Here is a 57671-nt window from a genome sequence, read left to right on the forward strand (position 1 = left end):
TTGGGGACACAATCAGCCGCGGGGGCACAATTTTATATTCTGCCCGCTATCCGGAGTTCGCAAAACGTGAAGGACAGCTTAAAGGGATCGAGCAGTTGAAGAAATTCGGCATCGATGGCCTGATCGTAATCGGGGGGGATGGATCCTACCGTGGAGGAGCAGCGCTTACTAAATTAGGCTTCCCGACAGTAGGTATTCCAGGAACAATCGATAATGACATTCCAGGAACAGATTATACGCTTGGTTTTGATACTGCGATCAATACAGTATTGGAGTCTGTGGATAAAATCAGAGATACTGCAACAAGCCATATCCGTACATTCGTTGTTGAAGTAATGGGCAGAAATGCCGGCGACATCGCTTTATGGACTGGTATCGGCAGTGGCGCGGAATCAATCGTCATTCCCGAAAAAGAATTTACGATGGAAGAAGTAGTCGCTGAAATCCAGGAAGGCAGAGCACGCGGCAAAAAACATACGATCATCATGTTGGCTGAAGGTGTAATGTCAGGAAATGAATTTGCGGAGAAACTTTCCAAATTCGATGAATTCCACACACGTGTCACTGTTCTGGGCCACGTGCAACGCGGCGGATCTCCATCAGCGAAGGACCGCGTATTGGGAAGCATCTTCGGTTACAATGCCGTTAAAATGTTGGAAGAAGGCAAAGGCGGAATCTGTGTAGGCGTCAAGGGCGATGAAGTTGTTTTCAACGACATCATCGATACACTTGAGAACCAAAAACACTTGCCATTATTGTCGCTTTACCAAATCAACAAAGAAATTTCTTTCTAACGAAAAGTTGACTTACGTTTTACAAAATATAAAATGAGGTGCTTATTTTCTATGAAAAAGACAAAAATTGTATGTACGATCGGGCCTGCCAGTGAATCTGTAGAAACACTCGTTAAATTGATGAATGCAGGCATGAACGTTGCCCGCTTGAACTTCTCGCACGGAGACTTTGAAGAGCATGGCGCTCGTATCGTCAACATCCGCGAAGCATCAAAAATTACAGGCAAAATGTGCGCTATCCTTTTGGATACAAAAGGACCTGAAATCCGTACAAACAACATGAAGGACGGCATCGTGTCGTTGATCACCGGCGAAACAGTAAGAATCTCCATGACAGAAGTTGAGGGTACGAAAGATAAATTCTCTATCACTTACCCAGAATTGATCAACGATGTTGTTGTCGGAAACCACATCCTATTGGATGACGGCTTGATTGACCTTGAAGTGACTGAACTTGACAAAGAGAACAATGAAATTGTTACTTTGATCAAAAACTCAGGCATCCTGAAAAACAAAAAAGGTGTCAATCTACCCGGCATCAAAACAAACTTCCCTGGTCTTACACAAAAAGATGCTGATGATATCATCTTCGGTATCGAAAATGATGTTGATTTCATCGCAGCAAGCTTCGTACGTCGCGCAAGTGATGTATTGGCTATCACTGAAATTTTGGAAAAACATAATGCAACCCACATCCAAATCATCCCTAAAATCGAAAACCAAGAAGGTCTTGATAACATCGACGAAATCTTGAAAGTTTCTCAAGGTTTGATGGTTGCCCGTGGTGACTTAGGAGTAGAAATCCCTACTGAAGAAGTTCCTATCGCACAAAAAATGTTGATCAAAAAATGTAACGCTTTAGGCAAACCAGTCATTACAGCAACTCAAATGCTGGATTCTATGCAACGCAACCCACGTCCTACACGTGCTGAAGCAGGAGACGTTGCCAACGCTATCTTCGACGGAACTGATGCAGTTATGCTATCCGGAGAAACTGCTGCTGGTGATTACCCGGTTGAAGCTGTTACGACAATGGCTACAATCGCTATCCGTACTGAAGAAGCGATCGTTGGACAAGATGCATTTGCTTTGAAAGCATACAGCAACACGGATATGGCTGAAGCAATCGGTCAATCGGTTGGACATACTGCCCGCAATCTTAACATCCAAACAATCGTTGCCGCTACTGAGTCTGGACATACAGCGCGCATGATCTCTAAATACCGTCCGAAATCACACATCGTAGCAATCACTTTCTCGGAGCGTCAAAGACGTGGATTGGCCCTTTCATGGGGTGTGTATCCGTTCGTTACCGAAAAACCAGATTCAACTGATGAAATGATGGAATTGGCTGCAAAAGTTGCCAAAGAAGAAAACTTCGCTAAAGAAGGCGACTTGATCATCATCACTGCCGGCGTACCAGTAGGCGAACGCGGCACTACCAACTTGATGAAGATCCAATTGATCGGAACGAAATTGACTTCCGGCCAAGGTATCGGCGACAAATCTGTCATCGGTAAAGCTGTCGTGGCTCTTTCAGCTGAGGAAGCAATCGCTAAAGTGACAGAGGACTGCATCTTAGTGTTGAAGAACTCTGATAAAGACTATACGCCTGCATTTGAAAAAGCTGCAGCGGTAATCGTTGAAGCTGGCGGCTTGACAAGTCATGCTGCTGTAGTCGGTATCGCAAGCGGCATTCCGGTAATCGTAGGAGCAGAAAACGTGACTACATTAGTGCAAGACAACGAATTGATCACAATCGATTCTCGTCGCGGCATCATCTACCGTGGTGCAACAACTACCATCTAAGCTTAACTAAATTAGAGAGCATCTTTGGGTCTGGGACGAGAGTCTCGGACCCATTTGCTTTGCTTAAGCATAATCTGCTCTCTCTTTCCGCAAGCCGAGGGGATAAAATGTATATATATATCATAAATGTCACAAATATAACAAGCTCACAACAACGACGCTTTGGAAATCATTTTGTGATATGATAAAATGGAAGAAATACAGCGACGGAAAGACCGTCTGGAGGAATAATATGAGTAAAGTACTGGGTACAATCATTACAGGTGTGATCGTGGACGAGAACGAAAAAAGTGTCTTCGTTCAGAAAGACGGCATCACCTACAGATTGGATAAAGAAGAGTCAGAAACGGCATTGCAATTAGGTGACACTGTCAAAGGATTTGTGTACGAAGGGATGAACAAGCAGCTTCGCATGACCTTTAAGGAGCCAGCGAGCCAAGTGGGCCAATATGGTTGGGGAAAAGTTGTAGCTGTCCGGAAAGACCTAGGCGTGTTTGTGGACATCGGCCTTGAAGACAAGGAAATTGTTGTTTCCTTGGATAACTTGCCCGACATCAAATCACTCTGGCCAAAAAAGGGAGATCGTCTTCTGATCGCCCTGGAGCAGGACAGCAAAGATCGTCTGTGGGGCATCATCGCCGACGAACCGGTATTCCGTTCCATTTCCCGTACTCCGGGTGAGGAATTGAAAAACAAGGACATTACCGGAACAGTCTTCCGTTTGAAATTAATAGGGACGTTCATCTTGACGGACGATGATTACATCGGGTTCATCCACCCATCTGAGCGGGAGATTGAACCGCGCTTGGGCGAAGTCGTCAGCGGTCGGGTCGTCGGCATCAGTCAACACGGCATGCTGAATCTGTCCTTGAAGCCGCGTGCGCATGAAGCAATCAGTGAGGATGCGGCCATGATTTTGGTATTGCTGCAGCAGAGCCCTACGCATAGTTTGCCTTATTGGGACAAAAGTGATCCGGAAGCAATCAAAGAATACTTCGGCATCAGCAAAGCGCAATTCAAAAGAGCTTTGGGCCATTTGTTGAAGGCCAGACTGATCATCCAAGAAGATGGACACACAAAATTAATCAAAAAGGATTAGGTCATAAACCTGTCCTCAAAGGAGCCGACAGCAGTGACGGAATTGTCATTAAACACCATCAAAAAACAATTGCAAGAGGCAGGATTCAAGCTCACTCCACAACGGGAAGCGACTGTCGGCGTGCTTCTGGAAAAGGAAAAGGAGCATCTCAGTGCGGAGGAGATTTTCCTGCTGTTGCGGCTTAAACATCCTGATATCGGCCTTGCGACGGTCTATCGCACATTGGAAATCTTGACCGAATTGAACATCACGTACAAAGTAGTGTTTGAAGATGGCTTATCCCGCTACGATTTAAGAAGGACCAGTAATGAGCATTTCCATCATCATCTTTTGTGCATCGAATGCGGGAACATCGAGGAAATACACGAGGATCTGCTGGGTGAGGTCGAAAAAGATGTCGAAGCCCGCTATCAGTTCGTGGTAAAAGACCATCGTTTGACTTTCCATGGCATCTGCCGCGAATGCCAACAAAAAATGAGGAATAAATAGCCTCAAAAGGATGAAATGGGTTACCGACATGGAAGAAGAAATCAATGAATATGGACGTTATTTGAGGATCGAGCGAGGGTTGTCCGACAATACAATCATCAGTTATCAGCGGGATCTCAGAAAGTACAGCCATTTTTTGGAAAAGAATGCCATTCATGCGTTCGGGGATGTGACCAAACCGGATGTGCTTTTGTATCTTCAATTTTTGAATGAAGAAAAATTGGCGACAGCCTCTATCGGCAGGATGATCACGAGTCTCCGGAGATTCCATCAATATTTGAAGCAAGAAGGATTGATCGCCAACGATCCGATGGTCACCATCCAGCTGCCGAAAAAACAACAAAAGTTGCCGAAAGTGCTCTCGATGGGTGAAATCGAACGCTTGATGGCTGCGCCGGATGTCAAAACCGTTCTGGGGCTAAGGGATCGCGCGATATTGGAACTGTTGTATGCCACCGGCCTTCGCGTCAGTGAACTCATCCACATTACGATGAACGAAATCCATCTGGATATCGGGTTCATCCAAACAATCGGGAAGGGCGACAAAGAAAGAATCGTGCCTTTGGGAGAGGAAGCCGCCTTCTGGATTGCAGAATACTTGTCGGACAGTCGGCCTGCTTTAGCGCATGGGAGGAAAGAAACGGCCTTCCTGTTCCTGAATTTCCATGGCAATGGCTTCACCCGCCAAGGGATCTGGAAAAATCTGAAGCAAACCGTGCGGGATGCCGGCATCCAAAAAAATGTATCGCCGCACATGCTGCGCCATTCCTTTGCGACGCATATTCTGGAAAATGGGGCGGATCTGCGGATTGTGCAGGAACTGTTGGGGCATGCCGATATTTCCACAACCCAGATTTATACGCACATCACAACAGAAAGAATGGCAGAAATCTACCAAAAGTATCATCCTCGTGCTTGAAACATAACGAATCAAGTCCGCTGAGGATAAGGGAGGAACAGAATCATGAAATTTAATCGCATCCATTTGATTGTGATGGATTCAGTCGGCATCGGCGAAGCAGCTGATGCAGACAAGTTTGGCGATGTCGGCTCGGATACGCTTGGGCATATCGCTGAAGTTGCCGGGCTGGCAATTCCTAATCTGGAAAAGTTGGGTTTGGGCAACATCCGCGAACTGAGCGGCGTCAAACCGGACAGCGCATCCATCGGCTACTATACAAAACTCGAGGAGCAGTCCGTCGGCAAAGATACGATGACAGGCCATTGGGAAATCATGGGGTTGAACATTCAGTCGCCATTCCGCGTTTTTCCTGAAGGGTTCCCGCTTGAATTGATCGAGAAAATCGAAAATCATACAGGCCGGAAAATTGTCGGGAACAAGCCGGCAAGCGGGACCGAAATCCTGGATGAGTTCGGTGAGCACCAAATGAAGACTGGTGATCTGATCGTCTACACCTCGGCGGATCCGGTGCTGCAGATTGCTGCACACGAAGACATCATTCCGCTTGAAGAATTGTACGCGATCTGCGAATATGTCAGAGCAATCACTTTGGAGGACCCCTATATGATCGGTCGGATCATCGCCAGACCGTATATCGGGACTCCAGGCCATTTTACCCGCACAAGCAATCGGCACGATTACGCCTTGGACCCATTCGGGCAAACAACGTTGGATCATCTGAAGGAAGCCGGCTACGATGTCATCGCAATCGGCAAAATCAATGACATCTACAACGGCCAAGGCATCACGGAATATGTGCGCACGAAAAGCAATATGGACGGCGTCGACCAGCTGTTGACGGTCATGGAAAAAGATTTCCGGGGCCTAAGCTTCTTGAACTTGGTTGATTTCGATGCTCTGTTCGGACATCGCCGGGATGTGAAAGGGTATGCTGAGGCAATCGAAGATTTTGATGCGCGCATTCCTGAAATATTGGCTGCTTTAGCGGATGATGATTTGCTGTTGCTCACCGCAGATCACGGGAATGATCCAACCTTCCCGGGAACAGATCATACGCGCGAATATGTTCCATTATTGGCTTATTCGAAAAAAATGGCAGGCCGCGGTAAGATGGATCAAGGCAAGTTTGCGGATATCGGCGCGACCGTATCCGATAATTTTCGGGTGGCGGCTACTCAAAACGGCCGCAGCTTTTTGGATGAATTGGACTAGTGAGGTGTGGGAAAATGACAAATGACCAAAACAATGTGCGGATAGCCGCCGAATTTTTGGAAGAAAAAGGCTTATTGGAACCTGAGTTCGGCCTGATTTTAGGTTCAGGCTTGGGTGAGTTGGCTGATGAAATAACGGACGCGATTGCGATCCCGTATGAGGAAATCCCTTATTTCCCCGTATCGACGGTTGAAGGACATAAAGGCCAACTTGTATACGGGAACCTGAGCGGAAAAAAAGTCATCGCCATGCAAGGACGCTTTCATTTCTATGAGGGTTACGGACTCGAAGCGGTTACTTTTCCGATCAGGGTAATGAAGCATCTGGGCGTTCATTCATTGGCGCTGACAAATGCGGCCGGAGGCATCAGTTATGCCTTCACACCTGGGGATCTGATGCTGATCACGGATCACATCAATCTGACGGGCCAAAACCCATTGATCGGTCCGAATGATCCCGCGCAGGGGCCTCGGTTTACGGATATGAGCCAAGCCTACGATGCCGAATATCAAGAGACAGTCAAACAAGTCGCTTCTGAGATGGGATTGGATCTGAAGGAGGGCGTATATCTTGGCCTGACAGGTCCGACTTACGAAACGCCAGCAGAAATCCGTATGTGCCGGGTGCTGGGTGCTGACGCTGTCGGCATGTCCACAGTACCGGAGGCCATAGTAGCGCGTCATGCAGGTTTGCGCATTTTTGGTGTTTCCTGTATAACTAATTTAGCTTCAGGCATGCAAGCGACCCTAAATCATGAAGAAGTCGTCGAAACGACAACCCGAGTCAAAGAAACATTCAAAGCTTTATTGAAGAATGTATTGGCTGCCCTGTAACGGCTATCGGGGTAAATACAAAGTGAGAAGGAGATCGAAGTGTTCATTTCTTATAATCAATCATGTGAAAAAATAGCTATGGGTCTGCTTTCTTATGTGACAGATCTAAAAAATGTAGCGAGGCTGAAGCCTGAAATGGAAAGCTACATTGAAAATGTCGATAGGAAACTATTCTTGTGGAAAGATGAAGAGACAGATAACATCGTTGCTTTGATAGGTGTGCAAATACATGAAGCAATGGTGTTGGTTCGTCATATCGCTGTCTCGCCTTCTTTCCGGCAGGAAGGCATCGTGCATCGGTTGCTGGATGGCTTGCAGCAACACTATCCAACAAGCGCAATCAATGGGACTCTGGAAACCGCGCCGTTCATCGCCAAATGGAACCAGAAACAGCAGAACCGAAGCGATGAGGAAACGAGTGGATCATTGTGAGCGAACAAAATGAACTCACCCTCATATTGCCGGATTTTGAGGGACCATTGGATCTTCTCCTGCACTTGATCAAAGAGCTGAAAGTCGATATTTTCGATATTCCGATTGCGGAAGTGACTTTCCAATATCTGCGTTACTTGGACACGATGCAGGAGATGAAATTGGATATAGCCGGCGATTACCTGCTGATGGCTGCGACGCTTTTGGAGATAAAAAGCCGCATGTTGCTTCCGAAAAAAGAAGTGACCTTCGAAGAGGAGTTTTATGAAGAGGGCGAAGATCCAAGGGAAAGCTTGATTCAGCAATTGGTGGAATACAAGCAATTCCAGGAAGCCGCCAAGGCATTGAAAACCATGGAACAAGAACGCGGCTTGTATTTCACAAAGCCGGCAACGGATCTGGAGGACCTCCAACAAGCAGTCCCGCTTGCTCCAGGCGAAGTTTCTGCGGCGGATCTGATTGCCGCGCTTCAGAAAATGTATCAGAAACTGCAGAAGAAAAAGCCGCTTCAGGCCAGAATGGAACAGGATCAACATACGGTGGATCAGACGATGAGTTGGATCATGGAGAAGTTGGAGAACCTACCGCATGATTCTGACCAGAAGCTTCCCTTTACGGCTTTCTTTGAAGTGCAGACCAAATCGCAGATCGTGAATACATTTTTGGCGATGCTGGAATTGGTCAAAGAAAGAAAAATCAATTTTTCGCAAGAGAACACGTATGGAGACATTTATATACTACGCAATATAGGAGTTTTAGCAAATGAATAAAAAAGGGGCACTGGAGAGTCTGCTGTTTGTGGCAGGGGATGATGGTTTGAGTATGGATGAAATCACCTCTTTATTGGAGACCACTCCATTGGAAGCGCAAAATCTGTTGGCCGAAATGCGGGCGAGTCATAACGACAACATCCACTCCGGTTTGACGCTTATCGAAACCCGCAAAAGATACCAACTCGCCACAAAAAGAGAGTATGCAGAACTCATAAAAATGTACGCTGTTTCGCCATTCGCGACCCACTTATCGCAAGCTGCCCTGGAGACGCTGGCGATCATCGCATACAAGCAACCCTTGACGCGGATGGAAATCGATCAGATCCGCGGCGTGCAGTCAGCAGGCTTGGTCCAAAGGCTGTTGCTGAGAGGCTTGATAAAGGAACTCGGCCGTTCGGAAACACCCGGAAGACCGATCATTTATGGCACAACCGATTATTTCATGAATTATTTCGGATTGACCACAATTGATGATCTGCCGAATGTGGATGAATTATTCCAGATGCAGGATAATGAATCCTTCGATCTTTTTGATTTTCCTGCGGACGAAGATACAGATAACCAACTTGCTTTTTTTAAGAAAGATTCCATCATATCGGAACAAGAATGACCGACAAAAACAAATAAGAATAATAGGTGAATAAATGGAAAGATTACAGAAAGTCATTGCACATGCAGGAATAGCTTCACGGCGGAAAGCCGAAGAACTGATCACTTCTGGTGCAGTCAGCGTAAACGGAATCAAGGTAACGGAATTAGGCGTAAAAGTTTCAAAAAATGACAGAGTGGAAGTGAATGGTTTACCGATCTATCGTGAACAGCCGGTTTACTACTTGTTCTACAAACCAAAGAATACCCTCTCATCCGTTAAAGATGATAAAGATCGGACTGTCGTCACTGATTTCTTCAATGTAAAAGAGCGGATTTATCCGATCGGCAGATTGGACTATGATACGACCGGTCTGCTTCTTTTGACCAATGATGGTGAATTCGCGAATCTGTTGACCCATCCGAAATACCACATCGATAAAACCTATGTCGCTAAGGTAGGTTGCATCCCTACACGCTCCGATCTGAACAAATTGGAGAACGGAATCGTGATCGACGGCAAAAAAACTGCGAAAGCGCGAGCTAAGTTGATTTCTGCCAATTCCCAAAAAAATACAGCAATCATTGAATTGACCATCCATGAAGGCTGGAACCATCAAGTCAAAAAAATGTTCGAAAAAATTGATTGTCCCGTCGAAAAACTGAAAAGGGAATCGTTTGGCTTCCTTACGCTCGGCGATCTGAAACCGGGGCAACACCGAGAGCTGAAGGCGTTTGAAATTGAGAAGCTGAAGAACATGGCTCTTGCGAACGAAAAGGCTTCAAAAAGGTAGTTTTCTTAAACAATGGGAATGTATAAAATATTTTGAACCCAAATGTGCATCACCTAAGGTGTTTTACAGCCTTCAAAATATTCCATGCATCCAAAAAACGATGTCTAGCTTCACGGGTTAGCCCTTCGGAAATTAGGAAGGAACCCCTTGTCTCTGCGAGTCAAGGATACTGTTCGACTAACCTGCTGACGCAGGAAGTCTCTCAGCATATTGCGCTCTACGATGCTCAGTTGCATGGGACTCTTTGGGATTCATCCCTTAGAGTCCCAGTACAAGGTGACCGTAGGGAACGTTGCATGGCACGATTTCCTAAATTTCTTTCAGGGCTGAACAAACCCGTTCAGCTTTTCTTATCGAATCAGAGAGGGTGATCATGATGACAAATTCCAGCGGGAAAATATTGATTGTGGATGACGAGGAACGGATCCGTAAATTATTGAAACTCTATCTGGAAAAGGATGGCTACGAAACAGCCGAGGCAGAGGATGGAACAACGGCGGTGGAAATGATCTTGAACAACCATTACGATTTGGTATTGTTGGATATCATGCTTCCTGGGATGACCGGTATTGAAGTAGCCCAAGTAGTCCGTAAGGAAAAAGAAATACCGATCATGATGATCACTGCCCGCGGCGAAGAGAACAATCGCGTGGAAGGATTCTTGTCCGGAGCGGACGACTACATCGTGAAGCCGTTCAGTCCAAGAGAAGTCATGTTGCGGGTCGCAGCCATCCTGAAGCGGACGAAGCCTTCAGAATCGGAATCGAGCACAATCGAATATCCGCTGCTGAAAATTTTTCCGGATGCCAGAAAAGTGCTGGTTGACGAGGTGGCCATCAATTTGACGCCCAAAGAATTTGAATTGCTTCTTTATCTTTCAAAGTCCCCAGAGAAAATTTTTACGAGGGAAGTTCTTTTGAAAGAAGTCTGGAAATATGAATTTTTCGGGGATTTGCGCACAGTCGACACGCACGTCAAGCGGTTGCGTGAAAAGCTGTTGAAGCAATCGAAAGCTGTTTCGAAAATGATAGTGACCGTTTGGGGGATGGGTTATAAATTTTCCCCGAATGATGACCAAGCAGCAGACGACAAACAATGAAAAGGACGAGCATATTCCTCAAATCATGGGTCCTGTTGACTTTTTTGACTGTAACCATCATGACTTTGATGTATATCGGCCACGCAATCATCAGTGTGAACTCGATCGAAGATACCTATAATAAACTGCTGCAGGAGAAAATCACTGCGTACAAGGATACGATTATGACCGATCCCGAAGATTATCTCGCCCAAGTAGGGATGGTGCAATCGTTGGATCCAGAATTGTCCTATTACATCAAAATAGGGGGTCAGAGCCGTTTCGTCGTACAAAAACCGGATCTTCAAGGGCAGTCCGAGCTGCTTCTGGAGAACATTCTGGCGAATGATGAAATTCTGGATGCAATCGACAGTAACATGGATGATTTCAGCAGGATCACCGTAGAGGACGAGGAAAATAATCCCTTGCTTTTGATGGTTTTTGTTCATACTTTTGAATTGCAGGGGCAAGCCGGAATGCTCGTTATCAGTTATGAGCTGGATGAATTTCAGGCTTATGAATTGAACGCAAAAAGCATTACTTTGTTGTTGTTGACCGTTTATCTGATGGGGACGATCATCTATTATCAGTACCTCATCAGGAATGTTGCCGAACCGTTGGAGGTTATGACGGATATCGCCTTCAAATACTCCCGGAATGATTTTTCTAAGCGGATCACGTTCGAATCCTATGATGAGATATCCGGATTGGGTACAGCCATGAACAAGCTGGGGAAGACCCTCCAAGCCACGACGCTGATGAACAGGGAGGAACGCGAACTGTTGAATCACCTGTTTGATTCTTTGCCGGCAGGCATCCTTTACTTTGACCAAAATTTTCATTTGAAATTAGTGAATGGACCTGGCCAAGAGTTTTTGGATTTTTGGCGAAGGGTGGATCCGGATGCCGAGGCCAAGACGATACCGCATCAGTTCAAGGAAATGGTCCAGCATGCCTTCAAGACAACCGCCGGATCGGAAGCGGATCTCAGTTGGTCCCAGCGGCATTATAACGTAAAAGTGACGCCGGTCATCCAAACAGATCTGCAAAAAACCGCCGGCGTGCTGATTGTGTTGCAGGATGTGACGAACGAAAGGCAATTGGATATTATCCGCGGTGATTTCATCACGAATGTATCCCATGACTTGCGGACGCCGTTGCAGATGATCCAAGGGTACAGCGAAGCCATTATCGACAACATCGCCGAAAGCAATGACGAGAAAATTGAAATGGCCCAAATCATTTTGGATGAAACGACCGAGATGAACAAAATGGTCAACAACCTGCTGGATCTGTCGCGCATGCAAGCGGGGTATATTGAACTGAACCGGCAAACTGCCGATCTCGCAACTTTCTTCAACCATTTGGCGGGCAGGTTCGAAAACAGTTTCAAAGAAGCGGCCATCGAATTCTCTTATGAACTTGCGGATGGCATCAAAACCTATCCTTTTGACGAAGAGAAAATGAATCAGGTATTTTACAATCTCATCGACAATGCGGTACGTTATTCAGCCGAAATCGGCACGCGCAGGCAAAAGTTCATCCATATCACTGTCCGTTTGGAGGATATGTTGGATAAAGTTGTCTTTGAAATCAGCGATAACGGCATCGGTATCCAAGCGGAAAGTTTGCCTTTCATTTTCGAGCGTTTTTACAAAAATGACAAATCGCGGACATACTCGAAACAAAAGGGAACCGGCATCGGGCTTTCGATCGTAAAGACAATCGTGGAAGCGCATGACGGGGAAATGGAAGTCCATAGTGAACCGGGTGTAGGGACGACTTTCTTGGCCCGTTTTCCATTCCGCACTGGTTGAGGAAAGCGATCCGAAGATAGTCTTAAAAATAATATCTCGAAACTGTGATATCATTCTTGACAATCGTGTGTGCATCGCTTATAGTTTGTATATAACAAAATATAAATAAGATTCGTCTTCAGGGCAGGGTGAAATTCCCGACCGGTGGTAAAAGTCCACGACCTCGCAATGGTTCATTGCGGGCTGAACTGGTGTAATTCCAGTACCGACAGTACAGTCTGGATGGAAGAAGATGGGGTTTCTTTGAATTGCAATTTCAAAGGCTCTATTTTTATGTGTCCATTAGCGGATGATAAGGATAGGGTCTTTTTGGATTTGGAGAAACCCATCTCTGAGACAGTCAACAGGGAGGATTCATTAACATGCAACAAAACAAAACAAAAAGATTGGTCGGTATTTCACTATTTGGGGCATTGGCATTTGTGCTGATGTTCATCGCTTTCCCGGTAATTCCAGCATTTTCGTATCTGAAGATTGATTTCAGCGATTTACCGATTCTGCTTTCATTTTTCCTGTACGGTCCAGCCGGCGGAATCATCTCCGCTGTCATCCGCTCCGTTTTGCACTACCTTCAAACAGGCGGGGATATGGGCTATCCAATCGGGGACTTCGCAAGTCTATTGGCGACGCTCTCTTATACTTTGACTGTCTACTACCTATTGAACAAAGCTAAAACAAAAACAGCCGTCATTCTGGCGCTGTTGACGGGTACTTTGGTTTTGACGGTTGTCTTATCGGTAGCCAATTGGTTCATCATCACGCCGTTATACATGTACCTGTTGAATTTTGAAATGGGTTCTGTCAAAGAGTTGGTATTGGCTGGTATAGTGCCTTTCAATATCATCAAAGGACTTGTCGTCAGTGCAGTCATCCTCTTGGTGATGCCGAAGTTGAAACCTTGGCTGGCGCATAATAAAGTTCCGTTTGCTCAGCAATAATTTGCGGTTTCTGAATTGATCTTTTCAAAAACAAGAGGCTGCACCCGAATCAGTGATGATTCCGGGTGCAGCCTCTTTTGGATTTTACCTAAAGCAAATGGATCCCAGAAAAACTATTCAGATGAAGGAAATGGTTGATCGGAACGCAAGATGGCACCGGTTGGGCATTTGCGGTAGGCATCCAGAAACGCATCAAAGCGTTCGGCAGGTATCGGTGCATTTCCCGCATTCGAATCCATTTTGGTGAAAGCTATCCCTTCGGAAGTATAGTCAAAGAGATCCGGTGAAATTATTTGGCAAAGTCCACAAGCGATGCAGTTATCCTGATTTACTTTGGTATAATACATACAGTAACCTTCTTTACAAAAATTTGGTGGTGATAACATGAAAAGTTTGACATACATAGAGTATCTTTTTTTGGATTGCATTTCAACCGGGCGCCCCATCAAGGAAGCGACTCTTTTCTATAACCTGATCGGCAAACGGACCGTCTCCACCATGCTCCAGTGCCGCCAATATGATTTGGAAGCCTATTTCACTGTCATGCCGGGCATGAAACCTACAGCGTTGAAAAAAGGCCTCGAGCGTTTGGCTTCGGATGGTCTGATCATCGGCAACGATGGCGAGGGCTTTCTTCTCACCGAAGCAGGAAGCGCGAAAAAAGCTGATTTTTTCAGCCGTCACGCGCATTTTTCTTTGGGAAGCCAAATGGAATTTGCCCTCGTACAAGGCGTTTTACGCCGCCGGATGCTGTTTTTGATCCAAATCCTTTCCGAAATGCTGCATAAAAACAAACACTATTATCCCATTGAGCGGGAAGCGAAGGAACAGATTTGGATGAAGCGCTTGTTGGCGCAGCATGCCGGAGATAGAGCCACTTTTGCACGCGCTTATGGAGAAGAATGGCGTACTTACTTGTCACGGCTGCCCGAAAAGGATGCCGGGCTCTTTGCGCTGCAATTTGAAGGCACTGGCCACTTGAGGAAAACGACCGGTCAAATGGCTGGGCTGTTCTCGTTCGAGGAAGCGGAAGTGAAAATACTGCTGCACCAAAATTGGCTGAGGCTGTATGGCGCACTGGAAAAGGAACCGGAAAAATTCCCTGTCCTTGCTTCGGTCATGCTGATGACGATAAAGGAGAACGGATTGGCTTCCGCCAGCGCTGAAACGACCATGCGTTATTTCATGAACGGGCATGGCATGGAGGAAATCATTTCGATGCGGGGATTGAAACAGAGTACGATCCAAGATCACTTTGCCGAAATCGCCTTGATCTATCCGGAATTCCCGACGCAAAGATTTTTGGATAAGGGGAAAATGCAGTATCTGCAACAACTCGTGGAACACAAAGTTCGTGTCGATTACCGGGAAATCCAAAAAGAATTTCCCGAAATCAACTTTTTCGAGTCCCGGTTGATACAAATAAGAAGTGAGGTTGCTGCTAAACATGGATGAAGCACAATTGAAATCGGAACTTCAGAAACATTTCGGCTACACGGCTTTCAAGGAAGGGCAATTGGAGCCCATCCAATCCGTTTTGGCAGGCAAGCACACGTTGGCGACTCTGCCGACGGGAACAGGGAAATCCTTGATATACCAATTGAGCGGTTACCTTTTGGAGGGGATTGTCGTTATCGTTTCGCCTCTATTGTCTTTGATGGAAGATCAAGTGGCTCAACTGAAATTCATGGGTGAAAAAAGAACGGCCTCATTGAACAGCATGCTGCAGTTCGAGGAAAGGCAAAGATTATTGAGCAACCTGGATCGGATCAAGTTTTTGTTCCTTTCCCCCGAGATGCTGCAGAACCAAGTCGTATTGAACAAACTCAAGCAGATCCCGCTCGCTTTGTTTGTGGTCGATGAGGCGCATTGCATTTCCCAGTGGGGTTTGGATTTCCGTTCCGACTATTTATTTTTGGGCGCTGCAAGGCAAGCGTTGGGCAATCCTCTGACGTTGGCGCTCACTGCGACAGCGACGCCGGCCGTGATGGACGATATCATCGGTTCCCTGCATATCGACGGGAATGACCTGAACGTATTTGAGGGTCCGGTCGACCGTGCCAATATATACTACAAAGTCGCTGCTGTGCCTCCAGAAGGGAAAAACGAGTACCTCCTGGAACTTTTGGGGAAATATCCATCTCCGGGCATCATTTACTTCTCCAGCAAGGCACAAGCTGATGCGGTCGCATTCATGATAAGGAAAAAAACAAATTTGCGCGCGGAAGCTTATCATGCCGATCGGACAAATGAAGACAGGATCACCATCCAGCATCAATTCCTTCAGGATGAGTTGGACGTCATTTGCGCCACCAGCGCATTCGGAATGGGAATCAATAAGCCGAACATCCGCTACGTGATCCATTACCATATGCCGAATTCGCTTGAGGAATATGTGCAGGAGATAGGGAGAGCCGGGCGGGACGGGCAACAGAGCACGGCGGTACTGTTGTATTCGGAAACGGACTTCAACTTTAAAGTGAAGATGCTGCAAAGCGATTTTCCGAATGATTATGCGATTGAAAGTGTCCTCAAAAACAAGGCGATCAATCCAGAATATGGGAGTCCGACCGAGCACACCTTGTTGTTGCATATCCTGCGTCAAAATTTCACTAAAGTGGAAGCGAAGCATTTTATCGCCGCCCGCCACGACCTGAAGAAAAACTTGTTGAAGAGCATGAAGGGATTTGCCGAAACCAATGCATGTAAACGTGATTATATCTCCGCCTATTTCGGGAAAAACAGTCTTGGCAAACCTGAATACTGCTGTGACAGTTGCGGGAACGAGGATCCATCGCTAGCGGGGGAAGTCAGGACAAGGAATACGGTTCCAACGACAGAAGTGCCGCAATGGGAAAAAATCCTTTCAGACCTTTTTCTTTTATAAAATTTAACCCAAAAATTGCGAAAATGTGCTACAATTAGCATGAATCACTTATAGGAGGAACCCGAATGGATAAAAAGAATCGCAATCGCAATAATGGAGAGCCATGGTCACGTAAATTCGGCGAAGATGAAAATCTGAAGAGCCGACAGTATTCACGTTCGGCCAGAAATACAAAAAATAAAGAAGTAGCACCTCTATTAAAAGTATTGCTGTTTCTCTTTTTGGCTATTCTGATTATTCCTTTTGCAACCATCTATTTTAATAAACAGAATCAAAATACTCCCGCACCCAAGAGTGCTGAACAAGTGATGATCAACAAACGAGTGGCCAGCTCCAGTGTCGAAAGCAGTGAAGAAGCGTCTTCCGAAGAGACTTCAGAAGAAGTTTCGAGCGAAGTTGTGGAGAGCACAGTGGAGCCCGAATCCTCGATTGCGGAGACACCAAGTTCGAGCGCAGCGCCTGCAGTGGTCGAAACACCGGTTGAAACAATTAAGGAACCGGAAACGGCTACCGGGGTATACAATAATTCATACACCATCCAAGCGGGTGACAATCTCTACCGGATTGCTCTGAACCATGGGATGACATTGGATGAATTGATGCAGGCCAACGGGTTGAGCAGCACAGAAGCACAAATCGGTATGGCATTGAAAGTTAAATAGCGAAAGCCGTCTGACAAGGCGGCTTTTTCAATGAAATCGAACAGAACGAAGTCGGAGGTTTATTGTGAAAAAAATGAATATTGCCATCGATGGTCCAGCATCGGCAGGAAAAAGTACCATCGCGAAAAAAGTTGCGGAAAAGTTGGGATACATCTATCTGGACACAGGCGCGATGTACCGAACGTTGACGTATGCGGCTTTATCCAACGGAAGCGACCTTCATGATGAAGAGGCATTGCATAAGTTGTTGCAAGGAATCAGGATAACCTTTTCGACTGCCGAAAATGAAATGCAACGTGTTTTTCTGAACGAGGAGGACGTGACCGAATCGATCAGATCGGAGGAAGTGACCCAAAACGTCTCCTTGGTTTCGTCGTTTGCGAAAGTGCGTGAAGAGATGGTTTCCCGCCAGAAAAGCATCGCACGGTCCGGCGGCGTTGTTATGGATGGACGGGACATAGGGACGGTCGTGTTGCCTGATGCTGAGGTCAAGATATTCATGACAGCCACAGCCGAAGAAAGAGCGTTGCGTCGCTACAAAGAAAACATGGCGAAGGGTATGACCACTTCCTTGGAAGAGTTGACGGAAGACATGAAGCGCCGCGACCATTTGGACAGCACCCGGACGATTTCACCGTTGAAAAAAGCGGATGATGCCATCGTTTTGGACTCAACGCATCTGGAAATCGACGAAGTGGTGAATAGGATTCTCGGCATTATCGAAGCAAACCTAAAACCCTTACAAACATTGGATTAACAATACTAGACGATTTTAAGCAAAAATGTTAGAATGATTGTATGCAGTATTACGCTTTCAAAAATATAGAGTCAAGGATTAATTTCTTAGCCGTAAGGCGAGGAGTTAAGGGAACTAGCCAATCGGTTGCCGCAGACTTTTAGGAGGAATAGTTACATGTCAGATTACATTGAAAACCCAGAGTTAAATGAAGAAGAGTCCAAGAATGTTGAGCAGACTATGCAAGATGTGTTGGATGAAGCATTATCCATTGAGGTGGGCGATACTGTCAAAGGGGAAGTTTTAAGCATCCAAGATAGGCAAGCCATCGTAGGAATCATTGGGGGCGGGGTTGAAGGAGTCATTCCTTACAACGAATTATCTGCAAAACCATTCGATGAAGTTACAGAAATCCTAAACGTAGGTGACGTTGTGGATCTGGTTGTCATAAAACAAATCAAAGATAAAGAAAATGGAAGCTTTTTACTTTCGAAGCGTCGCGTTGATGCTAAAATCGTTTGGAAAGATATCCAAGATAAATTCGAAAACAACGAAATCATCGAAGCGCCAGTCAAAGACGTCGTTAAAGGCGGATTGGTCGTTGATGTCGGCGTGAGAGGTTTTGTTCCGGCTTCAATGGTAGAAGACCATTTTGTGGAAGATTTCAGTTCTTATAAAGGCAAAGTAATGACCTTCAAGATCGTTGAACTTGAACCTAGCGAAAACCGCCTGATTTTATCTCATAAAGCGGTTGTGGAAACAGAAAAAGAAGCCAATAAAGGCAAATTGATGGACGAATTGGTAGCCGGAGACATTGTCGAAGGAACTGTCGCCCGTCTGACCAACTTCGGTGCATTCGTCGATTTAGGCGGCGTGGATGGTTTGGTCCACATCTCTCAAATTGCCCACGAGCACGTGAAAAATCCTGGTGACGTTTTGGCGATCGGCCAATCCGTCAAAGTCAAAATTTTATCCATCGACAAAGAAAATGGCCGTGTATCCTTAAGCATCAAAGACACATTGGCTGGTCCTTGGAATGCAATCGCTGAAAAAGCACCGATCGGAGCTGTATTGACTGGTGTTGTCAAACGTTTGACAAGCTTCGGTGCATTTGTGGAAGTTTTCCCTGGCGTTGAAGGTTTGGTGCACATTTCCCAAATTTCCCATCAACACATTGCGACTCCGCATGAAGTGCTGCAAGAAGGCCAAGAAATTCAAGTCAAAGTGTTGGATGCAAAAGAAGATGAGCAACGCCTATCTTTAAGCATCAAGGCTTTGGAAGAAAAAGCTGCGAATGAAGCGCCTGCAGCTGAAGAGAGAAGAGAGAAAAAAGAGAAGAAAACCGAAGAATATGTTGCTGACGATTCAGACGGAAACTTCACATTAGCAGATTTATTAGGCGACAAGCTTTCAGGTTTGAAAGACGATTCTGAAGCCTAATCAGCAAGGAAAATGAACATGTGAGGGCATGGAATTCCATCCATGCCCTTTTTTTGTTGTTATTATTGACGGATGTGTGTTATAACTGACATGGACGAAAACATTGAGAAAACCATACACAGTGAGCAAATACCCAAAAAGTTTTGTGTTGTAGAGGAAAAGAAAGGCGGAGGTTAGATGCCAAATCCAGTAGTAGCCATAGTAGGCAGACCAAACGTAGGAAAATCAACAATATTCAATAGACTGGCAGGAGAGAGAATCTCCATAGTCGATGATGTCTCAGGTGTCACACGTGACAGAATTTATGCAAAAGGAGAATGGCTGGGCAAAACATTCAATATCATCGATACCGGCGGGATCGATATCACGGATGAGCCTTTTATGAGCCAAATCAAATTGCAGGCGCAAGTGGCGATCGAGGAAGCCGACGTCATCATCTTTTTGACATGCGTCAGAGAAGGTGTGACGGATGCAGATGAAAACGTCGCAAGAATCCTGTACCAATCCGATAAGCCTGTCATATTGGCGGTAAACAAAGTGGATAATCCGGAAATGCGCGCCGAAATATTCGATTTTTACAGTCTGGGATTAGGCGAACCCTATCCTGTATCAGGCAGCCACGGCTTAGGTCTTGGAGATCTGCTTGATGCGGTTGTAGCGAATTTCCCATCGGAAGAAGAGAATGCGGAAGAAGAAGGCATCATCAACTTCAGCTTTATCGGCCGTCCGAATGTAGGCAAATCTTCCTTGGTGAATGCCATTTTGGGAGAAGAGCGCGTAATTGTATCGAATATTGCAGGCACAACCCGTGACGCTATCGATACGATGTTCGTTGATGATGAAGGTGCAAAATTCCGGATGATCGATACAGCCGGAATCCGGAAAAAAGGCAAAGTCTACGAATCCACGGAAAAATACAGCGTCATGCGTGCCATCCGTGCCATTGAGCGTTCGGATATCGTTATGGTCGTGCTGAATGCGGAAGAGGGCATCCAGGAACAGGACAAAAAAGTTGCCGGTTACGCGCATGAAGCAGGCAAAGGGATCATCATTCTGGTGAACAAATGGGATACCTTGGAAAAAGACAATCATACAATGAAGGAATTCGAGGACAAAATCCGCAAAGAATTCCAGTATCTTTCTTATGCTCCTATCATGTATGTTTCCGCGATAACGAAACAGCGCTTGTCCAATATTCCTGCTAAAATCAAGGAAATCAGCGAAAATCAGAACCGTCGTATCTCTTCATCATTGTTGAATGATGTCCTGATGGATGCTGTCGCGCACAATCCGACTCCATCCGACAAAGGCCGTCGCCTCAAGATCTACTACATGACGCAAGTGGCCGTAAAACCGCCGACATTTGTTGTTTTTGTCAACGACCCGGAATTACTGCATTTCTCTTATGAGCGTTTCCTTGAAAACAGAATTCGCGATTCGTTTGATTTCGAAGGGACACCATTCCATTTGATTGCCCGACAAAAAAAATAAATTACCTTCCCGAAAGCATTAAATCCACTATAATCGTTGCAGTAGCACGGTTTGTGTGATATTCTTTATTAGAAATATCTTTTCAATTTGACTGCGGTATTTCAGAACTATTTTTGGACCACTCAAAAATAGTTATTCCATGTTTTGTTGTGTTATCAAAGAAAGCATGTATTCTTCTTCTTTAAAGGAGGTGAAAGGACAACATGGCAAACAAAGCTGAATTAATCGAAAGAGTTGCTGGAAAAACAAACTTGACTAAAAAGGATGTTACAGCAAGCGTTGATGCATTATTTGAAGTGATTCAAGAAGCATTAAAAGACGGTGAAAAAGTTCAAGTCATCGGTTTTGGTAATTTTGAAGTTCGTGATCGTGCAGCTCGTAAAGGACGCAATCCTCAAACTGGGGAAGAAATCCAAATCGAAGCAAGCAAAATCCCTGCATTCAAACCAGGTAAAGCATTGAAAGATGCAGTTAAATAATCAGTAAAAATGAAGTTGGGGCCTTACGGGGCTTCAGCTTTATTTTTTTTGACATTGAAGAGTGCTTCTTTCAGGTGCGTTTGCTATGGACTTGACGGAGAAAAGCCTGAGGAACAAATAGATACAGATGCTGAACTTTATGATAAAATATAAAGGAAGAGCACCAGCAAGCAGAGTGTATTTGAAGGAGCAGTAGACGAATGAATAATGAAGCACATGCAATGATAGAAGCCATTCAAAAGAATGATTTGGATGCGGCTGTCCAACTGTTCAAACAATCAGTTGAGCAATCCGTCCTGGAGAACAACAGCGCTGATTTAGCCGAATTGGCAGAAACGATGCATGCCTTGGGCTTCTTGAGTGAAGCAAAAGAGGCATATGGAGCATTGAACTACCTGGCCCCGCATATACAGGAGTGGAATATCGCCTTGGCAGAAATCGCCATCGACGAAGACGATTACGATCAAGCTTTGGATATCCTCCTAACAATCGATAAAGAAAGTGACGTGTACCCTCAGGCTTTGTTGACGATGGCTGATGCTTATCAAGTGCAGGGACTGTACGAAGTCAGCGAAAAGAAAATTTTTGAAGCCATGACGCTGTTGCCGGATGAGCCCATATTGGATTATGCCTTGGCGCAGCTTTACCATTCGATCGGGGAGTACAAGAAGGCGATCCCGATCTATGAGGAACTTTCAAACGGAAACGGCGAAATAGCATCCGAAACGCAGCTGAATTTTTTCCTGGGCGACTGCCATAATGCCATCGGTGCGTTCGAGACGGCGTTGCAGTATCTGGAAAAAATCCCGGCCGATGAACATTTCCCGGACAGTTATTTCCAACTCGGCTTCACCTATTTCCAACTTAAGGAATATGCACGGGCCATCACCATTTTTAATAAATTGCTCGAAGCGGACAATGCTTACCTGAGCGCATACCTGTATTTGGCGAATGCGCTTGAGGCTGAATTGGAGTTGGAAGAAGCGCTTGCCGTGATGGAACAGGCCGTCTTGCGGAATCCTTATCAGCATGAATTTTACACGACAGCGGCCAGACTGCAATTGAAGCTGAACAGGGAGCAGGATGCGGAACATAATTTGCGCGAAGCGGCAGCGCTTGAACCGGACCTTTCCAGTATCCATTTGGCCCTGGGGAACCTGTTGCTGAAGCAAGGAAGATTCGAGGAATTGGTAGCTTATGTTGCAGACCGGGCAGAGCAGGAAGATAACGATCCGCAATACAATTGGTTGCTGGCAGCCAGCCATAATGCCTTGGAGGACTTTGACGCGGCAAACAAAGAATACATGGCGGCTTATCCGCATTTTGCCGATAATGAGTCATTTTTACTGGAGTATGCAGCATTCTTGAGAGAAGAAGGCAATTGGGAAAAATTGAGTGAGGTCATCCACCAAGGTTTGGCTCTTTATCCGGCCAACACCGAGTTGCTTCAACTCCATGATGATCTGCACGATTCAGATCAATAAGTCATCATCCCATCGGATAGGAGGTTTTTAAAATGATGAATCCTACTTTGGAGGAGAAAAAAAATTTTATTTCTTGGTTTATTCAGAATTATCAATTGAAGCGCAGAGAGTCTCTTTGGATACTCAATTATCTGCTCAATCATGAGATTTTGTTGAAGAATATCCATCTGATTGAGGAAGTCCATACAACGAACAGAGGAATGGGGTTTGCCGTAGTCGGAAATCCGAAAGATGCCTTCATGTACTATAAAGACGGAAAGATATTCGAAGATCCCGAACAGGCATTTCATGATCTGCGCTTGAATTGGAAAGAGGATTTTTATCTGGAGTTGTTCTTTGATCAATCCTACCAAGTCCTTTCATTTTTTGGTGTTCTGGAAGATAATCCGTACATCCAAGATTCCGAAATTTTCGATAAAGACCTGGAAGAAATCGTAGAAAAATCATTGGAAAAGTTGGCGGTGAAGGATCGCATCCATTATTTGAAAAAACAGATCGATATTGCGCTGATCCAATATGATGAAACCAGCTTCAGGAAGTTCACGAAAGAATTAAAAGCGTTGGAAGAAAAAAATATGATCTGATAAAACGCGGATATGGTGCGGAACATGCGTGCCAGCGGCGTTAAACGGAAGGGAACGTGTAGAATGAAAATAGTAGTTTCGGGATTTAAAGGCAAAATGGGGACCGCCTGCACAAATATGGTCTTGCGTCAGGAAGACTTTATTTTGGCGGCTGTATACGATCCTTTCGCAACAGAGAAACATCTGGATGAATTGCCGCAATATGCCGGCCATCCTGTGAAAGTGTTCAGTGACAAAGCGACGCTCGTCAAGGAAGTTGAAGCTGATGTTTGGATCGATTTCTCAAGACCGGATGCAGCCTATGACAATACACGTTTCGCGCTAGAAAACGGCATGCGCCCCGTAATCGGCACTACCGGCTTTTCCAGCGAACAACTAGAAGAATTGACCAACTACTCAAAAAAATTGGGTTTGGGCGGCTTGATTGCCCCTAACTTTGCGATCGGTGCCGTATTGATGATGGAATTCGCAGCAAAAGCAGCAAAATATTTCCCGGATGTGGAAATCATGGAATTGCATCATGAGAACAAATTGGATGCACCAAGCGGCACAGCCATCAAAACAGCCGAATTGATTTACGAAGTGAGAGGAGACCATCCACAAGGGCATCCGGAAGAGAAAGAATTGATCGAAGGCGCAAGAGGGGCTGATTACCACGGCATGAAAATCCACAGTGTCCGCCTGCCGGGCCTGGTCGCGCACCAGCAAGTGCAATTCGGCAGTGCCGGGGAAGGTTTGATCATCCGCCACGATTCATATGACCGCGACTCTTTCATGAATGGTGTAGCCCTTTCCTGCAGAAAAGTAATGGAAATCGATCGTCTGATCTATGGATTGGAAAACTTCCTATGATCATAAACGCACCGGAATTTCAAAAAGCGATACCGATCATCGAAGCCATCGAACGGGCTGGATATGAAGCCTACTTTGTTGGGGGAAGTGTGCGCGATACGCTGCTGCATCTGGATATTTCGGATGTCGACATCGCATCAAGCGCCATGCCTGAAGAAATTCAGCGGATATTCCCGATCACCTTTGATGTAGGCATCCAACATGGAACGGTGATGGTTTTACACGAGCGTGAGACTTACGAAATAACAACTTTCCGGACAGAATCAAAGTATGAGAAGTTCCGCAGGCCAGAGAAAGTCCAGTATGTGCGCAGTTTGCAGGACGACCTGAAAAGGCGCGACTTTACGATCAATGCGATTGCGATCGACCGCCACGGGAACATCAAAGATTACTTCAACGGGCAGGAGGACTTGGCGAACAAATTGATCCGGGCAGTCGGCAATCCGGAAGAACGCTTCAGAGAAGACGCCTTGCGCATGATGCGCGCAGCCAGGTTTGTGAGTCAGTTGGATTTTGAAATCGAACAAGCAACGAAGGAAGCCATCGTCGAGTACCATCCGCTCCTCTCGAAAATCGCGGTAGAGCGCGTGCGCGAAGAGTGGAACAAGCTTCTGATCGGAAGAAACCGCAAGGGCGGAATCAAGTTTTTTGTCGAAACACGTTTATTCCAGATGTGTCCTGGCTTCCAAAATCGGGAAAAGGCATTGATCGACTTGGCCCTGTTTCCGCTGCAATTCAAAGGGACAACAATCGCTTGGACTGTATTGATCCATTTCCTTGATCTGAAGGACGAAGCAATTGAACCTTTTTTGCGCCAATGGAAGTGTTCCCGCAAGGAAATCCTGGATATACGCATAGGCGTGCAGGCACTCAACAAACGCCTGCACCAATTCTGGGACTATCCACTCCTGTTCGAAACAGGGATCGAAATCGCCATGCAGATAGAAGCCATCATCGAAGGATTCGGTTTGCCGAACCAGAGCGAAAATTTGATCGAATTGAATGAGTCCATGCCGATCCATGCGCTGAAAGACTTGGCCTTGGACGGAAAAGAATTGCTGTCCTTGCTGGGCATCCAGCGTGGCGGTCCTTTCGTGGGCGAGATATTCGAAGAATTGAAAACGTTGGTCCTGGCAAACAAACTGGAGAATAGTCACCCCGCGCTAAGGGATTTCATTATGAAAAGAAGGATGATTTATTTGGATGAGACATTCGCAGCCGTTTATACCGTCGAGCAAAAAGATTTGGCTTCCGAAATCGGTTCGGGCACGTTGCCGGTTCTGGCAACGCCGGCATTGCTGGCCATGATTGAAAATGCCTGCATGGGAATCGTTAAAGAACATCTTTCCGAAGGCGACACGACAGTCGGGATACACTGCGATCTGCATCATAAAAAAGCCTCTCCCATCCACGCAGAAATAACGGTGACAGTCAGAGTGACGGAACACAGAGGAAACAAATATTTCTTCGAGTGCGCAGTCCGTTCGGAAAGCCAAGAAATCGCATCGGCGAAGCATACAAGGGCCGTCGTCAACGCAAATGAATTCATGGCTAGTCTGTAGTAGCTTAACTTACTTTTTTTCCGTCATCTGAAGTGTATTGGTACCCACTTTTTAAAAAATATGATAAAATAGTTACATATTCAAAAAGTAAATATATCAGGAGTGATTTCGATGAAAAAAGTAATGACAGGTTTGAGATTTATTTTTAGAAACGGCGAAACATGGACGATCAAGCGTGAATATATCGGAGATCTATGGATCAAACAAGTCACAACGAGCTATGGCCGAATCGGAAACAGCGATTTCCAAGAAATCCACCCTTGCGAATCTTTGCGTATCGAAATTAACCAAGAAGCGGATCACGTCAACACGAGCGACATCAACTTGGGCGGACTTGAACAAGGCATGTTCGATCGCGTTGCGAGCCATCAAGACATCGAAAAAATGGATATCCTTTACCAAGATGAGGATCACCCAAAATCCGACGTCATTGTGGAAGTGGACCGTATCTACTTCCCGTATAAAGCTACGGATACCGATGGATTCGACAATGAACATCAATCTTCATTCGTTTCATCCGAAAATAAATTATATATCGTAATCGATCCGGATAAAAATGTGAAAGACATTTACTCTGAGATCGTTTAATGGATCCAAAAAATGGGCCCTTGCTGATAAAGCGAGGGTCCATTTTTGTGAGGCCGGGTAGGCAACCTAGCCCTCCAAGCCATCAAAAAAATCCGACAATTATCGATTTTACGGTAACAATATCCACGACTTAGGATATAATGAGTTCAGCTGCATACAATGCACAGTTTGATCGGAGAGGCTCCTGCTTTTATGAGATATTTTCAGGGAAAGTCTTGCAGAAAGAAATACCGGAACAGGAGAAGCTTCTGTTTATTTAGGAGATTGTTTTTATGAAGAAAACCTATGCCATTGTCGATCTTGAGACAACGGGCTCCAGCTTCAAGCGAGGGGATCGGATCATTCAATTCGGGTGCACCTTGCTTCAGGCCGGCAAAATAGTTCAGGAAATCAATATAACCATCAATCCAGGCAGAAAAATCCCGGATATCATCGAGAAGTTGACGGGAATAAGGAATAAGGACGTCAAAGAGGCGCCCTATTTTGAGGACGTCTGCGATTTCATCTATAACACACTCGAAGGCTGCATTTTTGTAGCGCATAACGTGCATTTCGATTACCATTTTTTGGACAACTCTTTCCATGAAGTCGGCATGCCGCCGCTTTCGCTGCGCGCGATGGACACGGTGGAGTTGACGAAAATCCTGTATCCGACCTTATCCAGTTATCGGTTGGGCGATTTATCAAACCACTTCGCTCTGACGCATGACAGTGCCCATGATGCCGCAAGCGATGCGCATGCAACTGCGGAACTTTTCCTCCAATTGAAGGAGAAGGCGAACAACCTGCCGTTGGTCACGCTGGAAAAGTTGAATTTCTTGTCGGCGCATTGTCAGGTGGACAACGATTCCTTTTTCTATGAAAGCTATGAAACCGCCAAAGAGATGCGCTCGCCCCTTCCGCAGAAAATCTATGTCAAAAATGGGTTGGCGCTGAAGGAAAAAGACATACGCTTGGAGCAGACTGCTTACAGGGAGAAAGAAATTTCCGATTTCTCGGAAGTGGCCAAAAGCCTGATGGAAAATCACGGCTTGGAAATCCGTGCGGAGCAGATCGAGATGATGCAATCGCTTTTTGACTTCCGCCAAGCCGAAACTTCCCAAAATCTGGCAATCGAGGCTGCGCCGGGCATCGGGAAGACTTTGGCCTATCTGTTGCCTGCCGCTTATCAGGCAACGCCCGCAAAAAAAGTCCTTATCAGCACCTCCACGCTCCTTTTGCAGGAACAGATCATGGACAACGAGATGACCCGGTTGCGCAAAATACTGCCGTTCGAGCTGCAGGTAAGCGCATTGAAAGGGAAGACGAACATCGTCCATCTGGAGAAGTTGGCCGCATTGACCTTGGAAGCCCTCACCAAAAAAGAATCCTTGATCATGATGAGCATCTACGTCTGGTTGACCGAGACGGAAACCGGTGATATCAGCGAATTGAGCCAGGCGCAGAACTTTGATTTTCTGTGGGAAAAGCTGACCTTTGAAAGCCACGAACCCCCGTTGAAGGGGAAATGGGCAGATGACGATTTCTTTGCCTTCAATAACAAGAAAGCGGAACAATCCAGCCTGATCGTCACGAACCATTCCTTTTTGAGTCATCATATCGATGATCTGGCTATTTTTGACCATTGCGAATCCATAAATCTGATCCTCGATGAGGCGCATCAGTTCCCGCGCGTCTATCAGGATGCGCACAAGAAAAGTGTGGCCCTATCCATCCTGAAACGGCGATTGAAGCGCTTCGGCTACTTCCTGCGGGATTATCGCGAGGCAATGGAGAAGGATCCGAATGGCGATTCCTTGGCCTATGATTTGTTCAATCTCGAATTCGCAATCGATCAGTTACAGCAGGAATATGCCCATTCAGAAGAAGTATTGATGCGTTCCCTAATCCATGAGGTGGGGGAAAAGGGTGAAGTTTATCTCGACGAGAATTTTTTGATTGAAAACGGCCTGAAGAAAATCTTCAAGAAAATGTACCAGTACATACAGGAGACTAGGCTAGCAGCCAAGCGTTGCCTGGATAAAGCCGGCTTGAGGAATGATCCGGTTATGGGTCCGCGCGCAAAGGCGCTGCTGGATGACTTGGATGCTGTCCAAATCAATCTGCACTATTTTTCTGAAGAGCGCATAGGCACGTATCATGTGCTGCACTACACGTGGGATAATGACCTGCTTTCTTTGGCGATCGAAATCAACCAGATCGACCTTTCGGAAGAAATCCATACCAAAATAAAAGAGCGATTCAGCAGAACCGTTTATTTGAGTTCGACGCTCAGAGTGGATGGTTCGCTCGACTATTTCAAAAACAAAATCGGCGAAGCCGAATTGCAGGAAGCGTATTTTGCTTCACCCTACAAGTTGAGCGAACGCTTGCGGATCTTCCTTCCGACAGATATCGCTGCCATCACCTCATTGGATGACAAACAAGCGGCCAGACAGATCGTTTCGACTATGCAGGAAATCGTACTGCCGCAACAAGGCAAAGCTTTGGTTTTGTTCACTTCCAACCGCTTGCTGGAGGAAGTCCATAACCAGCTCAAAAATGCTGTCTCTTCCGGATTTCCGGGAACGGAAATACTCGCTCAAGGTTTCTCCGGCAGCCGGAGAAGGATGCATAATCGGTTCATGTCGGCTGATGCTGCGATTTTGCTGGGCTCTGCTTCATACTGGGAAGGCATCGACTTTTCCGATCAAGCTGTTGAGATCCTGGTGATCACCAGACTGCCGTTCGATCCGCCGCATCGTCCGGAAAATGCCGCCTTCCAAGCGTATCACCAGGACAGAGGCAAGAAGGCATTCTATGAAGAGTTTCTTCCGCGAGCGATGATCCGTCTGAAACAGGGGATAGGCAGGCTCGTCCGCTCCAGAAATACGAAAGGTGTCGTCATTTGCCTGGACGACAGATTGATCAAAAGTAATTATTCGAAACGGATGCAACAGATGCTTCCGGAGGGCGTAGGGATAAAAGTAGCCGGTCAAGCGCAAATAAATGCGGAAATTCAAGAATTTCTGAAAAAATAATGCGGCGGGATATTCCATCAGCATGAAGTTTAAGGTATCATTAACAATTAGGTGAGATTGCGATTAAATTTCAACCAAAGATAAGGAAGTGGAAGATGTGAAGAAGAATGTCATTGTTGGGACGATTGTGCTTCTTTTCCTGATGATCGTCAGCTCCTACACGATATTTTACCGCAGCCAGCAGCCGATACTGCAAGCGGAAAAAGAAGCAACCGCCATTGCGGAAACGAACGCCAATATCCAGAAAGTCCAGGATTTTTATTGGTACAATGGATCGGAGACGTATTTCACACTGGCTGGCATCGATGACAACAACGAAGAATTATATGTCATCATCAAGAAAGACGGCGGTGAAACCACTATCCTGAACACGGCGGAAGTCATCACCGAAAGTGAAGCCAAGTCAATCACTCAGGCGGACAAGAACCCTGAACGGATTCTGGAGGCAAGACTGGGGATAGAGGACGAAGAACCGGTTTGGGAAGTCACCTACAAAAATGCAAATGATACGATTGGTTACTATTTGATATCCGCTATTTCTGGTAAATGGCTCAAAGATATAGAAAACATATAAATTGGAGTGATTGAGATGGTAAAAATTTCTGAAAGAATGAAAAAAATAAGCGAATCCCCGACATTGGCGACGTCAGCTAAAGTCAACGTCATGAAAGCGCAAGGGAAGGATATCCTGAACTTGACCGTAGGGGAACCGGACTTCGATACGCACGTTTCAATTCTGAATGCTGCAGTAGAGGCGATCCAATCAAACAAAGCAAACCATTACACCCCGACTGCCGGTATCCTGCCATTGCGTCAAGCGATTGTGGATTATCATCAGAAGTATGACGGAGTCACTTTCGCCGTTAATCAGGTCATCGTAACTGAAGGTGCCAAAAATGCTTTGTTCGCGCTATTTCAGGTCATTCTTAATCCCGGAGATGAAGTCATCGTCCCTGCGCCTTACTGGGTAAGCTATACGGAACAGATCAAACTGGCTGGCGGCGTCAACGTTCTTGTCGAAACAGCGCCTGAAAAAGACTTTAAATTGACTGTGGAAGACCTGGAAAAATATCGCACCGAAAAAACGGTTGCTTTGCTTTTGAATTCGCCGTCGAACCCTACCGGTATGATCTATACGCCTGAAGAACTGAAAGCGATCGGCGAGTGGGCGGTTGAACACGATGTCTTGATCATCGCCGATGAGATTTACTACCGACTGACTTATAACGGAAATGAAGCCATCTCAATCGCTTCCCTATCAGAAGAAATCAAGAACCAAACGATCATCATCAACGGAATCTCCAAAACCTACGCAATGACAGGCTGGAGAATCGGGTATGCAATCGGAAATGCGGAAATCATCAACAAAATGATCGAACTGTCCAGTCATTCGACAAGCAACCCTGCCGGACCAAGCCAATATGGCGCGCTGGCTGCTTTGACCGGACCGCAAGATTTTGTTGAGGAAATGCGCGCAGCATTCGAGGCGCGACTGAACTTCTTCTATCCGCTGGTTGCGAGCATTCCTGGTTTCAAGGTAACGAAACCGCAAGGAGCCTTTTACCTGTTCCCGAATGTGAAGGAAGCCGCCGAGATGTGCGGTTTTGAAGAAGTGAAAGACTTTACGCTGGCTCTGATCGAAGAGGCAAATGTCGCTTTGGTTTCAGGCGATGGTTTTGGATACCCTGATTACGCCAGAATAAGTTATACTGTCAGAGAAGAGCTACTCGCAGAAGCAGTAGACCGCATCAAAAAATTTATCGAAACCCATAAAAAATAAACTATTTTTTGTGGAAAAAGGGGTAGACTAGATTGACACTTATCACAATGGATCAAGCGAAAGAATATTTAGGGCAAGAGATTTCCATTGGTGCTTGGGTTACCAACAAAAGAAGCAGCGGAAAAATCGCCTTTCTGCAATTACGTGACGGCGCTCATTATTTCCAAGGCATCGTTATGAAAAATGATGTCGGCGAAGAGTTGTTTGACGTCGCAAAATCGCTGACGCAAGAAACTTCTTTGATCGTCAAAGGGATCATCCAAGAAGATACCCGTTCGAAGCTTGGCTACGAATTGCTCGTCACCGGTATCGAAGTGCTGGGAGAGAGCCAAGATTATCCGATTACGCCTAAAGAGCACGGAACAGATTTCCTGATGGATCATCGTCATCTATGGCTGCGTTCATCCAGACAGCACGCCATCATGAAGATCCGGAACGAAATCATCCGCGCTACTTATGAATTCTTCAATCAAGAAGGCTTCATCAAGGTGGATCCGCCGATTCTGACCGGCAGCGCACCTGAAGGGACGACCGAGCTGTTCCATACCAAGTATTTCGATGAGGAAGCATACTTGTCCCAGAGTGGACAGTTGTATATGGAAGCGGCAGCGATGGCCTTCGGAAAAGTATTTTCATTCGGTCCGACATTCCGTGCCGAAAAATCGAAGACGCGCCGCCATCTGATCGAATTTTGGATGATGGAGCCGGAAATGGCTTTCATGCATCAGGACCAAAGTCTGGAAGTTCAGGAAAAATATGTCGCTTATCTGGTCCAATCGGTGCTGGATAATTGTGATATCTACTTGGATACGCTGGAGCGCGACAAGGAATTGCTGAAAAAATACACGCAATTGCCGTACGAGCGCATCAGCTATGATGATGCCGTGGCCTTATTGAACGCAAATGGATTCGATGATATCGTCTGGGGCGATGATTTTGGTTCGCCTCATGAAACCTTTATTGCGAACCAATCGGAAAGACCGGTATTTATCCTCAATTACCCGAAGGCGATCAAGCCTTTCTACATGAAAGAGCATCCCGATCGTCCGGAAGTCGTTCTGTGCGCGGATATGATCGCTCCGGAAGGATACGGAGAAATAATCGGCGGTAGCGAACGTGAAGTGGACTACCAACGCTTAAGCGAACAGATCGAGAAATTCGGGCTGAGCAAGGATGACTATGCATGGTATTTGGATCTGCGCAAATACGGTTCAGTGCCGCATTCCGGATTCGGACTGGGACTTGAAAGAATGGTGACTTGGATCTCCGGAACCGAACACATCCGTGAGTCGATTCCGTTCCCGCGTCTACTGAACAGGATCTACCCTTAACCAGGGCGTTTCACGCATCTGAATTTAATCACAACAGAATGGGAGTGGGGCAAATAGCAGCTATTTGTTCCACTTTCTGTTTTTCTAAAGGAGTTTTTTGATATAATGTCATACAATGAATTAACCAAATGGATCGAATCGGGGCAGACGCTGATCCCTAATTTTTTGCTGCAGAACTACAAAAGGATCGGGCTTGCGGATACGGAATTCATCTTTGTGCTGCAGCTGAAAGCTTACATCGATAAGAACATACCGTTTCCGAATCTGGCACTGATCGCCGAAAATATGGGCATTGCCGAAAGGGATGTCTTTTCCTTGCTGCATAATCTGATGCAGAAGCAAATGATCTTGATGGAGACGAAAAATGATCTGGCCGGCAAAGTGGAGGATTCCTATTCCTTGGATCCGATCTATCAACGGCTTTTCCAATTGATGGAACGTTCCGAGAAAAAACAGCCCATCCAGCAACAGGGTAAGAATATCATGACCATGTTTGAGCAGGAATTCGGGCGGAACTTATCCCCCATCGAGATGCAGACTATTGCGAGCTGGATCGATATGGACCACTATCCGCTCGAATTGATCGAATCAGCTTTGAAAGAAGCGGTGTTGAATCGCGTTTACAGCCTGAAATACATCGACCGCATCCTTTTGGCATGGGAGAAGAAAAACATCAAAAGCGTAAAAGATCTGATCCAGCAGCAATCGACGCGGCCCCAAAGCAATCAGGACAAGTTCGATGAAAAAGCAAGGACGGATGTGCCGATGGAAGTGCCATTGTACAATTGGCTGGACACTGACGCGGACGCATAGGTGAGGTGAAATATGTTATCGAAAAGAAAGACTGTAGAAGCGCTGGATGAGATGGCGGCGCTGTTCCCGAACGCGCAGTGCGAACTGCTGCATCAGAACGTGTTTCAGCTTTTGATTGCGACACTTCTCAGCGCCCAGGCAACAGATGTTTCCGTCAACAAAGTTACGCCTAGCCTGTTCGGCCGATTCCCCACGCCCGAGGCTTTCGTTGCGGCCCCACTCGAGTCGATCATGCAGGAAATCAGGACGATCGGCTTGTACAGAAACAAAGCCGCCAACATCCAAAAATGCTGTAAAATGCTGCTGGAGGACTTCGGCGGCGAAGTGCCGCGCACCTTGGAGGAACTGACCAAGTTGCCCGGAGTAGGGCGCAAAACAGCAAATGTCGTAATGAGTGTCGGTTTCCATATCCCGGCGATCGCGGTGGATACCCATGTGGAACGGATATCCAAACGACTGCGCATCGCTCCCCAGAAAGCATCGGTTCTGGAAGTGGAAGAGTTGCTGATGAAAAAAATTCCGAAGGAGCGATGGTCCGATGCGCATCACCAGATGATTTTTTTCGGCAGGTATCATTGCACAGCCAGAAATCCCAAGTGCGACGTTTGCCCGTTGCTTTCGATGTGCCAGGAAGGGCAGAAGCGTTTGGGTTTGAAATGAAACGGACAAGCGCAGCTTGCAGCATCAATAAAAAAAACAGCCAGCTCCCGATTTAAAGGAACTGGCTGTTTTTTTATGGATTCTGAGTTGCTTCTTCATCATCCTTTGCAACGGAGGATGCTTGGTCGCTTTCCGCTGAAGAGCTGGATGATGATGAAGAAGAGGAGTCGCTTGCTTCGTCGTCTTTGGAATCCTCTTCGGACGATTCTTGCGCCGGATCGGCAATGGTCAATTGGATGGTTGAAGCAGGTGATGTGCTTGAGCCAATTTTGACGAGCAACGAAATCGTGATTGTGCCTTTATCAGGATTGTCAATGACGACTTTGGTATCTGTTGTCGTTTCGGATGCGCCGCCTGCTGTCACTGTGTATTGCGCTTGTGCGTTGGAGTCGGTGCCGCTGGCTGAATATTTATCCCATTCGACGGTCAATTCGTCCTTATCGGTATTGTAGCTGGCCTTCAAACCGGAAGGAGCCAACAGCGTCACACCGTATTTCTTGGAAGTGGAAGTAGGTTCCGTGCCTTTTACGAAAAGTTCAGTGGCAATCAGGCTGCTCGGCGTATTCGGGCCGGGCTTCAAAATTGGGTCTGTGTACTTTTCGATCGAGACTTTGCTTACCGATGCAGGAAGCGTCCAATCGGCGTAATCGGTATCCTCGGAGACGTAGGACATCAATTCACGGTAAATATCGCGCGTCAGACTTTGTGTCTGGTAGTCCAAAAAGTTTCCATATTCTTTGGAATTGTCATAACCGACCCATACTGAGATGGAATAGCTGGTTGAATAACCGGCGAACCAGGCATCCGGAGCGGCATAAGGCACGTTTGTACCGCCGACTGCTGCCAATTCGTCATCCGTGTAGTTGGTTGTCCCGGTTTTGCCGGCCTGCGGCAATCCGGAAATCTGGGCGTTTGTTGCCGTTCCTTCGGTGATGACGTCCTTCAGCATGTCGGTGATCATGTAGGCGGTGGATTCCTTCATCGCCTCGGTTCCGTTCGCTTCGAAAGTGAATTCTTCACCTTCCGCAGTAGTCACGGATCGGACCGTGTAGGGCTCGTAATAAGTGCCTCCGTTTGCGAAGGCCGCGTAAGCTGCGGAAAGCTCAATCGGTGTCACTTCGCCGCCGATGGCATTGGATTCAACCAAATATTCCTGACCATCATTCGTGATCGTGATGCCCAATTTTTGCAGGAAGGAAAAGGCGTTATCCGCGCCGACATCCTGAAAAGTCTTCAAAGCCGGAATGTTGCGCGAATCGACCAATGCTTCGCGGATGGTCTGATCGCCTTTATACTTGTTGTCGTAGTTGTTGATTTCACTGCCGTCGGAGTAACTGTATTCCTCGTCGACGACCAACGTGCCGGTCGAGTAATCCAAATATTCGATTGCCGGTCCGTAGACCGCCAATGGTTTCATCGTCGAACCGATGCTGCGCTCAAGTGTAGAGGCGCGATTGAGCCCAAGCTGGACATTTTGGTTGCGCCCACCGATGACTGCCTGGATGGCGCCGGTGTTGACATCGACCATGGAAACACCAGTCTGCAGCAGGTCGTCAGGGAATTCGATATAGTCGTAAGTATTCACGATATCGTACAGATGCTGCTGCGCATCCATATCGATGTTGGTCGTGATCGTCAGTCCGCCTTCGTAGACGTCCAAGCCGGTTTTCTCCGTGACTTCATCGATTACGAGTTGGATGTAAGGGTCAATCACCAAGGACGTGTTGACATCGCCAGAGTGATCGAGGATGCTGCCTTGTATTTGAACCATTTTTGCCTCAGCACTTTCTTCGGCTGTGATTTTTTCGTTCTCGACCATCATGTCCAGAACAAGGTCGCGTCTGGCCTGAGTGTCCACCGCGTTAGTGATTGGGTCATACAAGGAAGGGGCTTGCGGCATGCCCGCTAAAGTGGCTGCTTCAGCGAGTGTCACATCGGTGATGGATTTGCCGTAAAAGTATTCAGCAGCCGTTCCCATACCGTAGACATTGTTGGACATGTAGACTTTGTTGATGTAGAATGCCAAAATCTCATCTTTGGTATATTCGCGTTCCAGTTTCATGGACATCCAGGCTTCCTGAGCTTTTCGTTCCAAGGTCTGGTCTTCGGAACTGGTTGAAAAATAGGATAATTTAATCAATTGCTGGGTGATGGTGCTTCCGCCTTGCGAGATGCCGCCTTGCTGGAGGTTCGCGAACAGGGCGCCGATGATCCGGATCGGATCGACGCCGTTATGATCGTAGAAACGTTGATCCTCTATCGATACGATGGCGTCCTTCAAGACTTGCGGGATTTCTTCAGGGGTGACCAATGTCCGGTTCTGATCGTTTCCGCCGATTTCCTTGATTTCGTTTCCGTCGGCATCCAAAATGGTCGATGCCACCGTTCCGATCAACTTCTCTTCGGTCAGTTCGGGAGCGGAGGAAACATAGTAGAAGAAGAGTCCTGCTCCGGAAGCGAGTCCGATCATCCCCAAGGCCAAAACACCGAAGAACATTTTCTTCCAGAGCGGCATCCCGGTTTTCTTCGTCTTCGCTTTCGTTTTCGCCTTCACGGCCGTTTTGCGGGGGCCTTGCGTTGTTCCGTTCTTCTTCCTGTTGTTTGCGCGTGATCGTGTATTATTGCCTTCATTCGGCATGTGGTTCACCTCTTAATTATTTGATTGTGCGTTCAAGCATTTTATCCACTGCATCCAGATAATCCAGTCGGGGATTGAATCCGTATGCCACTTCGATCCCGTTGTTCTCAATAAAAGCCAACGGAATCGATTTACGGCCATTATTCAATGTATTCTCCCAAAAGTCAATCAGATAGGAACTGTTCAATAAGAAAACGCGGTTAAAGCAGGAAAACCGGATCAGTACGAACGTGATTCCTTGCTGTTGGATACACCTTTTCATGTGGACAATCTGGTGCTCGTGGAAGTTACTCAAAGGTATGGCTGTCTTATTTTTTGTTTCTTTGGCCTCAAAGTCCAGATATAGACCATTGTAGACGCCGTTGTAATCGGTAGTGGAGGACTGCCGATAATAGGCTTCTTTTATGACGGCTGCGCTTCTTTTGGGGTAATCCACTTTGACGACTTGGATAGGCGTCGGCTTTTTATGGATGACGGCTTTCCCTGATGAAAGGTAATGCTCATTGCTGCTGTTGATCTCTTCTTCAAGCGTCATTCCCCGGTTGCTGTATACGAAGTCTTTCCTCTTTGCAGTTTTCGGCAGATGCGACTCGGCATGGAACTTTTTGCCGTTCGGATAATTTACGGCCACTGACGATCACCCCCATTGAATGATTATACCAAAAACATATGCTGAAAGAAATCTAAGAAAGCATTAAAATCAAAGGTCAAAGCGTTGATAGCGGGCACATTTTTTGCACGAATACGGAATAATTAAGCACTTTTTGTTTACAACACCGCTTTTCTAGTGTAGTATTGGAGAGTGTGCAATATCAAATTAATTGCAATAAAATCAAGATTTTTGGAGGAAAGTAAATGACTGCAAACTGGGAAAAAACAGGCACTAACGATGGTGTCTTAACATTTGAAATTTCAGAAGAAATCATCAAACAAGAAATGGATAAGGTCTTCAACAAAGTGAAAAAGAACGTTTCCGTTCCTGGATTCCGTAAAGGTAAAGTTCCTCGTCACGTATTCAACAATATTTATGGTGAAGAGTCTTTATTCGAAGATGCATTGAATGGCGCTTTGCCTGATGCTTATTCACAAGCTATCGAAGAAGCTGGATTGGATCCTGTTTCTCAACCAAAAATTGACATCAAGAGCATGGAAAAAGGCCAACCTTGGGTCATCGCTGCTGAAGTTACAGTGAAACCTGAAGTGAAGCTTGGAGAATACAAAAATCTTAAAGTTGAAAAACAAGACCGCATCGTTACCGATGAGGATGTAGAAAACAACTTGAAAGAAAAACAAGAGCGTCAAGCTGAATTAGTCCTTAAAGAAGAAGGCGCAGAACTTGGCGACACAGCTGTAATCGACTACGAAGGATTCGTTGACGGTGTGGCTTTTGAAGGCGGCAAAGATCAAAACCATTCTTTAGAGTTGGGATCTAATCAATTCATCCCAGGTTTCGAAGAACAATTGGTCGGCGTTAAAGCTGGAGAAGAAAAAGACGTTGTCGTTACTTTCCCTGAAGATTATCAAGCTGAAGATCTTAAAGGAAAAGAAGCTACGTTTAAAGTAATCGTACACGAAATCAAAACAAAACAATTACCTGCTTTGGATGACGAATTCGCAAAAGATGTCGATGAAGAAGTCGCATCATTGGACGAATTGAAAGCTAAAATTCGCAAGGAATTGGAAGAAAGCAAAACGGCTGCAGCTGATGAAGCTGTTCAGGATCTAGCTTTGAGACAAGCAGTGGCAAATGCTGAAATCGTTGAATTGCCGCACGTAATGGTTCACGATGAAGTGCACCGTCAAATGGATCTTTTCCTGAATGATATGCAACGTCAAGGAATCTCTCCTGAATTGTACTACCAAATCACAGGTACTACTGAAAAAGACTTGCACGTCCAAATGGAATCTGATGCTGATGAACGCACGAAAACATCCCTAGTATTGGAGCAAATCATCAAAGATGAAAACATCGTCGTTTCTGAAGAAGAAGTCGCTGCAGAAATCGAAGAATTAGCAAAACAATACAACATGGATGCAGATCGTGTCCGTGGATTGGTCAGCCCTGATATGTTGACTAACGACATCCAAATGAAGAAAGCGATGAGCATCATCACTGATTCAGCAATCGAAGGATAAGAAAAGTTGAAACAGAATAAAGAGATCGGGGCATTGTCTTCCATAGTCAGTGTCCCATCTGTTTATATTCAGGGATATATTCGGGCTGTAACCCCACAAGGTAAACGAATCATATTCTTTTTCAATTTTTCCTTTCTGTGTTAAGATGTAAACCGTTCGAAAGCGGTCAGGATCAACGCGCCACAACAATTGGCGGATCCTGGTAAGTTCTGCTGGATCGGAAAGTAAGTATATAGGGAGGAGAATGATTGTGTTCCATGATGAAAGTGTCGGGACAATACATTGTTCATTCTGCGGAAAATCTCAGGACCAAGTGAAAAAGATCATTGCGGGGCCGGATGTATATATTTGTAATGAGTGTGTAGATTTATGCAAAGAGATCATCGAAGAAGAGATCTATGCACCAAGCGAAGCGGTATTCACCGAGGTGCCAAAACCACAGGAAATCCAAAAGATTTTGGGCGAATATGTGATTGGTCAAGAAAAAGCCAAACGGACGCTGTCTGTAGCGGTCTATAACCACTACAAGCGTATCGGCCAAATGAGCATGATGTCAGAAGACGATAATGTAGAGTTACAAAAAAGTAATATTTGTTTGATAGGCCCGACAGGTTCGGGTAAAACGTTCCTTGGCCAAACATTGGCGCGTATCCTGGATGTCCCATTTGCGATTGCAGATGCGACAAGTTTGACGGAGGCCGGCTATGTTGGGGAAGATGTTGAAAATATCCTCTTGAAGTTGCTTCAGGCTGCCGAATTTGATGTCGAACGGGCTGAACGGGGAATCATCTACATCGACGAGATCGATAAAATCGCCCGTAAAGGTGAAAATGTATCGATCACAAGAGACGTAAGTGGCGAAGGGGTTCAACAAGCGCTGCTTAAAATTTTGGAAGGCACTGTTGCGAACGTTCCACCGCAAGGGGGCAGAAAACACCCGCAGCAAGAGTTCATCCAAATCGACACGACGAACATCCTGTTCATCGTTGGGGGTGCCTTTGACGGCATCGAAACGATCGTGAAAGAGCGTCTTGGCGAGAAAGTCATCGGGTTCGGCTCGCCTCAAGCCAAACATTTGGAAGACAAGAGCATCATGCAGCAAATCATACCGGAGGATTTATTGAAATTCGGTTTGATTCCTGAATTCATCGGTCGTTTACCGATAATGGCTGCGTTGGAAAAGTTGACAGAAGACGATTTGGTTCATATTCTGACACAACCAAAAAATGCCTTGGTGAAACAATACAAAAAATTACTTGAGTTGGATGGCGTCGAATTGGTATTCGAAGATGACGCATTGCGCTCCATCGCCAAAAAGGCACTGGAAAGAAACACTGGTGCCCGTGGATTGCGCTCCATCATCGAAAACATCATGCTGGACATCATGTTTGATATCCCTAGCAGAGATGATGTCGTGAAGTGCGTCATAACGGATAACATAGTGAATGGCATCGGTGCGCCGATGCTGTTCGATGAAGACGGCAAACAGATCAACTAAACATGAGCTTGCGTTTGAAGTCCGGCGAATCAGACAATTTCCAATCTGATTTCCGGATTTTTTCGCATAATCATGGCAGTCGGTTGCAAAAATAGTTTTAAGCGTCGTTTCAATTGCAGACGGCTTTGAAAAGGAGTGAAAATAAATGCACGTAAAAGATGCGGAAATCGTAATGAGCGCGGTCGATCCCAAACAATATCCAACCACTGGCTTTGCTGAAATCGCCTTGGCGGGACGGTCCAACGTGGGCAAGTCATCGTTCATCAATAAACTGATCAATCGCAAAGCGTTAGCACGGACATCAAGCAAACCGGGGAAGACCCAGACTTTGAACTTCTACTTGATCAATAATTCATTTTATTTTGTGGATGTTCCGGGTTACGGCTATGCGAAAGTTTCGAAAACAGAACGGGCGAAATGGGGCCAAATGTTGGAGACGTACTTCACACAAAGGGATACGTTGCGACATGTCTTTTTGATTGTCGATTTTCGTCACGAGCCTACCGAAGACGATATTCAAATGAAGGATTTCATCGAATATTATAATCTTCCTTATTCGGTCATCGCCACCAAATGCGATAAAATACCGCGGGGGAAATGGAATCAACATTTCTACCGCATCAAGAAAGCTTTGAATCTTCCCAGTGATGAGTCCTTGATCATGTTCTCAAAGGAGACGGGTGAGGGTTTTGAAAAAGCCTGGACCTTTATTGAGGGAATATTGGCTGAGTATGATGAAGCGGCACAGGAATAGAGAAAACCAAGAGAAAAACAATGGGCAACATCCTACTATTGGATGTTGCCCATTGTTTGTTCATTCGTTATGATGGGTTAGACAAGGTGCTTGTCATCGGACTCAGCTCGCAGCTGGCCGCTGCAGTGACCAACCGAGAAAATATTTGCATGTGTTGCGCAGATGTGGTAAAATCTAATTTGCATCTTTATGCGCGTTTTTATAAAATGAAGATATTTCTTCAAGGTGGGAGACATTTGGCAGAACGTATTTCAGAAGAAAAATTAGCGCAGATCAGAACCGAAACTAATATTGTTGATGTCGTCAGCCAATATGTACAACTAAAAAAAAGAGGCAAGAATCATTTTGGGTTTTGCCCGTTCCATGACGAGAAGACCCCCTCATTTTCTGTAGCGGAAGAAAAACAGATTTTCCACTGTTTCAGCTGCGGAAGAGGAGGGAATGTTTTTACTTTTTTGATGGATGTCGAGGGTATTTCATTCGTTGAAGCAGTCATTAAGACAGCCGAATTAAGCAACATTGAGTTGGATTTCTCGTACGAAAATCATGCGCAGGATAATCCGCTGCAGTCAAAGAAAGAAAAACTGATCCAAATCCATGAGGAAGCGGCGGCTTTTTACCATCAGGTCCTCATGAATACCGTTACGGGGCAAGCTGCGCTGGATTACATGATCCAACGCGGCTTCACGCCGGAGACACTGAAAGAATATCAAATAGGTTTTTCGCCATCCAATCGGACGGCGCTCTTTCAAATGCTGAAAGCGAAGGCTTTCGATGAAAGTCTCCTTCAGGAAAGTGGTATTTTCACGGATAGGCAAGGTCAAAACGAACTTTTCGATCGGTTCTCAGCTCGGATCATTTTCCCGTTGCGGAACGCGAAAGGAAAGACTGTCGCTTTTTCAGGCAGAATTCTGCAGGCTACCCCTGTGGATGACACAGGTTACCATGAAGCAAAATACCTTAACAGCCCCGAAACACTGTTGTTCAATAAACGGGATTTCCTTTTCAACTTCGACAAAGCCCGCAGTGAAATCCGGAGACATTCAGAAGTGATCCTTTTCGAAGGGTACATGGATGTCATATCCGCTTGGCAAGCGGGTGTTAAGAATGGCGTCGCCTCGATGGGAACCAGCCTGACGGATGAACAGAACCGGATATTGACGAAGACGGCCGATAAAATAGTCATTGCCTATGATGGCGATCGTCCCGGTGTCGAAGCGACCAAGCGCGCCATAGAAATATTGGAACGCAACAAGCACTTCGATATCTCGATTTTTCCGCTGGAAGCAGGCATGGATCCGGATGAATACATCCAACAGAAAGGTCCGGAGGCATTCGTCAAGGCACTGAAAAACAGCCGGGAAACAGTCATTCAGTTCTATTCACGCTACCTCAAGATGAATCTGAACCTGGATTCCGAAAAAAATCGCATCACTTATATCGAAACCATGCTTAAGGCTTTGGCTCCCTTGGATTCATTGATCGAAAGAGAGCTTTACATGAAGGACATCGCGGATGAATTCAGTATTCCGGTGGATATCCTGCAGAAGCAATTGAAGGGGTACCAACAAGAAGTGCTTCAGCAGCGGCCTGAACGCGAGCCGGTCAGGCGAACCGCGCCGCATGATGCCGCCCCTCATGCAATGTATCCAAGCACGAGCAAACGCAAGGTGACCCAGGCAGAGCAAAGTGAAAAGCAACTGCTTTACCGACTGTTTCATTTCGAGGAAGTCTGGTCGTATCTGAATGAGATTGACGCAGATTTCAATTTCATCCACGATGATTATCAGACAATCTACATTTTGTATGAAGAGTTTTTCAGGCAGACTGGGTTGGTCGGGAATATCGACCAATTTTTGGACCGCATCAACAATCAAGCTCTCCAAAATGTGATTACGGAGATTGAATGGTTCCAATTGGATTCGGAAGTCACCTATCAGGAAATTCAGGATCTCGTCCATATCATCCGGGACAAGTCGTCCCTTCAGGACCAACTGACCAAGAAACAGGCAGAAATGAAGGAAGCCCGAAAGAAAAATGACAATGAGCGTCTGAAGACAATCATGTTGGAAATCGTTTCCCTCTCAAAAGAATTAAAAGCAACAAAGAAATAGCCCGCATCGAATGGAGGAATCATTTTATGGCAATCGAAAAAAATGATCAAGGTTTCACGTTAGAACAGGTAACCAAAAAGCTGATCGCAGAACACAAATTATTGGGGTCCGTCTTCTATGACGAATTGGCCGATAAGATAGCTACACCTTTCCAATTGGACGCGGATGCAATGGATAAGCTGATACAAAAAATGGAAGACGGCGGTGTCAGTGTCGTAGACGCAGACGGCGGTCCGACTGCCCGTCAACTTGCCAAAGAAACAGTGAAGCCTGAAAAACCAGCAGCCAAAAAGGTTGAAGAAGAAGACCCGATGGCTGTGCCTCCCGGAGTGAAAATCAATGACCCGGTCCGCATGTACCTGAAGGAAATCGGCCGTGTGCCTTTGCTGAACGCAGAGGAAGAAGTCAATTTGGCTCTCCGCATCAAAGAAGGCGATCAGGAAGCGAAACAACAATTGGCTGAAGCCAACTTGCGTCTGGTCGTTTCCATCGCAAAACGTTATGTGGGCCGAGGCATGCAATTCTTGGATCTGATCCAGGAAGGGAACATGGGTCTGATGAAAGCTGTCGAAAAATTTGACCACACCAAAGGGTTCAAATTCTCTACCTACGCAACTTGGTGGATCCGTCAAGCCATCACCCGTGCCATCGCCGACCAAGCCAGAACAATCCGTATCCCTGTGCATATGGTTGAAACAATCAATAAATTGGTCCGTATCCAACGGCAATTGCTGCAGGATCTGGGACGCGAACCGACACCGGAAGAAATCGGTGCCGAAATGGACCTTCCGACTGAAAAAGTCAGAGAAATCCTGAAAATCGCCCAAGAGCCCGTTTCCTTGGAAACGCCTATCGGAGAAGAAGATGATTCCCATTTAGGCGATTTCATCGAAGATCAGGAAGTCCTGAGCCCGGCTGACCATACTGCCCAAACGCTTCTGAAGGAACAACTTGAGGAAGTTTTGGACACTTTGACCGACCGTGAGGAAAACGTCTTGCGTCTGCGCTTCGGACTTGATGACGGGAATGTGCGGACTTTGGAGCAAGTGGGTAAAGTATTCGGCGTCACCCGCGAGCGGATCCGTCAAATCGAAGCGAAAGCTTTGCGCAAACTGCGCCACCCAAGCCGCTCGAAACAATTAAAAGATTTTCTTGAGTAATAGCACCCTAACCCGAGGTATTGCACTCGGGTTTTTCTTATGCCATTTTTCGGAACGATGTTAGGATTAATGGGATATATGAAATGGAACTATGCTAAAATAGAACCATCAGCAAAAATGGAAATGGAGGGATAAGGTTGAACAATCAACAATTATCCGTAAGACTCGAGACAGTCGCAGGTTTTGTCCCTGAAAATGCCCGACTGGCCGATATAGGCTCGGATCACGCATATCTGCCTTGTGTTTTGGCAGCGCGCGACGTCATCAGTTACGCATTGGCAGGGGAAGTTGTGAAAGGCCCCTTCGAATCGGCAGCGGAACAAATCAGAACATCAGGAGTCGGCAACCGCGTCAGCGCCAGACTTGGCGATGGCATGGATGTGATTGAGCCGACGGATCATATAAACGTCGTCACCATCTGCGGGATGGGTGGGGACTTGATTTCCAAAATTCTGGAAAAAGGCAGACTGAAAGATAAATTGGTCGGTGTGGAACGGTTGATCCTTCAGCCCAATAATGGAGAAAAGAAACTGCGTGAATGGTTGATTGCCCACCAATACAAAATCATCGACGAAACGATAGTGGAAGAAAACGGAAAGATTTATGAAATCATCGTTGCCGAAAATGCTGAGACGGCCGAAAACTACACTGATCTGGAATACAGTTTCGGCCGTTTCCTGCTTCAGACAAAAAATGAAACGTTCCGCAAAAAATGGTTATCCGAAATCGACAAATGCCAATACATATTGGACAGCATGCAAAAAGCAAGCAATGATCTGAACGAAAAAGAACAGCAAGTGATCAATAAAATCAATGAAATTAAAGAGGTGCTGGGATGAGAAGCATTACTGGTTATGAATTCATCGAGTTATTCGAATCGCATGTTCCGACTTGGCTGGCAGAAGAGGGGGATCCGGTGGGCCTCCATTTGGGAGACTTGAGCCGTCCGGTCCGCCGTATTTTGGTGACGCTTGATGTCCGTCCGGAAGTCGTTCAGGAGGCCATCGAGAAGCAAGTCGACTTTATCTTCTCCCATCATCCGCCGATCTACAGACCGTTAAAAAATCTGGACGTTTCAGACAAGCAAACAAAGATGTACGTGGATCTGCTGAAACATGACATCAGCGTCTATGCGGCCCATACGAATCTGGATAATGCGAATAACGGGATGAACGATTGGCTCTCTGAAGCTTTGGGGCTGTTGGATGTTGAAATTATGGACGTCACGAAGCGCGTGCCTGTGAAAAAAATATCTGTATGCGTGCCGAATGGCGATTGCAATCGTGTCCGTGTGGCTATGACAGATGCTGGCGCGGGGAACATTTCCGACGAATACAGCCACTGCTCCTATGAGGCGCAAGGCGTTGGTCGCTTCACGCCGCTTGAAGGCGCGAAACCTGCCATCGGCCATATCAATGAACCCGAAGCGGTGCAGGAGAAAAAAATTGAGATGATCGTCGAAGATAAATACTTGGCGGAAGTGTTGGAGGCGCTGTATGAATCGCATCCATACGAAGAACCCATCTACGAAATCTATACGATCAATAATTTCCAACGCGAATACGGTCTGGGAAGGGTCGGCAATTTAGCCTTGCCGATGTCGTTGCGTTCCTTTATCCAGTACGTGAAGGATGTTTTCCAGATCGAAGGCATGCGCTTCATCGCAGCCGATTTGGATCAGACGATCACCCGCGTTGCCATCTGCGGCGGGGATGCCGGCAAATATTATCGAAAAGCAATCAAAAAGGGTGCGGATGTCTATATCACTGGCGATGTCTACTACCACACGGCCCACGATATGCAGGCTGATGGACTGACCGTCATCGATCCGGGCCATCACATCGAACAGATCTGCAAACCGAAATTATTGGAATTATTCAATGCATGGAAAAAAGAAAATGGGTGGGATCTGGAAGTGATCGCTTCCGAAATCAATACGGATCCTTTTATTTTCGACAGTCAATTGTGAGAGGATGTCAATGAATGCAAGAAAAATTAGTGAACCGTTTTTTGAAATACGTTAAATTTGAGACAAGATCGGATGAAAAAAGTCCGACAGTGCCTTCTACCCAAAATCAGGTGGACTTCGCCAAAACTGTTTTGATGCCGGAACTGGAATCCATCGGACTTTCGGATATCCAATACAATGCGGCCAATGGCTTCGTGACGGCAATTTTGCCCAGAAATTCCGAAAAAGCTTTTCCTGCTATCGGGTTCATCGCCCATATGGATACAGCTGATTTTGAAGCGGCACATGTAAATCCGCTTATTTGGGATGACTATGCGGGCAACGATCTGATCTTGGATGCTGAAACACAGCTGATCCTTTCACCGAAGGATTTTCCTTCTTTGAAGAACTACATCGGCCAGACTTTGATCACTACCGACGGGAAAACGTTGCTGGGTGCGGACGACAAAGCCGGCATCGCCGAAATCATCACAGCTTTGGAAGCGATAAAAGCAGCGGATAATTTGGAACACGGGGACATCAAAGTCGCTTTCGGACCGGATGAGGAAATCGGCCGTGGAGCTGATCTTTTTGATGTGGCTGGCTTCGGCTGCGACTTTGCCTATACGATGGATGGCGGACCATTGGGAGAACTTGAATTTGAAAGCTTCAATGCAGCGCAAGCTATCGTGACGATCCGTGGCAAAAATGTGCATCCAGGCACTGCCAAGGACACGATGGTGAATGCAATCAAATTGGCCATCGCTTACGATAGCGCTTTGCCGCAAAATGAAGTGCCTGAACAAACCGAAAAGCGCGAAGGTTTCTATCATCTGTTGGGCATCGAAGGCAATGTGGAAGAAAGCAAGATGACCTACATCATCAGGGATCATGACAAGGATCTTTTTGAGAACAGGAAAACCACCATGCTTACGCTTGCGGAGCGCATGAACAAGGAATTGGCTGAAGAACGCCTTACTATCGAAATGCACGATCAGTACTACAACATGGGGGAAGTGCTGAAGGAAGATATGCGTCCAGTCGATCTGGCAGAAACGGCGATGAAGTCACTGGGGATCACCCCGATCATCGAACCGATCCGCGGCGGGACGGACGGATCCAAGTTGTCCTTCATGGGTCTGCCCACTCCGAATATCTTTGCCGGGGGAGAAAACTTCCACGGACGCTATGAATTTGTGTCTGTCCAATCAATGGAGAAGGCAGTTGCGGTCATCGTGGAGATCATCAAACAAAGCCAAGGATACGGAGAACAATGAGAAATCCAGTGCTCATTTACTTCATCTTGGCGAACCTCGTGCTATTCATTTTGATGGGCATCGATAAAAAGAAAGCGCGGCAGAAAGCTTGGCGCATACCGGAACGCAATCTGCTCCTGCTCGGATTTTTCGGTGGCGGCCTGGGCGGACTGCTGGGGATGCATCACTTCCGGCATAAGACGAAACACCAGAGTTTCAAGGTAGTCTTCGCTTTGGGCACACTCTTGACCGGCATCGCATCCTATTTCTTGTTCATATGAAAGTAAAATGCCGCTATTTCCCATTCGGAAGATAGCGGCATTTTTTATTTATTTTTCATGAGGAATTGGATGGATACGGCTTCGGGGCCGGCGTGGGTCATGACGCTGGCGCTGGCATAGGACGTGTACATCTCTGCGTTGGGAAACGCAGCCTTCAGCATGCCGATGATTTGGTTCGAATATTCCGACAAACCGTCATGCGTGATGCCGATCGCTTCAACATCCAGGTATTTCTGCTTCAGCTCTTCGATGATTTCTTCGTAGCGCTTGACGATTGCTTTTGTGCCGCGGCCTTTGATATCGGTAGTCAAGGCGCCGTCGATCATTTTCAGGTTGGCTTTGATGTTCAGCAGCGTTGTGATGCGGCCCATTGTTTTTCCGATACGGCCGCCCTTGACCATGTTTTCCAGGTTGACGATGCAGATGTAAAGCAAGGTCCGCTCCTTAACGGCAGTGACCCGAGGCAATGCTTCCGCCACTGTCAATCCTTCCGCCGCACATTTGGCAGCTTCCAATACTTGGAAGGCAGCGGCTCTAGCGCAAAACTTCGAATCGATGACGGTGACTTTACCGTGGGCGAGTTTAGCCGCCTGGTGAGCAGAATTGACGGTTCCGCTCAACGTTTCGGTTACATGGATGGACAAAACCTCGCTGCCATCTGCCGTCAATTCATTGTATTTATCCAAAAAAGTGCCCATGGCTGGTTGGGATGATTTCGGCAATTCCTTGCTGTTCATCATTTTTTCAAGAAACTCGGGTTTGGTTATGGTGACGCCGTCGTAATACAGCACGTTAGCGATCATGGATGAAAGCGGGATTACGGTGATTCCATATCTGTCAATTTCTTCTGCGGACAATTCCGTTGTGGAATCGGTCACAATTTTGAAGTTTGGCATGATGATTCTCCTTCGTTGCAGTCTTATTTCCTTAAGCATAGCAGATTTTTCAGGAAAAGTAACGCAGTTATCACTATGATTGTAAGCATATTCTTCTATTGTTGATGTTTTTTCATGTAGAATAGATTATGCTATAATAGGTTAGTTGTAGAAGAAAGTAGGTTACAGACATATGGACGGAATATTACCTTTATGGAAAGAACGCGGCATGACAAGTCACGACTGCGTATTCAAACTGAGAAAAATATTGAAAACTAAAAAAGTGGGGCATACCGGTACACTGGATCCGGAAGTTGATGGCGTTTTGCCGATCTGCATCGGGAAAGCCACAAAAGTCGTCGAGTTTTTGACTGACACGGACAAAGCTTACGAAGGGGAAATCACTATCGGAGTCGCCACAACGACTGAGGACAGCCAAGGCGAAACGATCGCGAAGGCGCCGGTTGCGCAAGACCTGTCTTTGGCCGAAATCGATGCTGCGATGGAAGCCATGGTTGGCGAAAGCATCCAAGTTCCGCCGATGTATTCCGCGGTCAAGGTGAACGGAAAAAGGCTGTACGAATACGCCCGCAAAGGTTTGACCGTCGAAAGGCCGCAAAGAAGCATCCACGTCATGAGTTTCGAGCGGATTTCAGAACCCGTCTATCATGCGGAAGAGCAAACGATGTCCTGGAGTTTCCGGGTAACTTGCGGAAAAGGGACCTATGTGCGGACCTTGGCTGTCGATTTGGGCGCATCATTGGGTTATCCGGCGTACATGTCTAGCCTGACGCGCACGATGAGCGGATCCTTCACGAAGGATGATTGCCTCACGCTGCAGCAAGTGGCTGAAGCAATGGCAAACAACGAAATTGACGCGCATCTGAAGCCGATCGACTCGGTATTCGAAGCGTATCACCAGATTGCGCTTGACGATGAACTGTGGGATAAGGTGAAAAATGGTGCGGTTCTTCCGAAAGAGGGACCATTTGAAACCATGGATGCCCCCGTTTTGTTCACCTACCAGGGCAAAATCGTGGCGATGTACGAACCGCATCCGACCAAATCCGGTTTCATCAAACCCAGAAAAATGTTCCTATCATAAACACCAAGGAGTTGCCTTAGCAATGGAAATAATGCATATACATCATCCCTATGACCAAAAACTGATGCCAGACGAGCAAGTCGTGTTGGCGTTGGGCTACTTTGACGGCGTCCATCGAGGACATCAAGAAGTGATCAAAAGGGCAAAGGAAGTTGCCGAAAAGAAGAACCTCAAACTTGCCGTCATGAGCTTCAATCATCATCCGAGCATCGTTTTCCAGAAGATGAACCCGGAAACGATGCAGTATTTGTCGACCGTCAACCGAAAAGCCGAAATATTCGAAAGCTTGGGCGTTGATTATTTCTTCGTCATCTCATTCACATCTGCCTTTGCCTCTTTGAGACCGCAGGAATTTGTCGACCAATACATCAGCGGCTTGCATGCTGCCGCAGTCGTTGCCGGTTTTGATTACACCTATGGGCCCAGAGAAATCGCGGATATGAAGCAATTGGTGAACTATGCAAAAGGCCGCTTCGAAGTCATCGAAGTTGCCGAATTGAAGAACGAAGCCGAAAAAATCAGCTCCACCCATATCCGGGAAGCATTAATCGATGGGAATATGGAAAAAGCGAATGAATACTTAGGCTATATCTATCAGAACGACGGCACGGTCATCCATGGCGATGCGCGAGGCAGGCTATTGGGTTTCCCGACTGCCAATATCCAGACCGAAAAACACACACGCTTGCCAAGGAATGGCGTATACATCGTGAGCATCAGAGTGAACGGAACCTGGTACCGCGGCACGGCTTCGATCGGGCACAACATCACTTTTGAAGCTGGCCGCGATAAAACCGTGGAAGTATATATACTGGACTTCGATAAAATGATCTACGGTGAAGATGTAACTGTCAGATGGCATCATTTTATCCGCAGCGAAATCAAATTTTCAGGCGTCGACCAACTGATCGCGCAGCTTAAAAGTGATGAAGCCGATACGATCGCCTATTTTAAGGAGCACCCATTGGATGAGGTGACCCTCTAAATGGCAGCGGCTTATTTGCATATCCCTTTCTGCGAACACATCTGTTTCTATTGCGACTTCAATAAAGTGTTCTTGGAAGGCCAGCCGGTCGATGAATATGTGGATGCTTTGATAAAGGAAATGCAGCTGTCGAAACAACTGCACCCTCAAGAAGAGATCAGCACTTTCTATATCGGCGGCGGCACACCTACGACACTGAATGAGCGCCAGCTGGAGAAGCTGTTGAACGGAATCCGCAGCACCTACTCCATGCCGAAGGGCGCCGAGTTCACGATGGAAGCCAATCCGGAAAGTATTTCTTTCGAGAAGCTGAAGATCATGCGTGATTATGGGGTCAACCGTTTGAGCATGGGTGTCCAATCATTCAATAACGATATCCTGAAAAAAATTGGCCGCATCCATACAGCCGAGCAAGTGTACGCTTCTGTGGCCGATGCCCGCAGAGCCGGATTCGAAAACATGACCATCGATCTGATCTTCCGGCTGCCGAACCAAACGATGGCCGATTTTGAAGACAGTCTTAAAAAAGCCTTGGAATTGGATTTGCCGCATTACTCGATCTACGCTTTGATCCTCGAGAATAAAACGGTTTTCTACAACTTGATGCGTCAGGGGAAACTGCCGTTGCCTTCGGAAGACACAGAGGCAGATATGTACGCTCTTGCCATCGAGACGATGTCAAAAAACGGCAGGAATCAATACGAAATCTCCAACTTTGCGTTGCCGGGCTATGAATCCCAGCACAATCTTACCTATTGGAAAAATGAGTCCTATTTCGGTTTCGGGGCAGGTGCGCACGGCTATATCGATGGGATCCGCTACCACAATCATGGACCGATCCAGCAGTATCTGGCGCCATTGCGTGAAAATGAGCTGCCTATCATCCGGCAGCAGCAGTTGTCGAAAAATGAACAGATGGAAGAAGAAATGATTCTGGGTCTGCGTACGATGGTTGGCGTCAGCCAAAAACATTTTGCCGATAAATTTCAGACCCCGCTGTTGGATCAGTATGCTGCCGTCATCGCGGATTTGGTTGCGGACGGCCTGCTTCTGGTCGATGGCGACAGGATCCGTTTGACCCAAAGAGGTGTTTTCCTTGGTAATGAAGTATTCCGTTCTTTCTTGATGTGAATGTGTTCGTTGTCTGTGGGGTGCCCATAATGTTATGAAAAATGATTGTATTCCGTTGACAAAGCCTGTAACCCGTGATAAATTTATTTATGGTTAGCACTCATTATGGTCAAGTGCTAAAGTGAGGTGAAAATCTTGTTAACAGAAAGACAGTTGCTAATTTTAGATTTAATTGTCAGGCATTACATCGAATTCGAGGAGCCGATCGGTTCGAAGACGCTTCTCAAGGAATCTGCATTGTCCTTGAGTTCCGCCACGATCCGCAACGAAATGATGCGGATTGAAGAACTGGGCTTCCTGGAAAAAATGCATTCATCATCCGGTAGGATACCATCGATCCAAGGGTACCGTTACTATGTCGATCAACTATTGGGCAAAGAAAGCGAAGAAGTCGCTGACGACGTCAAACAGACGATCAAGCATGGTTTTCAGAATCCTTACCGGGAAGTGCAGCAGGTCGTCGAAAAATCAGCTGAAATGCTTTCCTTTTTGACCAATTATACCGCTTTGGCGATCGGCCCCGAAACAAAGGACAGCCGATTGACGGGATTCCGCTTGGTCGCACTCAATGAAGGCCATGTGATGGCCATCTTGGTGACTGATAAAGGACATGTGGAAAATCAGATTTTTTCTGTTTCGCCAGGCTTCTCAGCCTCTGAGATAGAAAAAATCGTCAACATCTTCAATCAGGAACTTGTAGGCCGCACGCTGCAGGAAGTATTCATCAAACTGCAAACGGACATTCCAGTGATCATCCGGAAGTACGTCGATGCAAAAATCGATTTCACAGCGATCTTCACTGACATCGTGGCGAAGTTGGAGCATGACCGCTTCCATGTAGGCGGCAGCATGAACCTCCTGAACCATTTGGATGCGACGATGGACAAGAATAAAGTCAAAGCCATTTTAAGCATGCTGAACGGGTCTCCGGACATCCATGCGCTTTTTTCTAACCCCAACGATGGTGTCGGCGTCAAGATCGGAACGGAATTGGACAATGAGCTGTTGCATAATTTTAGCCTGATCACGGCTACCTATGACACGGCCGGCAACGGTAAGGGCCTGATCGCATTACTGGGGCCAACCAATATGCCTTATCAAAAAATGATCAGTATCATGAAATTTATGCGTTACGAACTTTCTGATAGCTTGAATGATCTGAACAAATAAGCACGACAAAGGAGATTTTGAAGTGGACAATAACGAAGAATTAGTGGACCAGGAACAAGCGACCGTTGATACAACGGTTGTCGAAGGTCAAGAGACGGCTACGGAAGCAAGTGAGGTTGAAACCTTGAAAGCAACCTTGTCCGAAACGGAAGACCGGTTGTTGCGCCTGCAGGCTGAACTTGCCAATATCCAGAAGCGCAACGCGAAAGAAAGACAGGATGCGGCGAAATACCGTTCCCAGTCATTGGCGCAGGAATTGTTGCCGGTGATGGACAGTTTGGAAAGAGCTTTGGAAATTGAAGTGGAAGATGAAAAATCTTTGAACCTGAAAAAAGGTTTGGAAATGGTCATGAATCTGTTCACAGAAGCTTTCGCTAAAGAAGGGATTTCTCCGATCGATCCGATCAATCAACCTTTCGATCCGAATTTCCATCAATCGATCCAAGTACTGCCAGCTGCCGAAGGGCAAGAGCCTGATACGGTCGTCGCGGTAGTGCAAAAAGGATACAACTTGAAAGAACGCGTGTTAAGGCCAGCGATGGTCGTTGTGTCAGAATAATTTTATTGGTAAACAAAAAAATTCATATAGAGGGGAATAACATCATGAGCAAAATTATCGGTATTGACTTAGGTACAACAAACTCAGCTGTCGCTGTACTAGAAGGCGGAGAAGCTAAAATCATCCCAAATCCAGAGGGAAACCGCACGACACCATCTGTCGTTTCATTCAAGAATGGCGAAATCCAAGTGGGCGAGGTTGCAAAACGTCAAGCAGTTACGAACCCTAACACAATCAGCTCAATCAAGCGCCACATGGGCGATGCTGGCTACAAAGTGGAAATGGAAGGCAAAAGCTACACACCGCAAGAAATTTCAGCGATGATCCTTCAATATCTGAAAGGCTACGCAGAAGACTACTTAGGTGAAAAAGTTGATAAAGCCGTTATTACTGTTCCGGCTTACTTCAACGATGCACAACGTCAAGCGACTAAAGATGCCGGGAAAATTGCTGGCCTGGAAGTGGAACGTATCGTCAACGAGCCGACTGCGGCAGCTTTGGCATACGGTTTGGACAAAACCGATAAAGAGGAAAAAATCCTCGTATTCGACTTGGGTGGCGGTACATTCGACGTTTCCATCCTTGAATTGGGCGATGGCGTATTCGACGTATTGAGTACAGCCGGCGACAACAAATTAGGCGGAGATGACTTCGACAACAAAATCATCGACTACTTGGTTGCGGAATTCAAGAAAGAAAACGGAATTGATCTTTCAAATGACAAAATGGCGAAACAACGTCTGAAGGACGCTGCTGAAAAAGCCAAAAAAGATCTGTCAGGCGTAACATCAACTCAAATCAGCCTGCCGTTCATCACTGCCGGCGATGCAGGTCCGTTGCACTTGGAATTGACGCTTACTCGCGCGAAATTCGATGAAATCACTTATGACTTGGTTGAACGTACTAAAGGTCCTGTACGCCAAGCAATGAAGGATGCTGGTTTAACCGCTCCCGAAATCGATGAAATCATCCTTGTCGGTGGTTCAACACGTATCCCTGCAGTCATCGAAGCAGTCCGTAAAGAAGCAGGCAAAGAGCCGAACAAATCCGTTAACCCGGATGAAGTTGTCGCAATGGGCGCTGCTATCCAAGGCGGAGTCATCTCCGGTGACGTGAAAGACATCGTATTATTGGACGTAACACCGTTGTCATTAGGTATCGAAACAATGGGTGGCGTGTTCACTAAATTGATCGACCGCAATACGACAATCCCGACAAGCAAGTCACAAGTCTTCTCGACTGCTGCCGACAATCAACCAGCTGTTGATGTACATGTCCTGCAAGGTGAGCGTCCGATGGCAAACGACAACAAAACATTGGGTCGTTTCCAATTGACGGATATTCCATCAGCTCCTCGTGGTGTTCCGCAAATCGAAGTATCATTCGATATCGACAAAAATGGTATCGTCAATGTTCGCGCTAAAGACTTGGGAACGCAAAAAGAACAAACAATCACCATCAAATCCTCTTCCGGTCTGACTGACGAAGAAATCGAAAAAATGGTAAAAGATGCAGAAGCTAACGCTGAAGCAGACAAATTGCGCAAAGAAGAAGTTGAATTGCGCAACGAAGTGGATCAATTGCTCTTCCAGACTGACAAAACTTTGAAAGAGCTTGACGGAAAAGTCGACGCTGATGAAGTGAAAAAAGCTGAAGAAGCAAGAGACGAACTGAAAGCAGCAGTCGAAGCAAATGATTTGGAACAGATGAAAACGAAGCGTGATGCTTTGAATGAGCTTGTCCAAAACCTGACTGTCAAACTTTATGAGCAAGCTGCTCAAGCGCAACAACAAGAAGGCGCGCATGATACAGCAACTGACGACGGTGTCGTTGATGCCGATTTTGAAGAAGTAGACGACAAATAGTCAACTCTAACGAGAGGAAGCCAACGCTTAACTGCATTGGCTTCTCTCACTGTATAGAGATAAAATGTTCAGATGAAGCCAATCAATGGAGGCGAAACAATGGCGAAGAGAGATTATTACGATGTCTTGGGTGTGTCGAAGGATGCCACAGACGATGAGATAAAAAAAGCTTACCGGAAACTTTCCAAGAAATTCCACCCGGATATCAACAAAGAAGCGGGCGCAGAAGACAAATTCAAAGAGCTTGCTGAAGCTTATGAAGTCTTGAGCGACGGCAATAAACGCGCAGCCTATGACCAATACGGACATGCCAGCACTGATCCCAACTTCGGCGCAGGCGGCGGTTATGGTGGCGGCGGCTTCGGCGGCTTCTCGGGCGGTTTTGAGGATATCTTTGATTCCTTTTTCGGAGGCGGAGGCGGTCGCGGCAGAAATCCGAATGCCCCGCGTCAAGGATCTGATCTACAATACCGAATCCACCTTACATTTGAAGAAGCGATTTTCGGGAAGAAAGAAACCATCCGTTACAAACGTGATGAAGAATGCAAAACCTGCAGTGGATCCGGAGCAAAACCGGGCACGCAACCGAAAACGTGTTCGAAATGCCATGGTTCAGGAGCGGTCGGTGTCGAAAGGAATACACCTTTCGGCCGCGTAATGACGCAAGCAGTCTGTGATGTCTGCGGCGGAACAGGCAAAGAGATCACGGATAAGTGTACAACATGCCACGGACATGGGCATGTCGAAACCGATCACTCTGTGGCAGTCACCATCCCTCCAGGCGTCGACGATGGACAACAGATGCGCTTGAACGGCCAAGGCGAAGTCGGCAGCAATGGCGGCCCGTATGGCGATCTCTATGTCGTTTTCCAAGTGGAGCCAAGCGATATTTTCGATCGCGAAGGGACAGAGATCCATTATACGCTTCCGATCAGCTTCGCCCAAGCAGCTTTGGGTGATGAGATTGAAGTGCCTACCGTGCACGGAAAAGTCAAGCTGAAGATTCCTGCCGGGACACAAACGGGCACGAATTTCCGCCTGAAAGGCAAAGGGGCGCCACGCTTGCGTGGAACCGGAAATGGTGATCAGCACGTCAAAGTGACTGTCGTCACACCGAAGAACCTTAGCGAGAAGCAAAGAGAGGCAATCCGCGCATTCGCAGCAGCAGGCGGCGATACGTTGGTGGAAGATGACGCCAATTTTTTTGATAAAGTAAAGGACGCCTTCAAAAATAAAAAATAAGTTAGCTGAAAAAACCGATGCGTTGGAAACAACACCGCATCGGTTCTTTTTTTGTCCCTAGACTATTCTGTTAGAGTTTTTGTAACTAACATGAGGACAAGCAACACTTTTTTTATAGAAAAAGAGTAAATATTCGCTAATTCTAGCATGTAAGGGGTTACATTTTGGAGAAATAGGATTATAATGGAACTATCAAATAAAAGAGGTGACGTAAATGGCTACTATAGAATCGTTCAATAGATCCGAATTAAAGAAGTCCAACCCTTTACTTACGAAATTCCGGACAACGGTCGAAACAGCTTTTTATGGCAAAAACATGCAGGAAGTCACGGACATGACGGAAGCCTATGAACTCGCACTGAACGCTGGAGGTGTGGTCGTGACTGACCTGCCTGTGCTCCACGCAAAAGAATTGGGATTGCCGGATGATGCCAAGGTGCTTGTCGAAAACGGCGGGAGAATCATCGGCCGTACTGCCCGCGCCAAACGGATCATCGGAGAGAACAAAGAAGAAGACGAAAAACTTGAAGGCATCATCATGGATGTCATTTATCAAAACAGACTGCGCCATTATTATAAAGCGACAGGCTATGTAGGCTTGGATAAAGATTTCATCATCAAAGCGCACATCGCATTTCCCGAAGGAAACGAAAACAATCTTTATTCCTGGCTGTTGAACTTCCAGTGGAACAGCCCGGAATATCAGGAAATGTACGCGCAGTCGAAGCTGTACAATGAAGGCGATATCTACATCTATACGGATCCCGACTGGCGCCATCCGGATTATCCGCTCGGTGTGGCTATCTTCGAGCCCGACAGAAACGTTGCCTGCATCCTCGGAATGCAGTATTTCGGTGAATTCAAAAAAGGCACACTGACGCTTGCTTGGGGAACCGGTCATCGGAATGGCTTTGTTGCTTGCCATGGTGGTCAAAAACACTTCCGCCTGCCTGATGGCGGTTCGTATGTCGCTTCCTTCTTCGGGCTTTCGGGGTCAGGCAAATCGA

At 46.4% G+C, this 57671-nt stretch carries 53 protein-coding genes and 1 riboswitch (2 of these 54 cut by a window edge); of the genes, 49 read left to right on the top strand and 4 right to left on the bottom strand.

Annotated features, from left to right (window positions below):
• The 14 genes from pfkA to C8U37_RS06040 all read left to right on the top strand — a co-directional run.
• Window positions 1-794, top strand: partial view of a 6-phosphofructokinase gene (gene pfkA, locus C8U37_RS05975; protein WP_108032357.1) — the 3' portion only. 169 nt of this gene lie to the left of the window's left edge; the window shows 794 of its 963 coding nt (coding positions 170-963); its start codon lies beyond the left edge, outside the window; the stop codon is at window positions 792-794.
• A gap of 51 nt (window positions 795-845) precedes the next feature.
• Window positions 846-2603 (top strand): pyruvate kinase, encoded by a 1758-nt coding sequence (gene pyk, locus C8U37_RS05980; protein WP_108032358.1) that lies wholly within the window; start codon window positions 846-848, stop codon window positions 2601-2603.
• Window positions 2604-2835: 232 nt separating this feature from the next.
• Window positions 2836-3702, top strand: coding sequence for a CvfB family protein (locus C8U37_RS05985; protein ID WP_108032359.1), 867 nt, complete (start codon window positions 2836-2838; stop codon window positions 3700-3702).
• Window positions 3703-3735: 33 nt separating this feature from the next.
• Window positions 3736-4191 carry a ferric iron uptake transcriptional regulator gene (gene fur, locus C8U37_RS05990; RefSeq protein ID WP_108032360.1) on the top strand — a complete coding sequence of 152 codons (456 nt, stop codon included), beginning with the start codon at window positions 3736-3738 and terminating at the stop codon, window positions 4189-4191.
• Between the two features lie 28 nt (window positions 4192-4219).
• The gene (xerD, locus tag C8U37_RS05995; protein ID WP_108032460.1) at window positions 4220-5110 is read left to right on the top strand and encodes a site-specific tyrosine recombinase XerD; all 891 of its coding nucleotides are present in this window, start codon (window positions 4220-4222) and stop codon (window positions 5108-5110) included.
• A 45-nt stretch (window positions 5111-5155) separates the two neighbouring features.
• Window positions 5156-6325 (top strand): phosphopentomutase, encoded by a 1170-nt coding sequence (gene deoB, locus C8U37_RS06000; RefSeq protein WP_108032361.1) that lies wholly within the window; start codon window positions 5156-5158, stop codon window positions 6323-6325.
• A gap of 14 nt (window positions 6326-6339) precedes the next feature.
• Window positions 6340-7158 (top strand): purine-nucleoside phosphorylase, encoded by an 819-nt coding sequence (locus tag C8U37_RS06005; protein ID WP_108032362.1) that lies wholly within the window; start codon window positions 6340-6342, stop codon window positions 7156-7158.
• Window positions 7159-7293: 135 nt separating this feature from the next.
• Window positions 7294-7590 (top strand): GNAT family N-acetyltransferase, encoded by a 297-nt coding sequence (locus C8U37_RS06010; RefSeq protein WP_245879769.1) that lies wholly within the window; start codon window positions 7294-7296, stop codon window positions 7588-7590.
• Window positions 7587-8360 (top strand): segregation/condensation protein A, encoded by a 774-nt coding sequence (locus C8U37_RS06015; protein ID WP_108032363.1) that lies wholly within the window; start codon window positions 7587-7589, stop codon window positions 8358-8360. The genes C8U37_RS06010 and C8U37_RS06015 overlap by 4 nt, the downstream gene beginning before the upstream one ends.
• Window positions 8353-8973: an SMC-Scp complex subunit ScpB gene (scpB, locus tag C8U37_RS06020; protein ID WP_108032364.1), complete on the top strand. Its 621-nt coding sequence runs from the start codon at window positions 8353-8355 to the stop codon at window positions 8971-8973. The genes C8U37_RS06015 and scpB overlap by 8 nt, the downstream gene beginning before the upstream one ends.
• A gap of 34 nt (window positions 8974-9007) precedes the next feature.
• Window positions 9008-9745, top strand: a complete 738-nt coding sequence (locus C8U37_RS06025) for a pseudouridine synthase (protein ID WP_106448625.1) — start codon at window positions 9008-9010, stop codon at window positions 9743-9745.
• A 373-nt stretch (window positions 9746-10118) separates the two neighbouring features.
• Window positions 10119-10844, top strand: coding sequence for a response regulator transcription factor (locus tag C8U37_RS06030; RefSeq protein WP_108032365.1), 726 nt, complete (start codon window positions 10119-10121; stop codon window positions 10842-10844).
• Window positions 10841-12640 carry a sensor histidine kinase gene (locus tag C8U37_RS06035; RefSeq protein WP_108032366.1) on the top strand — a complete coding sequence of 600 codons (1800 nt, stop codon included), beginning with the start codon at window positions 10841-10843 and terminating at the stop codon, window positions 12638-12640. The genes C8U37_RS06030 and C8U37_RS06035 overlap by 4 nt, the downstream gene beginning before the upstream one ends.
• A gap of 110 nt (window positions 12641-12750) precedes the next feature.
• Window positions 12751-12878: riboswitch (FMN riboswitch) on the top strand.
• A gap of 124 nt (window positions 12879-13002) precedes the next feature.
• Window positions 13003-13578, top strand: coding sequence for an ECF transporter S component (locus C8U37_RS06040; protein WP_108032367.1), 576 nt, complete (start codon window positions 13003-13005; stop codon window positions 13576-13578).
• Window positions 13579-13691: 113 nt separating this feature from the next.
• On the opposite strand, the gene C8U37_RS06045 is transcribed toward C8U37_RS06040, so the two are convergent.
• Complete coding sequence (locus tag C8U37_RS06045; protein WP_108032368.1) at window positions 13692-13925, bottom strand: ferredoxin; 234 nt, start codon at window positions 13923-13925, stop codon at window positions 13692-13694.
• A gap of 37 nt (window positions 13926-13962) precedes the next feature.
• Here C8U37_RS06045 and C8U37_RS06050 point away from each other — a divergent pair, with 37 nt between their 5' ends.
• The 18 genes from C8U37_RS06050 (at window position 13963) to nth (ending at window position 33947) form a co-directional block, all read left to right on the top strand.
• A complete protein-coding gene (locus C8U37_RS06050; RefSeq protein WP_108032369.1) occupies window positions 13963-15033 on the top strand; it encodes a helix-turn-helix domain-containing protein in 1071 nt (356 codons plus the stop codon).
• A complete protein-coding gene (locus C8U37_RS06055) occupies window positions 15026-16465 on the top strand; it encodes a RecQ family ATP-dependent DNA helicase (RefSeq protein WP_108032370.1) in 1440 nt (479 codons plus the stop codon). Before C8U37_RS06050 ends, C8U37_RS06055 begins: the two co-directional genes overlap by 8 nt.
• Before the next feature lie 65 nt (window positions 16466-16530).
• A complete protein-coding gene (locus C8U37_RS06060) occupies window positions 16531-17127 on the top strand; it encodes a LysM peptidoglycan-binding domain-containing protein (RefSeq protein WP_108032371.1) in 597 nt (198 codons plus the stop codon).
• Window positions 17128-17188: 61 nt separating this feature from the next.
• Window positions 17189-17884, top strand: coding sequence for a (d)CMP kinase (gene cmk, locus C8U37_RS06065; protein ID WP_108032372.1), 696 nt, complete (start codon window positions 17189-17191; stop codon window positions 17882-17884).
• A 156-nt stretch (window positions 17885-18040) separates the two neighbouring features.
• The gene (rpsA, locus tag C8U37_RS06070) at window positions 18041-19303 is read left to right on the top strand and encodes a 30S ribosomal protein S1 (protein ID WP_108032373.1); all 1263 of its coding nucleotides are present in this window, start codon (window positions 18041-18043) and stop codon (window positions 19301-19303) included.
• 177 nt (window positions 19304-19480) lie between these two features.
• Complete coding sequence (gene der, locus C8U37_RS06075) at window positions 19481-20794, top strand: ribosome biogenesis GTPase Der (protein ID WP_108032374.1); 1314 nt, start codon at window positions 19481-19483, stop codon at window positions 20792-20794.
• 203 nt (window positions 20795-20997) lie between these two features.
• The gene (locus tag C8U37_RS06080) at window positions 20998-21273 is read left to right on the top strand and encodes an HU family DNA-binding protein (RefSeq protein ID WP_068560639.1); all 276 of its coding nucleotides are present in this window, start codon (window positions 20998-21000) and stop codon (window positions 21271-21273) included.
• A 200-nt stretch (window positions 21274-21473) separates the two neighbouring features.
• On the top strand, window positions 21474-22757 hold the full coding sequence (locus C8U37_RS06085; RefSeq protein WP_108032375.1) for a tetratricopeptide repeat protein: 1284 nt from the start codon (window positions 21474-21476) through the stop codon (window positions 22755-22757).
• A 32-nt stretch (window positions 22758-22789) separates the two neighbouring features.
• The gene (locus C8U37_RS06090) at window positions 22790-23341 is read left to right on the top strand and encodes a YpiB family protein (protein WP_108032376.1); all 552 of its coding nucleotides are present in this window, start codon (window positions 22790-22792) and stop codon (window positions 23339-23341) included.
• A 63-nt stretch (window positions 23342-23404) separates the two neighbouring features.
• On the top strand, window positions 23405-24193 hold the full coding sequence (gene dapB / locus C8U37_RS06095; protein ID WP_108032377.1) for a 4-hydroxy-tetrahydrodipicolinate reductase: 789 nt from the start codon (window positions 23405-23407) through the stop codon (window positions 24191-24193).
• A complete protein-coding gene (locus tag C8U37_RS06100; RefSeq protein WP_108032378.1) occupies window positions 24190-25755 on the top strand; it encodes a CCA tRNA nucleotidyltransferase in 1566 nt (521 codons plus the stop codon). Before dapB ends, C8U37_RS06100 begins: the two co-directional genes overlap by 4 nt.
• Window positions 25756-25866: 111 nt before the next feature.
• Entirely contained in the window at window positions 25867-26343 is a 477-nt protein-coding gene (locus C8U37_RS06105) for a hypothetical protein (protein ID WP_108032379.1), read from the top strand.
• 272 nt (window positions 26344-26615) lie between these two features.
• A complete protein-coding gene (locus tag C8U37_RS06110) occupies window positions 26616-29363 on the top strand; it encodes a helicase C-terminal domain-containing protein (RefSeq protein ID WP_108032380.1) in 2748 nt (915 codons plus the stop codon).
• 97 nt (window positions 29364-29460) lie between these two features.
• Window positions 29461-29937: a cell wall elongation regulator TseB-like domain-containing protein gene (locus C8U37_RS06115; protein ID WP_108032381.1), complete on the top strand. Its 477-nt coding sequence runs from the start codon at window positions 29461-29463 to the stop codon at window positions 29935-29937.
• Between the two features lie 15 nt (window positions 29938-29952).
• Complete coding sequence (locus tag C8U37_RS06120; protein WP_108032382.1) at window positions 29953-31143, top strand: pyridoxal phosphate-dependent aminotransferase; 1191 nt, start codon at window positions 29953-29955, stop codon at window positions 31141-31143.
• A gap of 47 nt (window positions 31144-31190) precedes the next feature.
• Window positions 31191-32474, top strand: coding sequence for an asparagine--tRNA ligase (gene asnS, locus C8U37_RS06125; RefSeq protein ID WP_108032462.1), 1284 nt, complete (start codon window positions 31191-31193; stop codon window positions 32472-32474).
• Window positions 32475-32579: 105 nt separating this feature from the next.
• Window positions 32580-33287: a DnaD domain-containing protein gene (locus tag C8U37_RS06130; protein ID WP_108032383.1), complete on the top strand. Its 708-nt coding sequence runs from the start codon at window positions 32580-32582 to the stop codon at window positions 33285-33287.
• 12 nt (window positions 33288-33299) lie between these two features.
• Window positions 33300-33947 carry an endonuclease III gene (gene nth / locus C8U37_RS06135; RefSeq protein WP_108032384.1) on the top strand — a complete coding sequence of 216 codons (648 nt, stop codon included), beginning with the start codon at window positions 33300-33302 and terminating at the stop codon, window positions 33945-33947.
• Between the two features lie 73 nt (window positions 33948-34020).
• Here the strand turns inward: nth and C8U37_RS06140 are convergent, their stop codons facing one another.
• Window positions 34021-36585 carry a PBP1A family penicillin-binding protein gene (locus C8U37_RS06140; RefSeq protein WP_108032385.1) on the bottom strand — a complete coding sequence of 855 codons (2565 nt, stop codon included), beginning with the start codon at window positions 36583-36585 and terminating at the stop codon, window positions 34021-34023.
• A 16-nt stretch (window positions 36586-36601) separates the two neighbouring features.
• The gene (gene recU / locus C8U37_RS06145; RefSeq protein ID WP_108032386.1) at window positions 36602-37216 is read right to left on the bottom strand and encodes a Holliday junction resolvase RecU; all 615 of its coding nucleotides are present in this window, start codon (window positions 37214-37216) and stop codon (window positions 36602-36604) included.
• Between the two features lie 224 nt (window positions 37217-37440).
• Here recU and tig point away from each other — a divergent pair, with 224 nt between their 5' ends.
• From tig to C8U37_RS06190, 9 genes are all read left to right on the top strand, one after another.
• Window positions 37441-38721 (top strand): trigger factor, encoded by a 1281-nt coding sequence (gene tig, locus C8U37_RS06150; protein ID WP_108032387.1) that lies wholly within the window; start codon window positions 37441-37443, stop codon window positions 38719-38721.
• A 244-nt stretch (window positions 38722-38965) separates the two neighbouring features.
• Complete coding sequence (gene clpX, locus C8U37_RS06155; protein ID WP_108032388.1) at window positions 38966-40219, top strand: ATP-dependent Clp protease ATP-binding subunit ClpX; 1254 nt, start codon at window positions 38966-38968, stop codon at window positions 40217-40219.
• Between the two features lie 145 nt (window positions 40220-40364).
• A complete protein-coding gene (yihA, locus tag C8U37_RS06160) occupies window positions 40365-40973 on the top strand; it encodes a ribosome biogenesis GTP-binding protein YihA/YsxC (RefSeq protein WP_086628034.1) in 609 nt (202 codons plus the stop codon).
• Window positions 40974-41209: 236 nt separating this feature from the next.
• Window positions 41210-43087 (top strand): DNA primase, encoded by a 1878-nt coding sequence (dnaG, locus tag C8U37_RS06165; RefSeq protein ID WP_108032463.1) that lies wholly within the window; start codon window positions 41210-41212, stop codon window positions 43085-43087.
• A gap of 26 nt (window positions 43088-43113) precedes the next feature.
• Complete coding sequence (gene rpoD, locus C8U37_RS06170; protein WP_108032389.1) at window positions 43114-44247, top strand: RNA polymerase sigma factor RpoD; 1134 nt, start codon at window positions 43114-43116, stop codon at window positions 44245-44247.
• A gap of 137 nt (window positions 44248-44384) precedes the next feature.
• Window positions 44385-45086 carry a tRNA (adenine(22)-N(1))-methyltransferase gene (locus tag C8U37_RS06175; protein WP_108032390.1) on the top strand — a complete coding sequence of 234 codons (702 nt, stop codon included), beginning with the start codon at window positions 44385-44387 and terminating at the stop codon, window positions 45084-45086.
• Entirely contained in the window at window positions 45083-46216 is a 1134-nt protein-coding gene (locus C8U37_RS06180; protein WP_108032391.1) for a Nif3-like dinuclear metal center hexameric protein, read from the top strand. The genes C8U37_RS06175 and C8U37_RS06180 overlap by 4 nt, the downstream gene beginning before the upstream one ends.
• 14 nt (window positions 46217-46230) lie before the next feature.
• Window positions 46231-47472, top strand: a complete 1242-nt coding sequence (gene pepT, locus C8U37_RS06185; protein ID WP_108032392.1) for a peptidase T — start codon at window positions 46231-46233, stop codon at window positions 47470-47472.
• Window positions 47469-47732, top strand: coding sequence for a DUF1294 domain-containing protein (locus C8U37_RS06190; protein ID WP_170100206.1), 264 nt, complete (start codon window positions 47469-47471; stop codon window positions 47730-47732). The genes pepT and C8U37_RS06190 overlap by 4 nt, the downstream gene beginning before the upstream one ends.
• A 44-nt stretch (window positions 47733-47776) precedes the next feature.
• Here C8U37_RS06190 and C8U37_RS06195 read toward each other — a convergent pair whose 3' ends face one another.
• Complete coding sequence (locus C8U37_RS06195) at window positions 47777-48628, bottom strand: DegV family protein (RefSeq protein ID WP_108032394.1); 852 nt, start codon at window positions 48626-48628, stop codon at window positions 47777-47779.
• 172 nt (window positions 48629-48800) lie between these two features.
• Between C8U37_RS06195 and truB the strand changes: the two genes are divergently transcribed.
• The 8 genes from truB to C8U37_RS06235 form a co-directional block, all read left to right on the top strand.
• Window positions 48801-49712 carry a tRNA pseudouridine(55) synthase TruB gene (gene truB, locus C8U37_RS06200; RefSeq protein WP_108032395.1) on the top strand — a complete coding sequence of 304 codons (912 nt, stop codon included), beginning with the start codon at window positions 48801-48803 and terminating at the stop codon, window positions 49710-49712.
• Between the two features lie 22 nt (window positions 49713-49734).
• The gene (gene ribF, locus C8U37_RS06205) at window positions 49735-50697 is read left to right on the top strand and encodes a riboflavin biosynthesis protein RibF (RefSeq protein WP_108032396.1); all 963 of its coding nucleotides are present in this window, start codon (window positions 49735-49737) and stop codon (window positions 50695-50697) included.
• On the top strand, window positions 50698-51828 hold the full coding sequence (gene hemW, locus C8U37_RS06210; protein ID WP_108032397.1) for a radical SAM family heme chaperone HemW: 1131 nt from the start codon (window positions 50698-50700) through the stop codon (window positions 51826-51828).
• 135 nt (window positions 51829-51963) lie between these two features.
• Window positions 51964-52998 (top strand): heat-inducible transcriptional repressor HrcA, encoded by a 1035-nt coding sequence (hrcA, locus tag C8U37_RS06215; protein WP_108032398.1) that lies wholly within the window; start codon window positions 51964-51966, stop codon window positions 52996-52998.
• A 22-nt stretch (window positions 52999-53020) separates the two neighbouring features.
• Window positions 53021-53557: a nucleotide exchange factor GrpE gene (gene grpE / locus C8U37_RS06220; RefSeq protein WP_108032399.1), complete on the top strand. Its 537-nt coding sequence runs from the start codon at window positions 53021-53023 to the stop codon at window positions 53555-53557.
• Between the two features lie 44 nt (window positions 53558-53601).
• The gene (gene dnaK, locus C8U37_RS06225) at window positions 53602-55422 is read left to right on the top strand and encodes a molecular chaperone DnaK (protein WP_108032400.1); all 1821 of its coding nucleotides are present in this window, start codon (window positions 53602-53604) and stop codon (window positions 55420-55422) included.
• Window positions 55423-55521: 99 nt separating this feature from the next.
• On the top strand, window positions 55522-56664 hold the full coding sequence (gene dnaJ, locus C8U37_RS06230; RefSeq protein WP_108032401.1) for a molecular chaperone DnaJ: 1143 nt from the start codon (window positions 55522-55524) through the stop codon (window positions 56662-56664).
• A gap of 214 nt (window positions 56665-56878) precedes the next feature.
• On the top strand, window positions 56879-57671 hold the 5' portion of the coding sequence (locus tag C8U37_RS06235; RefSeq protein WP_108032402.1) for a phosphoenolpyruvate carboxykinase (ATP). Its footprint extends 854 nt past the window's final position; the window shows 793 of its 1647 coding nt (coding positions 1-793); it begins with the start codon at window positions 56879-56881; the stop codon falls past the right edge of the window.

The organism is Trichococcus patagoniensis, assembly GCF_003051085.1.
Taxonomy (GTDB): Bacteria; Bacillota; Bacilli; order Lactobacillales; family Aerococcaceae; genus Trichococcus; species Trichococcus patagoniensis.

What these genes read in the sequence shown, in the direction of transcription:
- pyk (WP_108032358.1), top strand. Translation starts at nt 846, where the DNA reads ATGAAAAAGACAAAAATTGTATGTACGATCGGGCCTGCCAGTGAATCT.
- C8U37_RS05985 (WP_108032359.1), top strand. Translation starts at nt 2,836, where the DNA reads ATGAGTAAAGTACTGGGTACAATCATTACAGGTGTGATCGTGGACGAG.
- xerD (WP_108032460.1), top strand. Translation starts at nt 4,220, where the DNA reads ATGGAAGAAGAAATCAATGAATATGGACGTTATTTGAGGATCGAGCGA.
- deoB (WP_108032361.1), top strand. Translation starts at nt 5,156, where the DNA reads ATGAAATTTAATCGCATCCATTTGATTGTGATGGATTCAGTCGGCATC.
- C8U37_RS06005 (WP_108032362.1), top strand. Translation starts at nt 6,340, where the DNA reads ATGACAAATGACCAAAACAATGTGCGGATAGCCGCCGAATTTTTGGAA.
- C8U37_RS06010 (WP_245879769.1), top strand. Translation starts at nt 7,294, where the DNA reads ATGGAAAGCTACATTGAAAATGTCGATAGGAAACTATTCTTGTGGAAA.
- scpB (WP_108032364.1), top strand. Translation starts at nt 8,353, where the DNA reads ATGAATAAAAAAGGGGCACTGGAGAGTCTGCTGTTTGTGGCAGGGGAT.
- C8U37_RS06025 (WP_106448625.1), top strand. Translation starts at nt 9,008, where the DNA reads ATGGAAAGATTACAGAAAGTCATTGCACATGCAGGAATAGCTTCACGG.
- C8U37_RS06030 (WP_108032365.1), top strand. Translation starts at nt 10,119, where the DNA reads ATGATGACAAATTCCAGCGGGAAAATATTGATTGTGGATGACGAGGAA.
- C8U37_RS06035 (WP_108032366.1), top strand. Translation starts at nt 10,841, where the DNA reads ATGAAAAGGACGAGCATATTCCTCAAATCATGGGTCCTGTTGACTTTT.
- C8U37_RS06040 (WP_108032367.1), top strand. Translation starts at nt 13,003, where the DNA reads ATGCAACAAAACAAAACAAAAAGATTGGTCGGTATTTCACTATTTGGG.
- C8U37_RS06045 (WP_108032368.1), bottom strand. Translation starts at nt 13,925, where the DNA reads ATGTATTATACCAAAGTAAATCAGGATAACTGCATCGCTTGTGGACTT.
- C8U37_RS06050 (WP_108032369.1), top strand. Translation starts at nt 13,963, where the DNA reads ATGAAAAGTTTGACATACATAGAGTATCTTTTTTTGGATTGCATTTCA.
- C8U37_RS06055 (WP_108032370.1), top strand. Translation starts at nt 15,026, where the DNA reads ATGGATGAAGCACAATTGAAATCGGAACTTCAGAAACATTTCGGCTAC.
- C8U37_RS06060 (WP_108032371.1), top strand. Translation starts at nt 16,531, where the DNA reads ATGGATAAAAAGAATCGCAATCGCAATAATGGAGAGCCATGGTCACGT.
- rpsA (WP_108032373.1), top strand. Translation starts at nt 18,041, where the DNA reads ATGTCAGATTACATTGAAAACCCAGAGTTAAATGAAGAAGAGTCCAAG.
- der (WP_108032374.1), top strand. Translation starts at nt 19,481, where the DNA reads ATGCCAAATCCAGTAGTAGCCATAGTAGGCAGACCAAACGTAGGAAAA.
- C8U37_RS06080 (WP_068560639.1), top strand. Translation starts at nt 20,998, where the DNA reads ATGGCAAACAAAGCTGAATTAATCGAAAGAGTTGCTGGAAAAACAAAC.
- C8U37_RS06085 (WP_108032375.1), top strand. Translation starts at nt 21,474, where the DNA reads ATGAATAATGAAGCACATGCAATGATAGAAGCCATTCAAAAGAATGAT.
- C8U37_RS06090 (WP_108032376.1), top strand. Translation starts at nt 22,790, where the DNA reads ATGATGAATCCTACTTTGGAGGAGAAAAAAAATTTTATTTCTTGGTTT.
- dapB (WP_108032377.1), top strand. Translation starts at nt 23,405, where the DNA reads ATGAAAATAGTAGTTTCGGGATTTAAAGGCAAAATGGGGACCGCCTGC.
- C8U37_RS06100 (WP_108032378.1), top strand. Translation starts at nt 24,190, where the DNA reads ATGATCATAAACGCACCGGAATTTCAAAAAGCGATACCGATCATCGAA.
- C8U37_RS06105 (WP_108032379.1), top strand. Translation starts at nt 25,867, where the DNA reads ATGAAAAAAGTAATGACAGGTTTGAGATTTATTTTTAGAAACGGCGAA.
- C8U37_RS06110 (WP_108032380.1), top strand. Translation starts at nt 26,616, where the DNA reads ATGAAGAAAACCTATGCCATTGTCGATCTTGAGACAACGGGCTCCAGC.
- C8U37_RS06120 (WP_108032382.1), top strand. Translation starts at nt 29,953, where the DNA reads ATGGTAAAAATTTCTGAAAGAATGAAAAAAATAAGCGAATCCCCGACA.
- asnS (WP_108032462.1), top strand. Translation starts at nt 31,191, where the DNA reads ATGGATCAAGCGAAAGAATATTTAGGGCAAGAGATTTCCATTGGTGCT.
- C8U37_RS06130 (WP_108032383.1), top strand. Translation starts at nt 32,580, where the DNA reads ATGTCATACAATGAATTAACCAAATGGATCGAATCGGGGCAGACGCTG.
- nth (WP_108032384.1), top strand. Translation starts at nt 33,300, where the DNA reads ATGTTATCGAAAAGAAAGACTGTAGAAGCGCTGGATGAGATGGCGGCG.
- C8U37_RS06140 (WP_108032385.1), bottom strand. Translation starts at nt 36,585, where the DNA reads ATGCCGAATGAAGGCAATAATACACGATCACGCGCAAACAACAGGAAG.
- tig (WP_108032387.1), top strand. Translation starts at nt 37,441, where the DNA reads ATGACTGCAAACTGGGAAAAAACAGGCACTAACGATGGTGTCTTAACA.
- clpX (WP_108032388.1), top strand. Translation starts at nt 38,966, where the DNA reads ATGATTGTGTTCCATGATGAAAGTGTCGGGACAATACATTGTTCATTC.
- yihA (WP_086628034.1), top strand. Translation starts at nt 40,365, where the DNA reads ATGCACGTAAAAGATGCGGAAATCGTAATGAGCGCGGTCGATCCCAAA.
- rpoD (WP_108032389.1), top strand. Translation starts at nt 43,114, where the DNA reads ATGGCAATCGAAAAAAATGATCAAGGTTTCACGTTAGAACAGGTAACC.
- C8U37_RS06180 (WP_108032391.1), top strand. Translation starts at nt 45,083, where the DNA reads ATGAGAAGCATTACTGGTTATGAATTCATCGAGTTATTCGAATCGCAT.
- pepT (WP_108032392.1), top strand. Translation starts at nt 46,231, where the DNA reads ATGCAAGAAAAATTAGTGAACCGTTTTTTGAAATACGTTAAATTTGAG.
- C8U37_RS06190 (WP_170100206.1), top strand. Translation starts at nt 47,469, where the DNA reads ATGAGAAATCCAGTGCTCATTTACTTCATCTTGGCGAACCTCGTGCTA.
- C8U37_RS06195 (WP_108032394.1), bottom strand. Translation starts at nt 48,628, where the DNA reads ATGCCAAACTTCAAAATTGTGACCGATTCCACAACGGAATTGTCCGCA.
- truB (WP_108032395.1), top strand. Translation starts at nt 48,801, where the DNA reads ATGGACGGAATATTACCTTTATGGAAAGAACGCGGCATGACAAGTCAC.
- ribF (WP_108032396.1), top strand. Translation starts at nt 49,735, where the DNA reads ATGGAAATAATGCATATACATCATCCCTATGACCAAAAACTGATGCCA.
- hemW (WP_108032397.1), top strand. Translation starts at nt 50,698, where the DNA reads ATGGCAGCGGCTTATTTGCATATCCCTTTCTGCGAACACATCTGTTTC.
- dnaK (WP_108032400.1), top strand. Translation starts at nt 53,602, where the DNA reads ATGAGCAAAATTATCGGTATTGACTTAGGTACAACAAACTCAGCTGTC.
- dnaJ (WP_108032401.1), top strand. Translation starts at nt 55,522, where the DNA reads ATGGCGAAGAGAGATTATTACGATGTCTTGGGTGTGTCGAAGGATGCC.